The sequence below is a fragment of the Streptomyces sp. NPDC002817 genome (genome assembly GCF_053592055.1).
Window position 1 is genome coordinate 1 of record NZ_JBSFUY010000044.1, and the last position, 54548, is coordinate 54548.

Below are 54548 nucleotides of genomic sequence, written 5' to 3' on the forward strand. Positions count from 1 at the left end.
GCTCGAGGAACTCACCAACCACATGGCCGGCGGCTCCGAACTCGCCGCCCTCAAGCACGAGTTGTCCCAGGTCCGCGGCGTCGACACCGAGGAGCAGGACCTCACCGCACCGGTCGCGGTCACCGGGAAGTCGGTGTCCTGACGGTGGCGAGCGGCATGCCCCGGGGCTCCCGACGCCCCCGGGCGATGCCGTTCGCAACCGCAGAGGCGCTCCGGAAATCCGGGCGCGGATCGGGTCCGTGCTCGGCAGACTCCTGGCATGTCCACCGAGTTGAGCGGAATGATCGAGTGCAGGCCCTCGGCGCGGATCTGGAGTGAGGATGACGAGGACGCCGTATGGCACGCCGCCATCGACCTCCTTCTCCTCAACACCGGCACCGCCTATGACGCTCTCGCCCGCCTCTTCGGTGTCCGCAATTCGTTCGGCTTCCGGCCGCCGAGCTGTCGGCCGCCGACTGGGAGGAGACCGATGCGTCCGGCAGGCGCAGCCGCAGCGCCGTTGCCGGGGCACCCACTGGGCTCCGGTCTGGGAGGTGATGCGGACGCTGGGCGAGTTGCATGGGCCGGAGCATGTGCGCCTCGTGGTGTGGTTCGCCTGAGCCCGCGGGGAGGCACTCAGTGCCGACGTGCCTGGTGCGCGGCGGCGGCCATGACCAGTACGGCGATCAGGGTGATCCCAGCGCCGACGTAGAGGGGGGCGGTGTAGCCGAGGCCCGCGGTGATGGCCAGCCCTCCGAGCCAGGCGCCGAGGGCGTTGCCGATGTTGGACGCGGAGACGTTGGCGCCGGCGGCCAGTGCCGCGCCGTGGGCGACGTCGGTGACACGGGTGATCATGCCGGGCACGGCGGCGAACCCGAACAGGCCCATCAGGAACACCAGGACGACCGACGCGGTGGGGCTGGTGGCGAGGAGGCCGAACACGGCCAGGGTGACGGTGAGTCCGAGCAGGGCGAGAACCAGGGCGCGGTCCCGGTCCCGGTCGGCCGCGCGTCCGCCGATCAGGTTCCCGACGACCAGGCCGACGCCGTACACCATCAGCAGCCAGGCGACATCGGCCGAGGAGAAGCCGCCCACCTCGGTGAAGGTGTAGGCGATGTAGCTGAACGCGCCGAACATGCCGCCGTAACCGAGGCCGGTGGCGGTCAGGGTCAGCCAGACCTGCCAGGAGCGGAACGCGCGGAACTGTGCGCGCAGGCCGTCGGCCGGCGTCCTGGTGGGGCGGCCGGTTTGGGTGGGGACGAGGGCTGCGATTCCCGTCAGTGCCAGTACGCCGATCGCGGTGACCGCCCAGAAGGCCGCCCGCCAGCCCCAGCGTTCGCCGACGAGCGCGCCGAACGGCACACCCAGCACGTTCGCCAGAGTCAGCCCGGCGAACATCACCGCCACTGCGCGGGACTTGCGCTCCGGCGCCACCAGACTACGAGCGACCAGGGAGCCGATTCCGAAGAACGAACCGTGGCACAACGCCGCCACGACCCTGCCGAGCAGCATCACCTGATAGTTCGGGGCGAGCGCTGACAGCAGGTTGCCGATGACGAACAACGCCACCAGACCGACCAGGACCTGTTTGCGGGGCAGCCGTGTCGTGGCCGCGGTCAGCGCGATGGCGCCGATCGCGACGCTCAACGCGTATCCGGAGATCAGCCAGCCTGCTGCCGCTTCCGATACGGCGAGACTCGACGCGATCTGGGGCAGCAGTCCGGCGATCAGGAACTCGGTCAGTCCGATGCCGAAGCCGCCGAGTGCCAGCGCGATGAGCCCACTTGGCATACGTCGGCGGTCGAGGGGGCGGTCGCGCAGAACGGGGTGGGGGTTGGCGGCTCTCATCTGTCCGTCGTCGCCTTGTCGGATTCGCGCATACGTCGACCCTCACGCTTGGCGGCTGATCCGTCCATGGACAAAGATCTACGGCACTTGGAGGAAAGTGCGGCGCGAGTGCGGTGCCTTACTCTCCTCGCATCCAGGCACGGGTTCCGAACGAGGTGCAGGCTCTGGATGCCACCGCGGCCGCGGCACGTAGGGCTGCGGTGAAGTGCTGTGAGGTCAAGTGGCCCTGGAGTGCGAGGTGGTGGGTGAGGGCTCCGTGCAGGAAGTCTCCCGCGCCGAGCGTGTCCGTGACGGGAACCGTCGGAACATCCACCGTGCCGCCGTCGTCGGGACCGATCCAGACGATGGGCTCTGCCCCTTGGGTGACTGCGGACCAGCGGACCCCGTGCTCCTTGAGGAAGCGCAGGGTTTCGGTGGGTGTGGTCGTGCCGAGTGGGTGGAAGTCCGCCGAGCAGACGGCCATGTCGATCGAGGGCAGCAGGTTCTCCATGCCGTCCTTCCAGCTGCCTGCGTCGAGGACGGTCGGGCGACCGATGGCTCGTGCGGTGCGGGCGGCGGATACGGCGAGTTCCATGTGGTGGCCGTCGAACTCGACGATGTCGCAGGCTGCCACGAGCGTGCCGAGGTCATCGGGTGGGGTGACGCGGTGGCCCGTCGCGTTGGTCGAGGCGACGGCGCGTTCCCCGGTGGACGCTGTGACCATGATGGAGGAGACGGCCGGGGGCTCGGTCGCGTCGGGCGTCAGGTCCGACACGGTGACGCCGAGTCGGTGCAGGTCGGCTGTGGCGCCGAGGCCCAGGGGATGGGAGCCGATCGCGGTGAGCAGGCGGGCCGTGCCACCCAGGTGGCTGAAGGCCACGGCCGCGTTCGCCGCCGGGCCGCCTGCGGCGATGGTCTGCCGGCGAGACGTCAGCTTCTCGTCGGAGGCGGGCGCGTGGTCCACGAGTTGGATGACGTCGAGGGTGCACAGGCCGATGAACAGGCCCTCGGGGCGTCGGGGCATTGCCGGTTCCCTCACGCGCGACTCCTGCCGACGGTGCGTGGGGCCAGTGTACGAAGCGACAGGAACCGTCGAGCGTTGCGTGGCCGTAGCCGTAGCCAGTTACAGGACGGCACCCAGCTCGTGCGCCCACAGCGTGCATGGAAGAGTGAGCGCGACTGGTGCTATTCGGTAGGGAGAGCGGAAAGGCTCGCGCGCATGGTCTCGGTAGTGCAGAACGTGGCGATCGACTGTGCGGACGCCTATGAGCTGGCCCGGTTCTGGAGCGGTGTGACAGGCCGTCCGCTGCATCCGGAGGATGGGCCGGGGGCCCGGGAGACCCAGGTGATGCCGGCGGAGGGCCCGGTGTTGTACTTCAACCAGGTACCCGAGCCCAAGACGATCAAGAACCGGGTCCATCTGTGTCTGCGCCCCGAGACCTCCCGCGATGAGGAAGTGGACCGACTCCTGGGCCTCGGTGCCACTTTGGTCGCCGATCACCGGAATCCCGATGGATCGGGCTGGGCGATCCTCGCCGATCCCGAAGGCAACGAATTCTGTGTTCTGCGCAGTGAGTCCGACCGAGCGACCATGAATTCCTGAGGCTGCGCTCGGCGGATCAGTCCTCGGACAGGAGCCAGCCGATGCGCGGTCCCTCGGCACCCGGGTGGAACGCCGCCTGACCTCGTGCGCACGGCCCTGGCGCAGTCGGTCGACGGCACCGCCCCCGACGCGGTGCACCGTCTGCCGCGCGACTGTCCGCCGGACATGCGTCTGTCCGACCATGACGGCCTCGGCGGCCGGCACATCCACTTCAGCCGCAACGGCACCCCGGCCCGGCGCTGGGTCGGCCAGCTGATCGCCGCCAAGCCCGCCCTGGTCGTGGCCGGGGATCCGGCGGTGACGTTGGGGCGGTGCGCCGCGGCCGGGTGCGACAACTACTTCGCGGACCAGTCACACAACCGCACACGCCGGTTCTGCGCCAACGCGTGCGCGAGCCGGACGACCGTCGCGGCTCATCGGACCCGGGCGGCGAAGAACTCCTAGGTACAACTCCCTTTGTGCCAGACGGTGGTGAGGGAAAGTCAGGTCGGTGGATCGAGCAACTGCGCGGCCAGGCCGACCCCTACCAGGCCCGTGGCGATGAGCAGCCCGTTCGCCACGATCACCCCGCCGACCAGGACGGCCGTCGCGACGGCCAGGGCCCACCAGGCCCCCGTGCGTCGGAACTCACGGGGGCGACGCGGGCGGCCGATGCTCATCGCCCTGGCGAACAGGGGATCGTCGCACGCGCAGCGTGCTTCGAGCGCGACCAGACGCTCGTCCTCGGATCGGGGCATGCCTCCTCCTTCGCGCCATGCGCTGTGCGGGCTGGGGAGAGCGGTTGGCTGGACACACGATGAGCGTGGTCGGAGATACGTCCCGGCTCGCGCTGCCCGGCTCTCTATGCATTCTCCCTAACAGTTGGCCCCTGCAAACAAGTATCGGCCAAGGGTTGGTGGCCCGGCCCCCGAGAACCCGTGAACGCCAGGGCGCGGGCCAGCAGTTCGGCACGTCCCGCGACGACCGGGCCCAGGACCGCGAGCACCAGGACGTATCCGGCGATGAACGGAGCGAGGCGGTCGTCGAGGCCCGCGCTGGTCGCCATCGCGGCCAGGATCAGGGCGAACTCCCCACGCGCGACCAGGGTGGTGGCGATCTCCGCGGCGCGCTCGGGGCCGTAGCCGTACAGGCGCGCCACGAGGAGTCCCGCGACGATGTTCATGACCACGGTCAGTGCGGCCGCCGCGGCCACCGGTCCGGCTACGCTCGCGACGACGGAGGGGTCGATGGCCAGTCCGAAGGCGAAGAAGAAGATGGCCGCGAAGGCGTCCCGCAGGGGGTGGACGAGTCGGCGGATCCGGGCGGCGGAAGGGGTGCCGGCGAGGATGAGTCCGACCATGAAGGCGCCGATGGCGTCGGCGACACCCAGGACCTCGGAGATCCCGGCCACGAGGACCGCCGCACCGAGGAAGCTGATCACGAGCAGTTCGTTGTCGCGTACCGCGATCAGACGTCCGACCAGACGGGTTCCGTAGCGGGCCGCGGCGGCCAGGGCCAGCAGGAAGCCGAACGCCTTGCCCGCCTGCCACAGCACGTCCGCGACGCCCTGGGCGCCGCCGATGACCGGTTGAAGTGCCGCGAGATACAGGGCGAGGAAGATGTCCTCCACCACGATGACGCCCAGGATGAGGCGGGTCTCGGGGCGGCCGAGACGGCCCAGGTCGATGAGGATCTTGGTGACGATCGCGGACGAGGAGATGCCCAGCACGCCGGCCAGCACCAGCGCCTCCCGGGCGCCCCATCCCAGGGCGAAACCGAAGCCCAGCCCCGCGCCGACGTTCAGCACCAGGTAGATGCCGCCTGCCGCCAGGAGCCGTTTGCCACCGCTCCTGAGGTCGTCGAGGTGGAATTCCAGGCCCAGGTAGAACAGCAGAAGCACCAGGCCCAGTGCGGAGAGCATCTCGAAGTCGTGGGCGTCCTGGACCAGCACGATGCCGGGTGTGTGCGGGCCGAGCAGGATGCCGGCCAGCATGAACAGAGGGATGGTCGGAAGTCCGATCCTGCCGCCGAGGCGGGCGAGGAGGGCGGCCGCGAGGAAGGCGCCGCCCATGGCCAGGAGGGTGTCAGCGTGTCCCACGGGTCACCTCCTTCGGCTGCGCGAGAGGTCCGGGTCGCTTCATCTGACGAGGATGGATACAAGTACTCCTTGTGGTGCGTGGCTGCCGACGTCTTCAGGGCTGCGCCACGGCCGGGTGTCACCACCGGCTCGATCGGCGTCGTCTCCACGCTGCCATGGCCCCCACACCCGCCACCATCGGTGTCAGCACTCATTTCGGCAGGTGCCGGCGCCCCTCACGCCGGCGGACCGCTGCCCGCCAACCGGTTCTCGTCGGTGGCGGGCAGCGGGTCTGCGCACTTGCGCGCGGCGGCCGAGGCGCGGCCCGGCGACAGTCGTCGGCGTCGGCTGGGAGCACCTGACGGCTGATCAGGCCAGCGGGCCCAGGACTTCCTGGGACTCGATGAGCCCCTGGTCGCTGGGGGCCTTGCCGTCGCCGAACACGCGGGCGGCCTGGCGGGCCCGGAACTCGAGGTGGGCTTCGGCGGGTTTGGCGTAGCCGTAGCGGGCGCGGGCTTCCGCCGGGGTCAGTACTTCCTCGTTGCGGGGCGGGATGCCCAGTCTGATCGGGGCGACCACCGGGACCGTGGAGGGCGACAGCATGCCCAACAGACGCAGTTCGACTTGGGGGTTGAGGTGGGCGAGGGCGAAGGACACCTTCATGACGGGCACGATGAGAAGGTCGAGCAGACGGGACTGCCTGATCCCCGCCATCTCGCGCATCCAGCGTGGCATGGTGGCGATCGTGGCGATCCGCTGCGCCTTCGCGACGGCCAGGCTCACCGGCTTCGCCCACAGCGGCACCGGCGGCAGTACGAGCTCGGTCCGCAGGAGGTGGTTCATGGCCTGGCGCGCGATCGGGCTGGCGGACAGCCGCGGGCGCATCTGCGTGAAGTACGTCCGGACCCCGTCACGGGTGCGGGGGACGTCGTCCGGGGAGCACGTCTGGAGCTCCACGGCGAGCGCACATGCCTCCCAGTACTCCTTCTCCTCCTGCGCGGTGAGCTTGCCGGGACCGTACTTCTCGTACGCGTAGAGGATCGAGTGCCAGCCGGTGAGCTGGATCCACAGCTGGGAGGCCGGGTCGTTGGCGTCGTAGGTCCCTCCGCCGTACGGCAGCTCGCCGATCGCCTTAGAGTGGACCTTGACCAGGATGTCCGCGGCCTTGGACACCTCCCGCGAACCGGCGAAGGCCACCATCGCGAAGTACCGCAGGGTCCGGTCGTAGCGCGTACGGGCGCGCTGGTAGATGCCCTGGGTCCCGTGCACGGCTGCCACCAGCGGCGGGTCGAGCTCCTCCACCACCACGGCCCGCTGGAATCCCACGGTCGGCGCGGTCGGATAGCTCCAGACCTTCCACACCACCGAGCCGGGGCCGAAGAAGCCGTAGTCCTCGTGCGGTTGGACCTCGCTGCGCTCGAACCTCGCCATGGAGCCGCTCCCTGTGCGTCCGCGGCGTGGACCGCGACTCGATTACGACACTGCTGTCGTAAATTAAGACACGGGTGTCGTAAACTGCCAAGGTGTCAGCGTCCACGAATTCACCGGACAGGCCACGCAGGCGACGGCCCTACGCCCCGCGCGTGCCGATCGAGGAACGCCGCGAGCAACTGCTCGACGCGGCCCTGGCCGTCATCGTCGGCGACGGCTACGACCGGGTCTCCGTCGACGCCATCGCCAAGCGGGCCGGGGTCGCCCGGTCGGTGGTCTACGGCGCCTTCGAGAATCTCGACGCCCTGCTGACCGCGCTGCTCGACCGGCAGCAGGCCCGCGCCTTCGAACGGCTGCTCAGGACCGTTCCCGACGCCGACGAGCCGCGCGACCCGGCAGCGTTCGCCTCCGAAGCGGTGCGCCGGATGGCCGACATGCTCCACCAGGACCCGGACACCTGGCGGTTGATCCTGCTGCCGCCGGGCAACATGCCGGTCGTCGTCCGCGACCGTATCGAGGCGGACCGGGAGCGGTTCCGGCTGCTGGTCGAGAAGTGGCTCGCCCTCGCCCTGGCCGACCGAAGTGATCCGGGGCTCGACGCACAGGTCCTCGCCCACGCCCTCGTCGCCTGTGCGGAACACTTCGGCCGCGTCGCGCTCACCGAACCCGAGAAGTTCGACCTGCCGCGGCTGCTGGGCCAAGTGCGGGTGATCCTCGGCGCGTTGTGGCCGACGCGCTGACAGCCGTGGCTCGTCCTCAGTGCGCGGCGAACTGGACCCCGGCCGGCTGCACGGCCTCCGCACGCAGTGCGATCCCGTCGACCGTCAGCTGCTCGCCGTAGATGTCGGTGATCCTGATCGATCCGCCGCACCCGCTGCCCTGCTCGGAGAGGAAGTAGTTGTACTCGGTACGGGCCAGTCGGGTCCAGCCACTGCCCGTGCGGACCTCCAGGCGGGCCAGCGGATTGCGGTGGCCGATGGCCTGGATCCCGCACCAGTAGCGGGTGGAGCCGGTCTTGTAGCGGATCGAGATCTTCTCGGACGATGCGGGGCTGAGCAGGGTCCAGGTGATCGGGATCTCGCCGCGCGAGGGGGCGGCGAGCTTCGCGAAGGCCTGGGGGCTGAGGTCGAGTTGACCGGGTGCGCAGGGCAGCGGGCACTCGTTGGTGATCCGGACCGTCACGGAGGCACCGCCGGCGCGCACGAGCACATACGCTCCGCAGGCCTGGGAGGTCTCGTAGTCGGTGTGGTTCATCGCGGCGGTCATGGTGTCGTCGGTGGGACCGTAGGAGCAGGCGCCGTCACCGTTGCCGGTGTCGTAGAAGGTGGCCACCCCTTCGTAGGTGGTCCCGGGGCGGATCCGTCCGGCCAGTGATCCCACCGTGGCGGCTGTCTGCCGGGGGCTGGTGGTCGAGGGCCGGGCCTTCGGGGTGCTCGCGGTCGGCGACGGCGTGCTGGAGGGCTTGGTCTTCGTGGCCGTCGCCGTTGCCTTCGGGGATGCCGAGGACGGCGTGGGTCCCGGTGTCGTGGGCGTCGCGCTCGCCTCGGCGCCCACCGCGGATGCGGTGGTCTCGTGCCTGTCGTCGGGGACGAAGGCCACGATCAGGGAGGCGACGAGCGCGACGGTCGCCACGACGCTCGCGGAGAGCACCCAGGTGCCCCGCCGAGCTGGACGACGGCGGTGTGAAGAGGACGACGCCACGGATGAGGTCCTTTACGTGGTTCGGGAGCACGTGTGCTGTGTGCAAGGCCCCGTGAAGAGAGCCTCCGACCCCTCAGTGGCCGCCGGAACCGAAAAGGTTGCCGCCCGTGTCGAAGAAATGCGCCGTCAGCCCAGATCGAGTCGCATCAGGATCCGTGGATGGCCGGCGAGCACCGACGTGGTGTCGGCGGCGTGCACGAATCCGGCACGCTCGAAGTTCCCGCGGATACCTGCGTACGCCATCGTCAGATCGACCCGGGCGTCGCCGTTGTCCAGGGGATACGCCTCGATCACCGGTGCGCCGTGCGAGCGGGCGAAGTCGACGGCTCCGGTGATGAGAGCGTGCGAGATCCCCTGCTTGCGATGGCCGGGACGCACGCGGATGCACCACAGCGACCACACCGGCAGGTCGTCGAGGTGGGGGATCTTCCGGTTGCGGGCGAAGGAGGTCTCCGAGCGCGGCGCCACAGCGGCCCAGCCGACGGCTTCGTCACCGTCGTAGGCGAGCACTCCCAGAGGGAGCTGTGCGCGGCACAGCCCGGCGACGTACTCTCCGCGGGCCGGTCCGCGCAGCTCGTTGTTGAGCTTGGAGGCAATCCGGTAGCTCAGGCACCAGCAGACGTTGGCGGTGGGCGACTTCGGTCCGAGCACCGCGCGGACGTCCTCGAAGACCGAAGCCGGGCGTACCTCGATGGGCATGGCCGCCACGATGCCACGGGGTCCGGGAGATCGCCGGCGGCGACGTGCGCGCCGCACACGCATGCGATTTACCCTAGCGTGGTGATCATGGCGAACTGGGAACTGCGGTCGGCGTCGACGGCCGACGTCGAGGCGATCGTCGAGCTGCGTGCCGTGGTGATGCGGCCGGACCTGGAACGGCTCGGGCGCTACGACGGACAGCGGGTACGGCAGCGGCTGCGGGACAGCTTCGTCCCCGAGTACGCCTGGATCATCGAGGTGGGCGGTGCGTTCGCCGGTTGCGTGGCGCTGCGGCCCGCCGAGGACGCCCACTGGCTGGAACACTTCTTCGTGGCGCCGCACCTTCAGGGGAGCGGTGTCGGCTCGGGCGTCCTGCGGGAGCTGCTGGAGGGGTGTGACCGCGAGGGCCTGCTGGTCCGGTTGAACGTGCTCCAGGGCAGCGCGGCCCGACGGCTGTACGAGCGGCACGGGTTCACCACCGAGTCGGAGGACCCGGTCGACGTGTACATGGTGCGCAAGCCGGCACACGGCCTGGGCGGCGGTTGATCACGCCGGGGTTCGGCAAGGCGAACGGAGGGGTGCTGTACTGGCGTGACGTCCTGCACGAAGGGCCGGTGCCCGCGGTCGGGCCGGAGGAGCTGCGCCGGATCAGGGCCGGTTTCCTCGTGGGACAGGGCGTGGACGACCAGGCGGAGGCGGAGCGCATGTTCCTCGACCGGGGCCGGACCCTCGAGGCCCGTCTCTCCGGCCTCGGGGTCTCCGCCGGTCGTGGTACCGGCCGTTGGATCTGCTGTCGGCGGAGGGCGTAGTGCGCGAGGAAGATGGCGGGCCCGGGGCTGTGGCCGCACGGCTGACCGGGCGTGCGGTGGTGGCACGGCGGCGGTTGACCGGTGTGGTCACCGAAGTCGCGCTGGACGGTGGGCCGGTGATCGTCAAGGAGGCCGGCAGCGAAAGGGCCGCGCGCGCCGAGGCCGCCGGGCTGGGGTGGCTGGCCGATGCGGGGGCGGTGCGGGTGCCGGTCGTTCACGGCCTTGATCGGCAGTGGTTGGTGACCGGTTGTGTGGCGGAGGGGCGGCCGAGTGCCGACGCCGCGGTGCGGTTCGGCCGTGAACTCGCCGGGCTGCATGCCGCTGGTGCGGCGGCGTTCGGGGCGCCACCGCCCGGCGGTGATGCCGAGGCGTACATCGGGCTCGCCCCGATGCGGAACGTGCCGGTGGGCGACTGGCCCCGCTGGTACGCCGAGCACCGGGTGCTGCCCTATCTTCGTCAGGCTGTCGACCGTGGCACCGTGCTGCGCGACGAGGCGGTCGTGGTGGAGCGGGTCTGCGAGCGCCTGGCCGACCTCGCCGGGCCGCGTGAGGTGCCTGCGCGGCTGCACGGGGATCTGTGGAGCGGCAATGTGCTGTGGGGTGCCGACGGCCATGTGTGGTTGATCGATCCGGCGGCACACGGCGGGCATCGCGAAACCGACCTCGCCATGCTCCGGCTCTTCGGCTGTCCTCATCTCACGGAGGTGCTGGAGGGCTACCAGGACGCCACGCCCCTCGCCGCCGGTTGGCAGCAGCGCGTCGGCCTGCACCAGCTCTTCCCGCTCCTGGTCCACGCCGTGCTCTTCGGCCGCTCCTACGCCGAACAGGCCCTGGGCACTGCACGGCAGCTCCTGGCCGAAGCCGGTCCCTGAGCTGTTGGGGTGCCTTACGGTGGAGCGCCATGAGAGTGCTGATCACCGGCGGAAGCGGGTTTCTGGGGACGGAGCTCGTGCGTCGGGCGACGACTGCGGGCTGGGAGACGGCGGCGACGTACCGTTCCCGCCCCGGCGGCAGCCCGGAAGCTTCGTGGCACCACGTCGACCTTCGTGTCCCCCAACGGATCGACGAGGTTCTGGCCTCGGTCGCCCCCGACGTCGTCATCGACGCGACGAGTGGCCAGAGCGACTGGGCGGTCACGGCCGACGGCTCGATCCGCCTGGCGATGGCCGCCGCGCGTCGCAACTGCCGTCTGGTGCACGTCTCCAGCGACGCGGTGTTCTCCGGGGCCCGGATTCACTACGGCGAGAGCTGCCTGCCCGATCCGGTCACCCCGTACGGCGCGGCGAAGGCCGCCGCCGAGAGCGCGGTGCGGCTCCTGGCGCCGGCCGCCGCGGTCGCTCGCACTTCGTTGATCATCGGAAACGGCGGATCCGCGCACGAGCGCATGGTGCACGACCTGGCGACGGGCACCGACGACGGCGTCCTGTTCACCGACACCATCCGCTGCCCGGTGCACGTCGAGGATCTCGCCTGCGCCCTCCTGGAACTCGCGGCGTCCGACCGTCCCGGAATCTTCCACCTCGCCGGACCGGACGCCCTCAGCCGCCACGAACTCGGGGTCCTCATCGCCCGCCGCGACGGCCTCGACCCGACCCGGCTGCCCGCCGGACGCCGAGCCGACAGCCGCATACCCGGCGCCCTCGACGTCCGCCTCGACAGCACCGCCACACAGGGGCGCATCGCCACACGCCTGCGCGGCGCCCGCGAGTTCCTTCGCGCGGGGCACGGCCGACACCCCGGCGACCGAGGGTAGGGTCCCCCGGGTGACGACGGTCCCCTCCCCCACCAGGCTGATCGTGCTGCGCGGAAACAGTGCGAGCGGGAAGAGCTCGGTGGCCGCCGGGCTGCGCGAGTGCTACGGCAGGGGCATCGCCCTGGTCAGTCAGGACACACTGCGCCGCGATGTGCTGCGCGAACGTGACGTCCCCGGCGCCGCGAACATCGGTCTGATCGATCTGACCGTGCGGCACGCCCTGGAACACGGCTTTCACACGATGCTGGAAGGCATCCTGTGCGTCGCCCACTACGGCGACATGCTCGCCGGACTCCTCACCGACTACGGTGACCGCGCGCACTGCTTCTACCTGGACGTCTCCTTCGAGGAGACCCTGGCCCGGCACGCCACCAAGCCCATCGCCCACACCGTCGGCAAGGACGAACTCCGTTCGTGGTACCGGCCGTTGGACCTGCTGCCCGGCGGTGTCGAGACGGTGATCCCGGCGAGCAGCACGCTGGACGCGACGGTCGAGCAGCTGAGGGACGTCCTCGGCGTCAGGTGTGCGCCTCCGGCGCCGCCGTGAGGTCCGCGAAGTCGGCCAGCATGGACGAGGTTCGCGGCTCGAGGCCCGTGAACTCCCGGAAGGCGTCCGCCGCTTGGTGCACGAGCATCCCGCCGCCGTGCAGGACGCGGCATCCGCGGCCGCGTGCGGCGCGCAGCAAGGGCGTCTCCAGCGGGCGGTAGACAAGGTCGGCCACCCACAGGCCGTCGTGGAGCGCCGAGACGGGCAGCGGGGTGCCGGGGTGGGCCGCCATGCCGACGGGGGTGGCGTTGATGACGCCGTCGGCGCCCGCCAGTTCCGCTTCGAGGTCTTCGGGGAGGCAGGCTTCGGCTCGTTCGCCTCCGGCGTCCTGGTTGAGTGCCTTGACCAGGGTGTGGGCGCGTTCGGTGAGGGTGTCCACGACGGTGAGGCGGGCGACGCCGAGGTCGAGCAGGGCGAAGGCGACGGCGGCGCCGGCTCCTCCGGCGCCGAGCTGGATCACATGCCGCAGGGGTGCGTCGGGCAGCCCGCGGGTGAAGGCCGCGCCGAAGCCGGTGATGTCGGTGTTGTGGCCGACCGCGCGGCCTTCGGGGGTGAAGACGACCGTGTTGACCGCGCCGAGGCGGGCAGCGGGCGCCGTCAGTTCGTCGAGCTGCGCGGCGATGAGCTGCTTGCAGGGGTGGGTGACGTTCAGTCCGTTGAAGCCGCAGTCCCGGGCGGCGTACGTGATGCGCCAGACGTCCTCGGCGGGCAGGGCGAGCGTTTCGATGTCGAGGAGCCGGTAGAGGTAGCGCACGCCGTGCCGGTCGGCCTCGCGCTGGTGGAGTTCGGGGCTGAGCGAGCGGCCGATGCCCGATCCGACAAGGCCGACGAGATACGAGTCCTGGGTCACGGCCGCTCCCGCAGTAATGTACGAACCAGTCCGTTATCTCTACCAACTCGTATGGCTGCGGGGAAGTCCCTTCACAAGCCCAGGTACACCTCCCTGACCCGGGGGTCGTGACGGAGCTCGTCGGAGGGGCCGTTCATGGCCACCTCCCCGTTCTCCATGACCAGGCAGTGGCTGGTGGCACCGAAGGTGAGCTTCGCGTTCTGCTCGACGAGCAGCAGGCTGAGCCCCTCCTCCCGCAGGGTCAGCAGGACGTCGAGGATGCTGCCGACGAGTTTGGGTGACAGGCCCATCGAGGGTTCGTCCAGGACGAGCAGACGGGGGCGGGTCATCAGGGCCCGGCCGATGGCGAGCATCTGCTGTTCGCCGCCGGACAGGGCGCCGGCGAGCCGGTCGCGCATTCCGGCGAGGGCGGGGAACAGGGTGTAGATCTGCTCGAGTTGGCCGTACGTCTCCTTGTCCCAGGCACGTGAGTACGCGCCGAGCATCAGGTTCTTCTCCACGGGGAGTCCGGGAAAGACATGGCGGCCCTCGGGGACGTATCCGATGCCGAGGCGGACCATGTCCCGGGCGCGCACTTTGGTGAGGTCACGCTCGCCCAGACGGATGCGGCCGCCGCTGCGGGGCACAAGTCCCATGAGGGCTTTGAGAGTCGAGGTCTTGCCGGCCCCGTTGGCGCCGATGATGCCGACCGATTCACCGGGAGCGACGGCGAAGCCGATGGAGCGTACGGCCCGCACGCCGCCGTAGTGCACGCTGAGGTCCTCCACCGCGAGGCGTTCGGCCTCGCCCGCCCTGCTGACGCTCATGAGGTGGTCTCCTCGGCGGGGGTCGGGCGCTGGGCCGGCAGTTCGGTGCTCAGGCCGAGTTCGGACAGGTCGGAGTCGCCGAGGTAGGCCTCGATGACCTCGGGTGCGGCGACGACCTCGCCGGGGGTGCCCTCGGCGATGACCTTGCCGCTGGACAGAACGGTGACCTTCTCGCACAGGGACATGACCAGGCCCATGTTGTGCTCGATGAGGACGACGGTGGTCCCGCTGTCCCTGATCGAGCGGACGATACGGACCAGTTGCCGGACCTCTTCGCCGTTGAGCCCTGCGGCCGGTTCGTCGAGCAGGAGCAGACGCGGGCGGGCGGCCATCGCCCGGGCGATCTCGATACGGCGTTGGATGCCGTACGGCAGGGCGGCGGGGGCCGCTTCGGCGAAGTCGGCGAGGCCGTAGCGGTCCAGGAGCTGCTGGGCCTCTGCGCGCAGCCGGCGTTCGCGGCGCAGGACGCCGGGCTGCCACACGGCGTACTGCCAGATGGTGCGGGTGCGGGTGCGGTCGAGGGCGACCAGGATGTTCTCCCGCACGGTGAGTTGCGCGAAGAGGCGGAGGTTCTGGAAGGTGCGGGCCACTCCGGCCAGCGAGAGGACGTAGGGGCGGGCCGTGGTGGTGTCGGCGTCGGCGAAGCGGACCGTGCCGGACGTGGCGCGGTGGAATCCGCTGATGACGTTGAACAGGGTGGTCTTTCCCGACCCGTTGGGGCCGACGATTCCTCTGATCTCCCCCTCCCTGACCGTCAGGGTCACCTCGTCGAGAGCACGCAGTCCGCGGAACTGTTTGGTGATGTCCTGGACGGCGAGGAGGGTCTGGTCCTTTCCCGGCCGCGGTCCCGGCGGGTACGGGGTGAAGGGCCGCAGTTCGGCCCGGGTGTCGCCGCTGCCGAAGCGTCGGCGGTAGAGGTCCCTCAGGCGGGCGGGGATGCCGGCCAGGCCGGTGGGCGCGAAGACCACCATGAGGACGACGACCACGCCGTAGCCGAGTTGGGCGTAGGCGGAGAAGTCCGAGAGCCATTCGCGGATCAGGGTGAGGCCGACGGCGCCGACCACGCAGCCGACCAGTGAACGCCGGCCGCCGATGATGACCATGGCCAGCAGGATGAACATGTTGCCGATGGAGAAGGTCTCGGGTGCGACGTACCGGATGAGTCCGGCGTAGAGGACGCCGGCCAGGCCGCCGTAGAGGCTGGCGAGGACGAAGGCCGTCATGCGCAGCAGCGGGATCTCCGCGCCCATGGCACCGGCGGCGAGGGCGTCGTCGCGCATGGCGCGCAGTCGGCGGCCCAGTGAGGTGTGGACGACGAACAGGCCGAAGACGAGTCCCGCGCCGAAGACGACGACTTCCAGGTAGTAGTAGAGGTACTCGCTGGACAGGTCCAGGCCGGGCAGGGTGGGTACGGGGACACCGGAGATGCCGTCGGCGCCGCCGGTGACATCGGCGTTGGTGATCCAGTTGATGAAGCCCAGCGCCAGGCCGAGGGTGACGATGCCGAGGTAGTGGGACTGCATGCGCAGGGCGGGGATGCCGACGAGGAGACCGGTGGCGACGGTGGCCAGGACGGCGAGGACGGAGGCGGCCCAGAAGCCGTATCCGTTGTCGGTGGTGAGGATCGCGACGACGTAGGCGCCCACGCCGAAGAAGGCCACCTGGGCGAGGTTGATCTGGCCGGAGATGCCCATGGCCAGGCCCATGCCGATGGCGAGCAGGGCGTAGATGAGGGCGATGTCGACGACGTGGATGGTGTAGCTGCCCAGGCCGTACGGCAGGGCCCAGGCGGCGAGGACCAGTGCGGCCACGGCGGCGAGGCGGGACTTCATGCGCGGCTGACCGTCCTTTCGCCGAAGATCCCCATGGGCCGGATCATGATCGCCACGGTGAAGACGAGGAAGGTGGCGAGGACCGAGTAGCCCTGGAAGTGGCCGGCGGTGTAGGAGTCGAGGACGCCGATGGCGATGCCGCCGACGACGGCTCCGTGGATGGAGCCGAAGCCGCCGAGCATGGCCGCGGCGAAGCCCTTGATGCCCAGGGCCCCGCCGAGGGAGGCGTCCACGTAGAGCATGGGGCCGACCAGGCCGCCGGCGAGGGCGGCCAGGCCTGCTCCGATGGCGAACGCGAGGGCGTTGCTGCGGCCCACGTCGATACCGACCGCGGTGGCGGCCTCGTGGTCCATGGCGACGGCCTGCATGGCCACGCCCCGCTTGGTGCGGGAGAGGAAGAAGCCGAGGCCCACGACGGCGAGCGCGGCGACCGCCATCACGAGCAGGTCGTAGGTGCGCACCCGCACCCCGAAGATGTCCAGCGGCGCGGTCCGCACCGGGGAGGGCATGGCTCGCCCCGTACTCCCCCAGATGAGGATGGCCACCGCCTGGAGGACGATCCCGAAGCCGATCGTGCCGATCAGCATCAGGTCGAAGTCCTTGTTCTCCAGCGGCCTCAGGACGCGTTCGATGACCAGGCCGATCGCGCCGGTGATGACGATGGAGACGACCATGGCGAGCGCGAAGGGCAGGTGCGAGGTGAGGTAGAAGGTGGAGGCCGCGTACGCGCCGATCATGGCGATGTCGGCGTGGGCGAAGTTGACCAGGCCCATCGTCCGGTACACCAGCGAGAAGCCCATGGCGACCAGGGCGTAGACGGCGCCGAGGCTCAGGCCGCCGACCAGTGTCTGCAAGGTCTCCTGCACGTCGGTCTCACTGCTCCTGTACGAGCTTGCCGTCGCGGATGATCCCGATGCTGGTCTCGGTGATCCCGACGCCGTTCTCGCCGTACCGGAACCGGCCCAGCAGTCCGTCGTAGCGCGTGGCCCGGATGGCGTCGGCGAGTTCCTTGCCGGTGGCGACCTTGCTGGACTTCAGGGCGGTGAGCAGGATGTTGGCGCCGTCGTAGGCCTTGGCGCCGTGCAGTTCGGCCTCCTCGCCGTAGGCGGCCTGGTAGGCGGCGGCGAACTTCTGGGCGGCGGGGCTGCTCTCGTTGCTGAGATAGGGCGAGCTGACGATGGTGCCTTCGACGGCGGCCGTGCCGGCGGTGTCGATGAAGACGGGCGTGCCCTGCGGAGCGGCGCCCGCGAAGGGCGCGGTGATGCCCAGGTCGCGGGCCTGCTTGACGATGAGCCCCGCCTCGACCTCTTCGGAGCCGATGAAGACGACCTGTGGCTTCTTGGAGCGGATCGCGGTGAGGGCGGCGCTGAAGTCCTTCTGGTCGGTGGTCACCACCTGGTCGGTCAGGGCCTTGACCCCGAGGTCGCCTGCGGCCTTGGTGAAGGCGTCGTGCTCGCCCTTGCCGAAGGATCCGTTGTTGGTGATCATCGCGATCCGTTTGTAGCCCTTGTCCTGGATCAGGTACTTGGCGAGCGTGGTGTCGTAGGTCGTGCTGGTGGGCCCGTTGAGGAAGAGGAACTCGCTCTTCTGCTCGACCAGCGCGTCCGCCTGGCCCGAGGTGATGTTGGGGATCCCGGACTGCTTCAGCACGGGTGCCATGGCGATGGTGACCGCGCTCTCCGCGGTGCCGATCATGGCGATGTACTTCTCGCTGGCTATCTTGCGGGCGAGGTTGGTGCCGGTGGTGGGGTCGCCCTGGTCGTCGAAGGATTTGATCTGGATCCTGCGTCCGTCGATGCCGCCCTTCTTGTTCCACTCGTCGACGGCGAGCTTGGCGCCCTTCCACTCCCAGTCGCCCAGGGAGGACAGCTGGCCGCTGCGGGCGTCCACGACGGCGATCTTGATGGGGCCGGAGTCGGACTTGGCGTCGTCGCTGTCGTCACCGGGGGCGCTGCAGGCGGCCAGAGCCGCGGCCAGGGCGACGGCGCCGACGAGCGTGGTGCGTGGGGCCGAAGGCCTCGGGGAGCGGGACATTGCGGTCACCTCATGGAAGACGAGTGGTGGGTGAAGAGGTGTGGGGGAGGTCGAACCGGCTTACTGAGCAGGTCAGTCGGCGCTGTCGGGGAATCTGCCGGCGTAGATGTCCTTGATGTTCCAGTGGCCGGGCGTGGGCACCGGCTCGTTGATCATCGGTACGTCGAGTACCGCGGGACGGCGTCGGGCGAGGGCGTCGCGGAGGGCCTTGGCCAGGTCGCCGGGTGCGGCGACGGTGTAGCCGTCGGCGCCGCAGGACTCGCCGTAGCCCGCGAAGTCGGGACTGTACGGCCGTCCCTGCGCGTCGGTGAACTCGCAGCCGTAGGACCGGCCGAAGGCCGAGGCCTGGAGGTCGGCGATGGTGCCGTGGGCGCGGTTGTTCATGACGACGAAGAGCACGGGCGCGCCCCGTTCCACGGCCATGGGTACGGCGGGCAGTTGGGCGCTCATGCCGCCGTCGCCGATCAGGGCGACCACGACCCGGTCGGGCTGGGCGAGTTGGACGCCGACGGCCGCGGCCGGTCCGAATCCCATGGTGGAGGCGCCGCCGGGGGTGATGAAGCGGCCCTCGGCGGGGAGTTCGTAGCACTGGGCGACGCCGTTCTTGTTCCAGCCGACGTCCGTCACCAGTACGGCGTCGGCGGGCAGGGCGTCGCGCAGGTCGGCGAGGATGCGCTGGGGGCGGAGCGGGAAGTCGTCGCTGCGGCCGGCTTCCCGGGCGGCGGCGAAGACCGTGTGGCGGGCTTCGGCGATGGCCTCGCGCAGTCCGGGCCGGGTCACCGTCCGAGGTCGTCGGGTGCGCACCGCCGCGGTGATGGCGTCGAGTGCGAGTCCCGCGTCGGCCACCGCGCCGATCTCGACGGGGTAGTTGCGGCCGATCTCCGCCGGGTCGAGGTCGATCTGGATCAGTCGGCTCGGCGGGAAGTTCCAGGTGTGGGCGCTCTCCCAGGAACTGGCGTCGGTCTCCGCGAACCGGGTCCCGAGGGCCAGGACGACATCAGCGCCCTTGGTGTGCCGGTGGGTGCTGTCCAGTCCCCAGAAGCCGGGCATGCCGAGCAGCAGCGGATGCCGGTCGGGCACGATGCCCTTGCCCATCAGGGAGTGGGCGAGCGGGATGTCGAGATGCTCGGCGAGTTCCGACAGGGCTGCTCGGGCCCGGGGCTCACGGATGCCGCCGCCGAAGTAGATCAGGGGGCGTTCGGCTTCGGTGAGCGCCTCGGCGATGCGGGCCGCGGTCGCCTCGTCCAGTCCGGGACGGCCCACGTGGGCGGGCAACGGGTGCGCACCGTCGTAGGGCTGGATCTGACGGTTGAAGAGGTCCATGGGTACGTTGATCAGGACAGCGCCGGGTCGGCCGCTGGTCGCGGTCCAGAAGGCGCGCTCGGTGATCCGGGCCAGGTCGCGCACGTGCTGGACCTGCCAGGTCCGTTTGCAGAACGGCCGGTAGATCGCGCTCTGGTCGGCGTCCGCGTGGAGGTTGACCTCCTGGTGGGGGTGGCGGCCGGAGTAGTACGAGGGGATGTCGCCGGTGATGACGACCAGGGGGATGGAGTCCAGGGCGGCGGTGGCGACGCCGGTGACCGCGTTCATCATGCCGGGGCCGACGTGGGTGAGCAGGACGCCGGGGCGGCCGGTGGCGCGGGCGTAGCCGTCGGCGGCGTGGGCGGCGGCCTGTTCGTGGCGGGCGATGACGAACTCGACGGGGCTGGGGCCGAGGGCGTCGAGGAGGGCGATGTTGGTGTGCCCGCAGGTGCCGAAGACGTATTCGACGCCGTAGGAGGCGAGTTGGGCCACGAGGGACTCCGCCGCGGTCGTCACTGATCCTCCCCGGGCAGTTCTCGGCGATCGCCCCAGACGGACAGGCCGCGCAGGACGAGTGTCTTGACGACGGTGAAGTCGTCGATGAGCCAGCGGGGAGCCTCCCGGCCGAAGCCGGAGTCCTTCACCCCGCCGAAGGGGACGTGGTCGAGGCGGAAGTTGGAGGATCCGTTGACGATGAGACCGCCGACCTCCAGGTGCCGCCAGGCGGTGAGGATGCGGCCGATGTCGCGGGTGAACAGGCCGGCTTGGAGTCCGTAGCGGCTCGCGTTGCACTGCTGGACGACGGTGTCGAAGTCGTCGTACGGCAGCACGGCCACGAGGGCGCCGAAGACCTCGTGGACGACGACCGAGGCGGTGGGCGGTGGGTCGGCGACGATGGTCGGTGCTGCCGTGGCGCCGTCGCGGGTTCCGCCGCGCACGACAGTGGCGCCCATGCCCTTGGCTTCCTTCGTCCACGCGACCACGCGCTCGGCGGCCGGCTCGTCGACCATGGAGCCGACGTCGGTGGTGTCGTCGAGGGGGTCGCCGACGACGAGTGCGTCCACGGCCGCGGTGAGGGCGTCGAGGAAGGCGGCGTAGCGGCTGCGGTGGACGTAGACGCGCTGGACGGAGATACAGCTCTGGCCGGAGTTGCTGTAGCCGGTGCGGGCGCAGACCGCCGCTGCCTCGGCGGGGTCGGCGTCCTCGCAGACGATCGTGGCCGCGTTGCCGCCGAGTTCGAGGGCGAGGCGTTTGGCGCCCGCGGCGCGGGCCACGGCGTTGCCGGTGGTGGCGCTGCCGGTGAAGCTGATGACGTCGACCTGGTCGGCGGCGCACAGTGCGGCGCCGATGTCGCCGGATCCGTGCAGGAGTTGGACCGCCTGGTGGGGCATGCCGCTGTCCAGGAGCAGCGCGACGACGGCGGCGGAGGTGGCCGGGGCCTGCGGGGGTGCCTTGACGAGGGTCGTGTTGCCGGCGGCGAAGGCGGCGCCGAGTTTGTGGGCGAGGAGGTTGGCCGGGGCGTTGAACGGGGTGATGGCGAGGGCTACGCCGGCCGGTGCGCGGTAGGTGAAGGCGGTGTTGCCGATGCCCGTGGCCCAGCCGGCCACCGGGAGGGTCTCGCCGTCGATGCGGCGGGCCTCGGCGGCGCATACGGCGAAGGTGGAGGCCACGCGGTCGATCTCGGTACGGCTGTCCTTGAGCGGCTTTCCCAGCTCCAGGGCGAGGAGGCGGGCGAGCGGGTCGCGGTGGGCCCGGGCCGCTCGGGAGGCGGTCTCCAGGATGTCGGCGCGGGCGGCGGGGGCGAGGTCGGCGAGCTGTGGTGCGTAGGCGCGGGACTTGGTGAGGGCGCGGTCGATTTCTGTGGGGGTCGCGGTCGGGGTTCGGCTGACCGTGCGGCGCAGGTAGGGGCCGGTGCGTTCCAGGAGCGGGCCCTCGCCGCCCCACGAGCCTGAGACGAACGGGAGCACCTCGACGACGTCGGTTCCGCCGGCCGCCTTCAGGAGGTCTTGCAGCATCACACCTCCAAAAAACCATCTAGTGGTTTTCGTGGACTGCTGTGCGGACTGGCGTGTAACGTACGGGCGCCGGGAGTCCGTGGCAAGAGGCCGCGCGAAAAGGAAGTCGCGACCGGCGGTTTTCTCCGGAACCCGGACTGGTGGAAGCTGTCGCCCCAGGTGCCGGTGCCCGCGAGGCGGGCAGGTCCGGCGCGATTCCCCGAGCCGTGAAGGAGAGACCGTGGACGCGGAGCAAGGCCAGGGCGGTGTACGCAGTGTGCGCCGGGCGCTGGACATCCTGTCGCTGCTGACCGAGGATCAGCCCACCGTTCCGCTGCGGGACATGGTCGAGGCCACCGGACTGCCGAAGACCACCGTGGTGCGGCTGGTACAGACCCTGGAGCAGTACGGGCTGCTGTGGGCCACGCCCGCCGGCTACTCGGCCGGACCCGGACTCTGGCGCTGGGCCCATCTCGCCCACACCAGCTGGGAGTTGCCGCCGGACACGCAGAAGCTGCTGCGGGATCTGGCCGAGCGGCGCGGTGAGACGGCGAACCTGATGATCCGCCGTGACATCCACCGCGTCTGCGTGGCCCAGCAGGAGAGCCCGCAGCCGCTGCGGCACGTGGTGCGAGTCGGTGACGAACTGCCCCTGTGGGCGGGCGCTTCGTCCAAGGTGCTCCTCATCGGGGCGACCGACGGTCTGCTCCAGCGGGTCGCCGCCGCCTCGCCGCACGGGGTGGCACATGTCGAGCAGTTGCGGGAGTGGGCCGAGGAGGCCACGACACGCGGCTACGCGGTCAGTCACGGCGAACGGGACGTCGGCCTGACGGCCGTCGCCGTGCCCATCGCGACCCACTCGGGCGTGGTGGTCGCCTCGCTCTCGCTCAGCGGTCCCTCCGCGCGCATCCCGGACCGCGTGACCAAGGACTTCGCGCACGACCTGACGCAGGTGGCCGCGCGTATCGCCTCCCAGGGTTTCGACCACCCCCTGGGGCCGCGCGGCTGACGAACACGCCGGCAACCGGCGCCGTGCGCGGCGCCCGGAAGGAGACGTCCCATGCACGTCCGCCCGCTCGACGGCATCCGCGTTCTGGACCTCACGAACGTGCTGGCCGGGCCCTACTGCAGCTACCAACTCATGCTCCTGGGCGCCGAAGTGGTCAAGATCGAGCGACCCGGGCAAGGCGATCTCGCGCGCAGTCTCGGCCCCGATCCCGCATTGAACCGCGACGGCATCGGGGCCTCCTTCCTGGCCCAGAATGCGGGCAAGAAATCCCTGGAACTCGACCTCAAGGACCCCGCCGACCAGGCCTTCTTCGAGACCCTCCTGGGTGGCGCCGACGTCCTGCTGGAGAACTTCCGGGCGGGCGTCCTGGCCCGGATGGGCTACGACACGGACCGGCTCGGCCGGATCAACGAACGGCTCGTCTACTGCTCCATCTCCGGCTTCGGTCACACCGGCCCGATGAGCGACGCCCCCGCCTACGACCAGATCGTGCAGGGCCTGACCGGAATGATGAGCATCACCGGCACCCCGGACACCGCACCCCAGCGGGTCGGCTTCCCGGTCTGCGACACCACGGGAGGCCTGATGGCCGCCCTCGCCATCAGCGCGTCCCTTCTGCACCGTGAACGCACCGGACAGGGCAGCCGGTTGGACGTCTCCATGCTGGAGGTGTCCCTGTCCGCGATGGGCTGGGCGGTGTCGAACTACCTCGTCAGCGGGGTCCCGCCCAGGCCCCTGGGCGACCAGAACGCCACCGCGGCCCCCTCCGGAACCTTCCACGCCCTCGACGGGCCCCTGAACATCTCCGCCAATCAGCAGGGCCAGTTCGAGACCCTCTGCCGTCTGGTGGGCTCACCCGAGCTCGTCACCGATCCGCGCTTCAGCGAGCGGGAGCAGCGCAAGGCCCATCGCGCCGAGCTCAACGCCGCCCTCGACGCGGCTCTGTCGACCAAACCGGCGGCCGCGTGGGAGAGCGAGCTCAACGCGGCCGGAGTGCCCGCCGCCCGCGTGCTGACCGTGCCACAGGCCCTGGAGCAACCGCAGTTGGACCACCGCCGCTTCGTCGCCGAACTGGAGTACCCCGGGCGTGCCGGGGAACCGTTGCGGGTGGTGGGCAGCGGCGTGCTCTTCGACGGGGAGGCGTTCACACCCACGGCCGGTCCCCCGCTGCTCGGCGAGCACAACCACGAACGGCAAGCTCTGGCCCGCCGTTGGGCGTCCCGAGCCGCCGAGGAGGCGGCCGCGTCATGAGCGCCGACGAGAGCGCGCTGTGGTGGGCCACCGCGATCAGCCACATCGAACCCGGCAGCATCGAGCTCCGCGACCGCCCCGTCCAGTCCCTGATCGGCTCCGCCGGCCTGGTGGACGTCATCTGGCTGCTGCTGCGTGGTGATCTGCCCGGCGCCCGCGAGTCGGCCCTGCTGGAGGCCGCCCTCGTCGCCGGCGTGGACCACGGCCCGCAGGCTCCTTCCATCGCCGCCGCCCGCATGGCCGCCACCTGTGGAATCGGCCTCAACAACGCGATCGCCACCGGTGTCAACATGCTCGGCGACTCCCACGGCGGTGCCGGGCAGCAGTGCGTGGAGATGCTCGAAGACATTCGCAACCGCCATGAGATCGAGGGCAGTTGGGCAGACGCGGCCCGTACGGTCATGGCCGACTGGCAGCGGCGCTCCCGCTATCTGCCCGGCTTCGGACACCGCTTCCACCCGGTCGACCCGCGCCGCGACCCGCTGATCGGCCTGGTCCGCCAGGCGGTCGAGGACGGGATCGTCCACGGCTGCCATCTCAACGCCGCGCTAGCCGTGGAGGAAGCGCTCCTGCGGCGCCCTCACCCCGTGCCGATGAACATCGACGGCGCCACCGCCGTCATCTATGCCGAGCTGGGCTTTCCCGCGCCGCTCGCCCGCGGCCTGTTCGTCCTCAGCCGCTCCGTGGGCCTGCTCGCCCATGCCTGGGAGGAGATGGGTCAGGGCCGCCGGAACAAGGGCCCGATCCCGCGCGGCGTGCTGCCGGCCCGCCTCGACGGCTGAACAAGTCGCGTCCCGCCCCCTTGCCACACCCGTGGCACATCCCTAACGTAACGCCAACCACAGTGCGGGTTATGCAAACCGCACAGCGGACCACGAGCCGCAGAGCTCCTCCCTCCCCCACCTCATGCGAGTCAGACGCGTGCGCCACGAAAGAGGGATCATGGACAGACGCAGCTTTCTCACGTCGACGACCTTCGGGACGGCGGGCACCGTCGCCCTGTTCGGCACGTCCGTCGCCCAAGCGGCCGAGAACTCCGGCGAGTCGGCCCTCCCCGTGCCGCCCCAGTCGCACCGGGCCGCCGGCAAGGACTACCCCAAGGCCGGCGGCAACCTCGGCAACCACAGCCACTCGTCGCTGAAGCAGATCACCACGGACAACGTCCGCACGTTGCGCGGCGCTTGGCGCATCGACCTGGAGGGCGGTTCCACCTCGGCCCATCAGCAGTGCGCGGTCATCGCGCAGGACGGCGTCCTCTACGCCGTCACCACCCAGCAGAACGTCTTCGCCGTCGACGGCCGCACGGGAGCCGTGCGTTGGAAGACGAACGTCGGCACCGAGACCACCAACATGCGTGGCGTCGCCCTGGGGCAGGGGCTCGCCTTCACCATCTCCGGCGCCAACGTCGTCCACGCCCTGGACCAGAGGACCGGCGCCGTGGTCTGGACCCGCGAGCTGCTCGTCGAGGACCAGGGCGACCCCGGCTGCGACCCCGAGAGCGGTCAGTGCGGGGGCAGTTCGGGCGGACTGGCCGGTGCGGTCGTCTACTGGGACGGCCTGATCTACATCGGCACCGAGGGCAGCACCGCCGGAGCCCGCGGCCGCGGATACGCGCTCAAGGCGGCGACGGGTGAAGTCGCCTGGACGTTCTGGGGCACCCCGGGCCCCGGCGAGTACGGCCACGACACCTGGGAGGGCGACTCCTGGAAGAACGGCGGCGCGGTGTGCTGGATCCACCCCGCCATCGACCCCGAACTCGGCCTGGTCTACTGGACGTTCGGCAACCCCTACCCCCGCACCGACGGCTCCTCCCGCGGCGGCGACAACCTGTTCTCCAACTGCCTGGTCGCCATCGACGCCAAGACGGGCGAACGGCGCTGGCACTTCCAGTCCGTCCACCACGACATCTGGGACTACGACAACGTCATGTCCCCGGTCCTGGCGGACCTGTTGATCGACGGGAGGAAGCGCCGGGTCGTCGTCTACGGCAGCAAGACCGGCATGTACTACATCCTCGACCGCGTCACGGGAAAGCCCGTCCACGGGATGGAGGAGCGCGCCGTGCCGCAGCACGCGCTCCAGAAGACCGCCCCCACCCAGCCCTTCCCCGGCGGCGAGCCCTTCGTCGAGAGCGAGCCCCGCCTGGACAAGGCCACCCGGCCGGTCCCCTTCTACCCCACCGGCGGGATCTACGAGGTCTTCTGGGACCGCGCCACCATCCTCTTCCCCGGCGCGGGCGGCGGCGCCGACTGGGCCTTCCCCTCCTTCAGCCACCGAACCGGCCTCGTCTACGTCGGGTACGGCCTCATCAACTCGGCCTACTCCAACACCCGCGGCGGACGCGTCAACACCGCCCGCCCGCTGGGCGAGTACTTCGCCGGAGGACTCGCCGCGGTCGACCCGCGCACCAACACCGTGGCCTGGCGCCGCGAGGGCGACTGGTCCCTCGCACACGGCAACGGCGTACTGAGCACCGCGGGGGGCGTGTTGTTCCAGGGCCGTCCCGACGGAGGGCTCACCGCCCTCGACGACCGCGACGGCCGGCAGCTGTGGAGCTGGCAGTGCGGCGCCGGCGTGAACACCAGCCCGCTGACGTACGAGATCGACGGAGAGCAGTACGTCGCCGTCCTGGCCGGCGGCAACTGGCTGCCGTATCCCGACATCCCCAAAGGGGACAGCCTGTGGGCGTTCAAGCTCGGCGGCACCGTCGGGCCGGCCGCCGCCCCCACTCCCCCCTCGCGCCGCAACCAGATCCGTGTCGCCGCGGTGACCGGCGACACCGTCACCCTGGGCCGCGTCTGGAACAGCACGACCCAGACGCCGGGGACGACGGAGAACCTCGTGGCCCAGAACGCCATGGCGCCCCAGCATCTGCGTATCGCGACGGGCACGACCGTCACCTTCACCAACCCGGCGGACAACAGGTCCGCGCACGGTGCCGTGTCGTTCTTCGAGGCCGAGTTCGACACCGGGCTCCTCATGCCGGGCCAGTCGTACACGCACACCTTCGAGACACCCGGCGAGTACTTCTACAACGACCCGATCGCACCCCAGAGCACCGGAAAGATCGTCGTGAGCTGAGGAAGGGCAGTCGACCATGACATCGAGAGCCAGATTCGCAGCACTGGGCGTCGCCCTGAGCGCCCTCGTGGCCACCGCCACCGTCAGCTTCGCCCAAGGCCGGGTGGGCCAGGGCGCACAGGAACTGGGCGACCCCGACTACGGCGTGTGCCGGGGCACGAACCCGCGCTGCTACCACGACTGGGACAACTTCGACGCCGCCCAGGGCTACAGGATCCTGCTCTATACACGTACCGCGGGCCCCCGCCACGCCAACCTCGGACCGGCCCTGTTCACCGGACTCAACCCGCCGCTCACCACCGCGAACGTCGTCCAGAACGCGATCCTCGAGATGGGCGCGGAGAACAGCTTCCGGGTCGACTACACCGAGGACGTCACCCAACTGGCGTCCCCGGCAACCCTGTTCCGATACAACGCGGTCGTCTTCTTCTCCACGAGCCGCGACACGCTCGACGACTCCGCACAGACCTCGCTGCGCCAGTACGTCCGGGGCGGCGGGGGATTCGTCGGCATCCACAACGCCTTCGGTACGGAGTACAACTGGCCTTGGTACGAGGGCCTGTTGGGCGGGGCAAACTTCTACGACCACGGGCCGGTGCAACCGGGCACCGTACACGTGGTGGGCCGCAAGGACGCCTCGACCGCCTCGCTGCCGGCGGCCTGGTCCTTCACCGACGAGTGGTACAACCTGATCCCGGCCCCCTCGAAGGTCCGTGTCCTGGCCGAGGTCGACGAGAGCACCCTCGCCGAGGGCGTGGCCGGCAACTACCACCACCCCGGGCACGGCAAGGACCATCCCGTCGCCTGGTGCCAGTACTACGACGGCGGCCGCGCCTGGCTCACCACCCTCGGCCATGACGCGCGGGCGTTCTCCACCGACGGTTCCTACTCCGGTGCCGCCGAGTTCCAGAGGCTGATCCTCGGCGGCATCGAGTCGGCGATGGGAAAACGCGCCTTCTGCAGGGAGTGACGCCGACGGCACGTCTATCAGACCAGCGATCGACCAGGGCGCGCTGTCGGGGGCCCTGTCACTCCACTGAACGGTGCTCCCTGCCACGACACGGTCCGCCACACGGTGCGCGTTACCAGCAGGGTGGCCCATGAGCCCGGCGTGAAATCCGCCTGCACGACCACGGCCGAAGGGGGGTGCCATGCCGCGATTCAGCACACCCCGATTCACGTTCGCTCCGGCCGTTCTCCTGGTGGCCCTCCAGTTCATCGGTGTACTGGCGTCCGGCACGTCCGGTCCCACCGGCAACAGCTCCGCCCCGGTGGCCCAGGAGTGGTCCGCGACGTCCGTCGTAGCCGACCGCGCCGACGGGTTCGCCGCCTGCGGCGATGCCGAGCAGATCGTGGACCCGCCGTCCTGGCTTGTGGGCCGTGACCGCCATCGCTCCGCCGCGCAGCCCTCCGGCGCCAGTGTCCTCAGGGACCAGATCACCGCGCTGCCTCCAGGCGCCCTCAGTGCGTCGCACCGCGCATCGAGGTCCTCAGCCGCCCACTCGCTCACGTCACTTCAGACGTTCCGCTGCTGAGCCGGCCCGCAAGTAGTGCCGTCACGTGCCCACTTGAGCGGAAGAACGTGTGAAGCCGAAATACAAGGTGATCGCCCTGATCACTGTCGCCGTCCTGACCCTGGCGGCACTCGTCCATGTCAACCTGCACCACATACGAGACACACGCCCGGCCGGCTGGAGCTCTGGCGATGCTTCGTAAGCTGCTGTTCTGGAGCCTCGCGGTGGTGTTTCCGTTCCCGCTGGTGCAGACCTACGACTCCGTGGCGGACGACCCCGGACCCTTGAGGTTCTATGTCTTCCTCGGCCTGATCGCCTACACCTGGTGGCTGTTGTCCATCGTGCTCGGCGTGCCGGCGGTCGTCGCTGCCTGTACGCACCGTGAGTATTCCTATGCGCCGACCCGACTGGCCCGGAACCTGGACGACTGGGCGTTCTACGGGGCACTCACCGTGCTGTGCTTCGCGGTCTTCTTCATGAGCGGATGACTGGTCGACAGATCGAGACTGCCGCTGAAGGCCAAAGGCGTTCTGGAGATCGTCTTCCGTCACCAGCTCTCCGTGTGGATTCATCGAATCAACCTGGTGGTCGTGGCGATGACCTGGCTGCACGCCCACCTGCTCGTGAGAGTGAACCAGTACTTCGCGTTCATGGTTCTCTTCGATCTCCGCACCGTGACGGCACTGAGCAGCTACGCCTGGAAGAAGTGGATCGCGCCGGACACCTACTCGACGGGGGGAGTGACCCGAGTGCGTCGTGCCCGCAGATAGGTGGCGAGCCCGCTCGCGGTGTGCGCCGTGGGCTCCTGCGTCTTCTTCGCCGCGTGCGCCATGGGCCCGTTTTGCCTGATTCACGGAATCGACGTCCAAGGGAAGTGCGCAGTTCAGGAGCGTCCACCGCTACGCCATGGAGCCGCCGCGGCGCGTAATTAGACATCCTGTCAAATTACCGAACCGTAACCTGTGCAGTGCTACCACGAGTAACTTACTCGCAGGTAAGGTCCTGGCGAACCACTTCAGTGCGGCATGGACCGGCCCGTGGGACGGCCGCGTTCCCGTGCCGGTTTCACCTGTGCACCTCTCTGCCAGCCGCTTTCACAGGAGGTTCGCCATGCCCGCACGCAGTCGGCTCATGGCCGCAGCAGTCACCGCTGCCGCCTGCCTCGGCGCCCAGTCCCTCACGGGCACCGCCGCCATGGCGGCGGACGAGGTCGTCTCCCGAGGCGTCACCATCCCGGCGTTCTACAACCCGCCCACCACCCTGCCCGCCGCCAACGGCACCCTCATCCGTACCGAGCCACTGCCACTGGCCCTCAGCCTGCCCGGCCTGGACGGACCCCTCCCCGGCACCGCGACCCGCCTGATGTACAAGTCCACCGACTCGAACGGCCGGCCGGTGGCCGTCACCGGCGCCTACATCGAACCCGCCGCCGCATGGCAGGGCGACGGACCGCGCCCCCTGGTCGCGGTGGCACCCGGCACCATGGGACAGGGCGACCAGTGCGCCGCGTCCATGGGCCTGGAGCACCCGCTGAACCTCAACGGCCAGACCGTGTCCGTCGGTTACGAGGACCTGGCGATCTACCGCCTCCTCGCGAAGGGCATAGCCGTGGTCGTCACCGACTACGCCGGCCTCGGCGCGACCGACCGGCTGCACACCTACGTCAACCGCGTCGACGAGGGGCACGCGGTACTGGACGCCGTCCGCGCCGCCCGCTCGGTCCGCGGGGCCTCCGTCACCTCCGCCTCCCGGGTGGGGCTGTTCGGATACAGCCAGGGCGGTGGAGCGACCGCCTCGGCGGCCGAACTCCAGTCCTCCTACGCCCCTGACGTCACGCTCGCCGGGACCTACGCGGGCGCGCCGCCCGCCGATCTGACCTCGGTCACCAAGGCCATCGACGGCAGCGAACTCGCGGGCGCGCTGGGCTGGTCGCTCAACGGCTTCCTCCAGTCCGACCCGTCCCTGAAACCCATCGCCGAGGCGCATCTCAACGCGGCGGGCAAGACGGCCCTCACCGACCTGTCGACCATGTGCGTCGGGGACGCTCTCTTCGGCTATGGCTACGCGAAGAGCACCAAGTGGACGACCGACGGACGGTCCATCAGCGAGATCATCGCCGCGACACCCGCGCTGCAGGCGTTCCTGGACAGCCAACGCATCGGGACGCTCGAACCGTCCGGCCCCGTGCGTCTGGCGACGAGCGTCAGCGACAACCTCGTCCCGCACGGACAGGCGCGCCAACTCGCCGTCGACTGGTGCAAGAAGGGCGCCGACGTCACGTACAAAGGCGTCGTCCTGCCCAATGTCGGCAGCGCGCTGCTCAACCACTTCGCCCCGCTGCTCACCGACCAGGGCGACGCCATCGCCTGGCTGTCCGACCGGCTGTCGGGCAAGAAGGCCGCCTCCAACTGCTGGAGCATGCCCGCACAACTCTGACCGGCCGACAGCGCTCACGCCGATTGCAGATAGCGGGCCAGCAGATCGTCCAGCGTCACCATGCCCGTGAGGTGACCCGACTCGTCCCGGACGACCGCCAGGGAGGCACGGTTGCGGCGCAGGAGCTCGATCGCGTCCGCGACCGTGGTCTCCTGCGTCACCTCCGGTACCGGTCGGGCCAGAGCGCGGGCGTCAACAGCCCTGGATCGGGCCCGGGCCACCAGGGCGTCCCGGGCATGGACGGAACCGACGACGGTGCCCGCGTCCTGTACCAGCAGTCGGGTGCGGTCATGGTCGGTGGCCAGGCGCAGGATGTCGTCGATACCCGCGTCACCGTCGACCGAGGTGATCTCCGCGGCCGGGATCTGGAGTTCTCCCACGGGCGTCTCGGGCTCGACGAGGGAGCGGGTGAGCAGCTCCGAGTCGCTCTCGCTGATCAGGCCGAGGCGTTCGGACTCCTCGACCAGGTGGGTGAGTTGTTCGCGGTTGTGGACCGAGGCGAGTTCGTCGCGCGGGGTGACCCGGCACAGCCGTACGAGCGCGTTGCTCATCCGGTTGAGCACCGCGATCAGCGGGCGTACCGCCTTCACCACGGCGCGGAAGGGCGGGGCGAGGAGCATCGCGGAGCGTTCGGGGTGGGCGATGGCCCAGGACTTGGGAGCCATCTCGCCGAGCACCATGTGCAGGAACACCACGACGGCCATCGCGAAGACGAACGCGATGCCGTAGCTGAGGGCAGTGGGCAGGCCCAGGTCGTGCAGGAGCGGGTCGAGTTCGTGGGAGATGGCCGGCTTGGAGACCGAGCCCAGGCCCAGGGTACAGACGGTGATGCCGAGCTGGGCGCCGGCCAGCATCAGCGACAGCTCGCGCATGCCGGCCAGGGCCGCCTTGGCGCCGCGCTGCCCCTGCGCGACGGCCTTCTCCATGCGGTGCCGTTTGGCGGCGACCAGGGCGAACTCGGCGGCGACGAAGAATCCGCTGCCGATCAGCAGCAGCACGGTGACGAAGAGCGCCATCGGGAAGCTCATGCCTGCTCCTCCTCCACCCTCTGGATCCGGGCTCGGTCCGGCACGTGCCGGTCGAGCGTACGAACGTCGATCAACGCGCTTCCCCCGTCCGGGAGTTCGACGGTGAGCCGGTCACCGATGGCCGGGAAGCGGCCCAGGCGGTCCACGATCAGGCCGGCCACGGTGTCGTAGTCGTCCTCCTCGGGAAGTTCGATGCCGGTGGCGTCGGCGATCTCGTCGAGGCGGCGGCCGGCGTCCACCAGCCAGCCCTCGCCGTCGGGGACGGCGACCTCGATGACGGTGTCGGTCTCGTCGGCGATGTCTCCGACCAGTTCTTCCGCGATGTCCTCGTAGGTGACGATGCCGGCGAGACCGCCGTGCTCGTCCAGGACGACCGCGAACTCGTCGTCCCGCTCGCGCATCTGCTCGACGGCGTCCGGCAGCGGGAGGGTGTCGGGCAGCAGCAGCGGACGGCGGGCCAGCGCCCCCGCGGTGGTGGTGGCGAGGGTCGCGGCGGGCAGGCGCATCAGCTCGCGTACGCCGACGACGCCGGGGACGTCGTCGGGGTGGTCGCCGAGGACGGGGTAAGTGGAGTGGCCGTGCTTGGCGATCAGGTCGACGGCCTCGGCGGCGGTGGCGTCCTTGCGGACGAACACGGCGTCCACGCGCGGGACCATCACCTCGTCGAGGGTGCGCTCGGAGAACTCCAGGGCGTGGTCGATGAGTTCGGCGGTCTCCTTGGGCAGTTCGCCCTGTTCGTGGGACTCGCCGATGAGGTGGCCGAGTTCCTCCAGGGTGGCGCCGTGGTGGAGTTCCTCGACGGGCTCGATGCCGACCTTGCGCAGCAGCCGGTTGGCGGCGCCGTCGAAGATCCGCACGAGTGGGCCGACGACCTTGAGGTACGCCAGGGTGGAGGCGGCCAGCGACTTGGCCAGGCGCTCCGGGACGGCGATGGCGAGGTTCTTGGGGGCGAGTTCGCCCAGCACCATCTGGACGACGGTGGCCAGGACGAAGGCGAGGACGACGGAGATACCGCCGACCGCGCCCTCGGGGATACCGATGCCGGTCAGCGCGGGCTCGAGCAGTGCGGAGACCGACGGCTCGGCGATGAAGCCGACGACCAGGCCGGTGACGGTGATGCCGAGCTGGGCGCCGGACAGCATGAACGACAGCCGCTCCAGCACCGTCAGGGCGCGGGCGGCCTTCCGGTCGCCCGCCTCGGCCTCACGGGTGAGGGCGAGCCGGTCCGCGGAGACGTAGGCGAACTCCTGGGCCACGAAGTAGCCGGTGCCGGCGGTGAGGACGAAGACGGCCAGCAGGCCGAGCAGGGCGTTCACGACACTCATCGGCGTGTCGATCGAGAGTGGCCGCCCCGTCGCGTGCCGTGCTCAGGAAGGACCTGGCGGGGTGTTCGGGGACAGTGCCCCGGGGAGTCCGTCATGGTGGCGGACACGTCTTGCTCCTTCAGTTGGTGTGCGGTGCGTGAACGAACGCGGCGGGAGTGGAGTTCCTTGCGGATCGGCGGAACTTATCAGCTCGGCCGCTAGTTTCTACGTTGCTGTAGATATTAAGGGGTGCCGGATCGCCGTCGGAGCGGATCGGGCCCCGACCGATCTTTTGGAGTAGTCATGGCCCTGTGGGACCGGTTCAAGGAATCCGCGTCGACGATGCAGACCCAGCTCACGGCGAAGAAGAACGACCTCAAGAGCGGCGCCTTCCGCGACGCGAGCATGGCCATGTGCGCGCTGGTCGCCGCCGCGGACGGCACCGTCGATCCCTCCGAGCGGCAACGGGTGGCCCAGCTGATCGCCACCAACGAGGTGCTGCAGAACTTCGACGCCATGGACCTCCAGCGCCGCTTCGACGACAACATCAACAAGCTGACCGCCGACTTCGCCTTCGGCAAGGTGAGCGTGCTCCAGGAGATCGGCAAAGCCAAGAAGAAGCCCGCCGAGGCGCGTGCCGTGGTTCAGATCGGCATCGTCATCGGCGGAGCCGACGGCGACTTCGACAAGAGCGAGCAGGCCGTCGTACGCGAGGCGTGTTTCGCACTCGACCTGCCTCCGCACGAGTTCGACCTCTGAGCGAGGACGGCACACACGGCGGCGCCGTCACAGCGGCGTCGCCGCGCGCAGGATGACGATCATCGTCACCGCGGAGTTGGCGGACGACAGCGCGGAGAGCGCCGTACCCGCGGTGGCCGCCCAGGCCGCCATCCCGACCGCGGTGAACATCGAGGGCCAGCCGCGACCGCCGGGAGCGGGCGCCAGCAGGGCCGCCACCCGCCGGGGCACCGGTCCGGGCAGGGCGAAGCCCGCCAGCGTCGGCACGGAAGTGCCGCGGGAGACCAGCGCCGCCCTGCCGATCGCGCGTGCCACGGTGTGGCGGTCGCCGACGACGCGGGCCGCCTCCTCGTCCGCCCAGCGCTCCGTGGTGTACACGACCGCCGTACGCAGCGGACGCAGAAAGGGGTTGGCCTGCGCCGCCAGCTGGACGACGAGCAGGAACCGGTGGTGCCGGGCGGCCAGATGCACCCGCTCATGGGCGAACAGGGCGCGCCGCTCGGCGGGCCGGAGAGCGGACAGCAGGGCCGTGGTCACCACGATGCGGCCACGGGTCCCACCGGGCAGGGCGTACGCGTAAGGCTCTCCGTCGGGCAGGATCGCGACCTCCGTGCCGGGCAGGCCGGCCAGCGCCCGGTGGGCGCGCCGCCGTACCTGCGCATGGCGCCACAGCGCCCGCCCGCACAGCACGGCGACGGCCAGCAGGGCCGGGATGGCCGCCCTGCCGGCCACCTCGTCGTAGGGGACGGCCGCACGCACCTCGGGGTCCGACCAGCCGTCGGGCAGGGGGTTGCCGGGCAGCTGCGCCGTGCCGACCACCATCAGCAGCCCCAGACAGACCGTGCTGCACAGCGCCATCACTCCGGCCACGCCTGTCAGCAGGCGGGTGGCGATGCGTGGATGCAGACGCTGTTCGGCGAGCCTCGCGATCGGCCAGGCCGTCAAGGGCAGCACCAGTGGAAGGAAGACGAACACCCCCATGAGAAGTCAGTGGCCCCTTTCGCCCTCGGCCTCTTCACCCGCGTCGCTTTCGCCCTCCACCTGCCCCAACAGGTCGCGCAGAAGCTTCTCGTCGTCCGGATCGAGCGAGGTGACGAAGCTGGCGAGGACCGCCTCGCGGTCGCTCTCGCCGTCCAGGAGCTTGCGCATCTTGTGGGCCGCCAGCCCGGCCTGGTCCGACACCGGAGTCCAGACGAAGGACCGGCCCGAGCGCTCCCGGGTCACCGCGGCCTTGGCCAGCAGCCGGGTCAGGATCGTGATCACCGTCGTATAGGCGAGGCCCGCGCCGAGCCGCTCCTGCACCCAGCCCGCCGTCGCCGGACCGTCGGCTTCGCGCAGGGCCGACAGAACCTGCGCCTCCAGCTCGCCCTGCCCCCGTCGCCGGGGCCTTCGGTGATCCGTCACGTCCTGTCTCCCTTCCGCTGCCACGCACTTCACAGGCGGTCCATGGTAAGGACACCGGGCAGCCCCACACGGTCGGGCAGGGGTACGCTGCCCGCCTGGCCGAGATCGCCTCCGACTTCGGCGTCACCGTCTGATCCGGAGGGATCCCCATGTTCGGACTGAGCGAGCTCGTCATCCTTCTCATCGTCGTCATCGCCGTCCTGGCGGCGAAGAAGCTCCCCGAACTGACCCGCTCGGCGGGCAAGTCGGCGCGCATTCTCAAGGCGGAGAAGGATGCCGTGGACGACGATTCGGCCGAGGAACGAGCGAACCCCGAGGTGATTCAGGGCGAGATCGTCACGCCTCGCCCTCAGGACGACGACACGGCTCGGTCATGAGAACAGGGTGTTCAGGTCCGGCTTCTTGTCACCGAACAGGCCGTCCTTCTCGCTGAGTGCGGCCAGCTTCTCCAGGGAGGCCATGTCGACGTCGGCCGGCCAACTGGGCAGGATGAGGTTCTTCAGGACATCGCCGCTGATCTTGGTGTAGGTCGTGAGGGTCTGGCGGGCCTCGTCCGGGTGGGCGGAGGCGTACTCGAGCGACTCCGTCATGGCTTCGGTGAACTTCTTCACCAGGTCCGGGTTCTGCTGCGCGAACTGTGTCGAGGTGAAGTACGTCGCCACGGTGAGCTTGGGGTCCGTCTCGGCGAACGGCGAGGCCACGACGCGGGCGCCCTGCGCCTTGGCGACCGTCTGCGCGGGCTCGCCCATCCAGGCGGCGTCCACTCGGCCGTCGTCCACGGCGGCGGGCATCTGGTCGAACGGGATCTCGACGAACTTGACCTTGGAGGGGTCACCGCCCGCCTGGCGCACCGACTCGCGCACCGTGGTGTCGCCGATGTTCTGCAGGGTGTTCACGGCCACCGTCCGTCCGGCGAGGTCCTTGGCCGTCTTGACGGGGCTGTCCTTCTTCACCATCACGGCGGTGACGTCACCGCCGACCTTGCCGTTGGAGGCCGCCCCGTTGACCACGGACTTGACGGGAACTCCCTTGACCTGGGCGACCATCAACGAGGTCGTGTTGCTGAACCCGAACTTGAACTGCCCGCTCACCACACCGGGGACGATCGCGGCGCCGCCCTGGGCGGGGACCATCTCCAGCTTGATGCCTCGGCTGCTGAAGAAGCCCTTCTCCTGCCCCAGATAGAGCGGGGCGACGTCGACGATCGGAATGATGCCGACCTTGACCGTCGTGGTCTTGCCGCCTCCCGATGATGACGAGTCGCTGCTGCCCGAGTCCGAGGATCCGCATCCGGCCACAGCGACGAGGGTGATCAGCGCTGCGCCGAACCCGGGTATGCGCCTTTGCATGGGCTCCTCCTGGGGGAAGGGGTGGGGGAAGAGACCACGGCTGTCCTGGTGCGGCTCGAACAGCCCGGCTTATTTTGTGCATTTTCGCGACGGCCGCAATCTACACGCCACACTTCACACTGTCAGCACTCCGGACAAGGCTCGCTCCACGATGCGCGGTCACCGCCCGGACAGTACGGTGCTGGCATGGTCGGCGAGAAGGCGGAGAAACTGCCGCGCAAGGTGTACGAGAAGGAACTGCTGCGCCTACAGACGGAGTTGGTGAAGCTGCAGGAGTGGGTGCGGGCCACGGGGACCCGGCTGGTCGTCGTCTTCGAGGGGCGGGACGCGGCCGGCAAGGGCGGCACCATCAAACGGGTCTCCGAGCATCTCAACCCGCGCGTGGCGCGGATCGCGGCACTGCCCAAGCCGACCGAGCGCGAGCGCGGTCAGTGGTACTTCCAGCGCTACGTCGAGCATCTGCCGGCCGCCGGCGAGATCGTGCTGTTCGACCGGTCCTGGTACAACCGGGCCGGAGTCGAGCACGTGATGGGCTTCTGCACCAAGGAGGAGTACCAGCTCTTCCTGCGCCAGTGCCCCGTCTTCGAGCGGATGCTCGTGGAGGACGGCATCCTGCTGCGCAAGTACTGGTTCTCGGTGAGCGACACCGAGCAGCAGGAACGCTTCCGGCGCCGGCTGGAGGATCCGCTGCGGCGCTGGAAGCTGTCTCCGATGGACCTGGAGTCGATCACCCGCTGGGAGGCGTACTCGCGGGCCAAGGACGAGATGATGGTGCACACCGACATCACCGAGTCCCCGTGGTACGTGGTGGAGAGCGACGACAAGCGCCGCGCCCGGCTCAACACGATCGCCCATCTGCTGAGCTCGGTGCCCTACCACCAGGTGCCACCGCCGGTGCTGGAGCTGCCCGACCGCCCGGGATCGACCGGCTATCAGCGCACGCCGCGCGATCTGCAGACCTACGTCCCCGATCACGCGGCACGCCTGTGACGCACGCCGGGTGGGGCTATGACGTCGTCAGGGGGAGCGCGGTGAAGGTGTGCCGCTCCCACAGCCGGCGTGAGGCCTCCTCCGGGTAGGCGGTGACCGTGGGTTCGGTGTCGAGGAGCCGGACGAGGCGGTGCTCGGGATCGTAGGCGGGCCAGCCCGGGTCGCCCGTCGTGGCGAACGCGGTCCAGGAGGAGCGGATGTGGGAGGAGAGGGCCTCGGTCTCGGGCGAGGGGGTGGGTCCGATCAGCATGGTGCCGAGACCGTTGCCGTCGAACACGCCGAAGGTGAGGGGGACGTCCAGCCCGTGACAGGCGCCGAGTGCGCCGCCGTTCGCGGGGGCCGACCAGGTGAGGTCGTAGACGTGCGCCCGGCCGCCACCGGTTACCTGCGCCTCGGCCAGACGCAGTGAGGGCATACGGAACAGCCAGTCGGACTGCACGAGTTCGAACAGGTACTCCGTGGAGGCGTCGGGGAAGGCCGCCCGGTAGGCCTGCTCGGCGTCCGGCGCCGGGCCGAACAGGTTCAGGGCCAGTGCGGCCAGTCCGTCGTCCACCCGGCCGAGCAGCCCGCCGAGCAGGAGGAAGAGGCGGTACTCGTCCCTGTTGTGTCCGGCGATCAGCTCCACGTCACGGGCGGCGCCGTCCGCGAGGGCCTCCCATGGGGCGGTAGGCAGGACCTCGCCGTCGACGACGGGCGAGAAGGGGGTGGGAGTGAGCGCGACGGCGCCCCAGCGAGGCACGTATTCGCGCATACGGCCGGTCAGCGCGGCCCCCGCCTCGGGCAGCTTGCGCGGGTCCACCCCGGCGAGGTCGGCCACGGTGGGCCGCAGACCGATCTCGGCGGCCAGGGTCTCCGCGATGTCGGCGGCGAGCGCGTCCGAGAAGTACGTGCCCGGCACGCTCTGCGCGATGGCCCGCCGGAACAGCCCCCGCGCCCTCGGCATCGCCATCAGCGCGGCGACGGACCCCGCACCCGCCGACTCACCGAAGACGGTGACCTGCTCCGGATCGCCCCCGAAGGCGCCGATGTTCTCGCGCACCCACTCCAGCGCCGCCACCTGGTCGAGCAGACCACGGTTCGCGGGAGCGCCCTCGATCCGCAGGAAGCCCTCGATGCCGACCCGGTAGTTGAGGGTGACCACCACGATCCCACCCTCGCCGGAGAGCCGGCCGCCGTCGTACGCGGGGTCGTCGGAGGAGCCGAACTTGTAGGCGCCGCCGTAGATCCACACCATCACCGGGCGGCGTGCCGCCGGGTCCGCGTCCGGGGTCCAGACGTTCACGGTGAGCCAGTCGTCCCCGGCCGGAAGGTTCCCGGGAGCCTCGGGGCCGAACGGTTCCTGCGGCGGAGGCGGACCGAACGCGAAGGCCTCCCGTACACCGTCCCAGCGCTCCACCGGCAGCGGAGCAGCGAAGCGGGCCTCACCCACGGGAGGCCGCGCGTACGGGATTCCGCGGAACACCGTCAGGGCACCCTCCCGACGGCCGCGTACCGTGCCCGCCGCCGTAGCGGCCTCCGGATACTCGCTTCTGCTCATCGACGACTCCTCAGGGGATCAACACATCGGTGAAAACTAATCCACCTGGAGAACATAGGACACCCCTACCTCGTAAAGGCCTCCACTCGGCGCATCACGTCGCGGCAGAACCCTCCCACTCCTCCCCCCTCGTCGATGAACTGGTTCGGCTTGATGCAGAAGGTCGTGAACCCCGCCTCCGTCTGCTCCGGGATCGACGCGAGAGCTGCGCCCAGGTCCGCCGGAGACCGGTCGTCGGGGAAGACGGCCTGGGTGCCGCCGATCATCTCCAGGTCGGCGACGTCCCGGCCGGCCGCGGTCATGGCCTCCTTCAGAGCCAGCATGTCCTGCGGGGCGGGGCGGCCCAGCGGATGGAAGCCATGCCCGTACTCGACGAGTCTGCGCAGGACGGGGCCGTGCAGACGCTGTCCGCCGAACCACAGGCGGGGCCCGTCGGGACGGTGGGCCTTGGGTTCGAAGTAGACGTCCCGGAAGGGGTAGTGCTCGCTCTCATGGGAGATCGGGGACGGACCCCAGGCCTTCGCCCACACCTCCAGGTGCTCGTCCAGCAGGCGCCCGCGGCGGCCGAACGGGACACCGAGCGCGTCGTACTCGTCCTTGCTCCAGCTGACCGTCGGCTGCACCAGCAGCCGCCCCTCGCTGATCAGGTCGAGGGTGCCCAACTCCCTTGCCATCAGCAGAGGATGGCGCAGCGGTGCGAGGACGGCCGCGGCGGCCAGCCGCAGGCGCTCGGTGACGGAGGCGATGGCGGACAGCAGGAGCAGGGAGTTGGGCCAGGGCGTGTACGGGTCCTGGTTGCCCGGGAGGGCGTAGTCGCGCGGGTTGCCCATGATCCCGTCGGCGGCCGCGTCCGGGCCGAGCACGATGTGTTCGCTGACCATGACCGCGTCGAATCCGGCGTCCTCGGCCTCCCGCGCCCAGCGGACGGCGGCGGGCAGGTCGGCCCGGCCGCCGGTGAGAGTCCAGTTCTCGCTGAGGACGAGCAGCATGCGGGGCGCGACGCTCATCGGGCACCCCGCTCGTGGACCACGCGTCCGTCGAACACGGTCAGGTCCACCTGTACGTCCGTGATGTCGTGCGGGTCCAGATCCAGCAGCGGCCGGTCCAGGACGCACAGGTCGGCGACCTTGCCGACCTCGATCGAACCCTTCCAGTCCTCGGCGAAGTCCTGTCGGGCCGGGTTGATCGTGTACGCGCGCAGGGCGTCGGCGAGCGGCACGCACTGCTCGGGGCCACTGGCCCGGCCGCTGGCCTTGGACTCCCGGAGCATCATCGCGGCGACTCCCTGACGCCAGTCGGGTTCCGTGATCGGTGCGTCGGAGCTGGCGCAGACCGTGACCCCGGCTTCGAGGGCGGAGCGTACCGGCCACTGGTAGGCGGAGCGCTCGCGGCCGACGACCTCGTCCATCAGGTCGGAGATGGTCCACTTGATGCCGGGGTTCATGTTGACGCCGTAGCCGTGCGCGGCGAGCTTGGCGAGGCTCGCGGGGCCGACGAAGTCGCCGTGGATGACGTAGTGCCGCGCCTCCGGTCGGGGCGCCGCCTCGTGCGCGGCGACGAAGGCGTCGACGACCTCGTCGATGGCCCGGTCGCCGGTGACGTGCACGCCGAGCTGGTACCCGGCCTCGTGCGCGACCCGGATCATCTCGCGCAGTTCGCCGGCCTGGAGGGCGGGCGTGTCGCCGTGCACGCACAGGGCGCCGTGGCCGCCGTCCGCGTAGGGCTCGGTCATCCAGGCCGTACGGTTGGGCGGCACTCCGTCGGCGAAGATCTTGACGCCGATGGCGCGCAGGAGCCGCTCGTCCGAGGAGGCGGGGCGTCGCAGTTCGGCCAGTCCCTTGCGTACGTCGTCGGCGGAGCCGCCCATCGGGGCGGGAAGCAGGAGCACGCTGATCCTGGCGTCCAGGGCGTTCTCCTCGGCGAGTTGGGCGTACGCGGTCCAGTTGTCGGTGCTCAGTCCGCCGAACAGCGAGGTCGTGCCGCCGGGGCCGAGGCCGGGCTCGGTGTAGCTGGTGATGCCGCGGGTGTGGAGTTCGCGGATCACCGTCCCGATGGCCTCGCGGCGCTGGGCCACGGTGGGGCTGGGCAGCGCGGCCTGGACGAGCCGCTGGGCCGTCTCGCGCAGGATGCCGGTGGGCTCGCCGTCGGCGTCACGGTCGATGACACCGCCCGCCGGTGCCACGCTGTGCGCGTCGATGCGACAGCCGCGCAGCGCCTCGCTGTTGACCCACACCATGTGCGAGGAGAAGTCCGTCAGACAGACCGGGTTGTCCGGCGCGACCGCGTCCAGGTCCCGGCGGTGCGGGAAGCGGCGCGGATCCGCGAGGCACTCCGCGAGATAGCCCGGGTCCCAGCCCAGTCCGACGATCCACTCACCGGGCCGGGCCTCCCCCACCGCCCGCTCCACCACGGCGACGATGTCGGCGATCGACCCGACCGCCGGATGCCTGACGTCGAGGGCGAACGGCGGCTTCGTCAGCCCGTACGCCGCCCCGTGCAGATGGGAGTCGTTGATGCCGGGCAGGACGGTCCGGCCGCCGAGTTCGACGATCCGGGTGCCGGGGCCGGCCAGGGCGCGCATCTCGGCGTCGCTCCCGACGGCCACGATGTCCCGCCCGCGTACGGCCACACCTTCGGCCACGGCGAAGTCACCGTCGACGGTGATGACTTGACCGTCCGTCAGAATGATGGTGGGGGTGCTGTCGCTCACGCGATTCCTCTCGGGGATTCGGAGATGTGGGGTGTCACCGCGTCGCCCGCGGTCCGAAGCAGGCCAGAGCGGCGCCTGCCACCAGGGCGGTGCCCTGCGCCATCTGCTGCCAGAAGGTCGGCACGTTCAACAGGGTCAGCCCGTTCTGCAGGCTGCCGAGGAAGAGCACGCCGAGGAGTACGCCGAAAACGGAGCCCGATCCGCCGGTGAGCGCGACTCCGCCGAGCAGCACGGCGGTGAGCACCGTCAGTTCGAATCCGGCGCCGGAGGTACCGGCGACCGCGCTGTCCAGGACCGATGCCTTGATGGCCCCGGCAAGGGCAGCGGCGACCCCGGTGACGACGAACAAGGCGAACGGCATCCGGCGGACATTGATCCCGGAGAGGTAGGCGGCCTCCCGGTTGACCCCGATGGCGAAGACATGCCGCCCGCCCGGGGTGACCGCCAGGAACAACGCGCCCGCCACCAGCACGAGCCCGGCGAGGACGACCGGTGCGTCGATCCCGGCGATCCGTGATCCGCCGAGCCAGGCGAACCCGCTCCCGAAGCTGCTCAGCGGCAGCGGGAAGAGCTGCTGGGCCAGTCCGCGGACCGCGGTGAGCATGCCCAGCGTCACGATGAACGCCGACAGGCCCAGGTAGCAGCACAGGATGCCGTTCACCGCACCCACCGCCGCGCCCACGGCCAGCGCGCCGAGCACGGCGACGACCGGTGACTGGTGATGCTGGCCGGCGAGCCAGCCACCGACCAGCCCGCCCAGGGCGAGGGTGGAGCCGACGGAAAGGTCGAGGTAGCCGCTGATGACGAGCAGCGCGAGCGGTACGGCCACGATGGCGAGAGTGGCCGCGTCGGTGGCGATCCCGCGCAGGTTGCCCGCGTCGAGGAAGCTGCCGGTGGTGAGCTGGAAGACCAGCACCATGAGGATCAGGACGACGAGGAGCGGGTGCCGCCGTGCGGTGTTCAGGCCGCTGCCCGCGAGGGTGCGGGGCAGGGGCAGAGCGGTGGTCATGCTGCTCCTTGCGGGGTGAGGTCGTGGACGGCCGAGAGCAGGGCGGCCTCGGTGAGCCGCGGGCCGGAGAGTTCGCCGACGACGCCTCCGGCGGAGATGACGAGGCAGCGGTGGGCGAGGGCGACGACTTCCTCGGGGTCGCTGGAGGCGAAGAGGACGGCTGTGCCCCGCTGTTGCGCGAGGCCGGTCACCACGTCGTAGATCTCCTGTCGTGCGCCCACGTCCACGCCCTGTGTGGGTTCGTCCAGGAGGAGGACGTCGACGTCGCGTGCCTCGTGGATCCAGCGGCCCAGGACGAGTTTCTGCTGGTTGCCGCCGGAGAAGGCGGAGGCGGGCAGGCGTGGTTGGGCGGGACGCAGGCCTACGGCATCGGACAGGGATGCGAACACGCGCTGTTCGGCACGCCGGGAACGCACTCCGTGCCGGGCGAGTGTGCGGATCGAGGGCAGCAACGTGTTGTCCTGGGCGCCGAGCAGGGGGAACAAGCCCTGTCTGCGGCGGTCTGCCGGTACGAGGGCGATGCCTGCGGCCAAGGCGTCGGCGGGTCGGGTGGCCGTGACGGGCCGCTCCCCCACCTTGACCGTTCCGTTCGAGGCCCGGCGTCTGCCGTACAGGGTTTCCAGGATCCGGGTGCGGCCGGAGCCGATGAGGCCGTAGAGACCTACGATCTCGCCCTCGGCGACGGTGAGGTCGATGGGGCCGAATCCGGGGCCCGACAGAGCGTTCAGCTTGAGAGCGGTTCGCCTGAGGGGTGGGGACTGCGTGTCGGTGGGCGGCTTGACGGTCGTGTGTGGCTGGTCGCGCAGTTCCCCGCGCCCCTGGGGTGGGGTGGCGATCGCGGCGATCAGGTCGTGCCGTGACTGTCCCGAACTCGACGACTGGTGGGTCACGCGGCCGTCTCTCAGGACCGTCACCGCGTCTGCCAGGCGTTCCACCTCGCCGAGGAGATGGGTGACATACACGATGGCCAGGCCTTGTGTGCGCAGGTCCTCCACCCGCTCGGCCAGTGCGTCGCTCTCGGCGCCGGAGAGGGCCGCTGTCGGTTCGTCCAGGACCAGTACGGAGGCGCTGCGGCTGAGCGCCTTGGCGATTTCCACCAACTGACGCTGGCCCATGGGGAGTTCGTTCAATCGGTCGCGTGGGGAGCAGGTCGCCGCCACTCGTTCGAGCAGTCCGGCCGCCACCTCGTCCTGGGCGCGGCGGTGGACCGTTCCGCAGCGGGTCCATTCCTGGCCGAGGAAGATGTTCTCGGCCACGGTCAGGGAGTCGACCACACTCAGGGTCTGGTAGATGATCGCGACGCCGGCGGCGATGGACTCGCGTGGGCTCAGTCGGGGGTACGCGGTACCGGCCACCTCGATCGTGCCGGCGTCCGGCGGGAAGGCGCCGCCGAGGCACTTGATGAGGGTGGACTTGCCGGCGCCGTTGTGGCCGAGGAGGGCGTGGACCTGTCCGGCCGGGACGGTGAGGTCCACGTCGTCGAGGGCTCTGACGCCGCCGAAGGACTTGGTGAGGCCGCGGATGCGGAGGGTGGGTTCGGTCATGGCGGGGCCTAGGAGTTCTGGGCGAGCAGCGCGTCGATCCTCGCGGTGTCGGCGTGCTGGACGAGGGTGATCGGTACCTGGGCGCTGGGGTTCGCCTTGCCCGCGGCGACCGCGAGGGGCACGTCGACGATGGCGTTGGCGATGTCCTGCGGGGCGAGGGCGGCCGAGGCCCGGTAGAAGGTGCCCTGCTTGATGGCGAGGAGGGAGGGGGCGGACCCGTCCTGGCCGCCGACGAAGGTCTTGGCGTCGTCGCTCTTGCGGCCCGTCTGCTGGAGCGCCTTGAAGGCGCCGTACGCGGAGGCGTCGGTGACGCCGAGGACGAGGTTGAGGTCGGGGTGTTTGGCGAGGACGGCGCGGGTCTTCGACAGTCCGGTGTCGGGGTCGATGGCCTGCTCCTGGGCGACCACGTCGACGCCGGGCGCGGCCTTGGTGAACGCGTCGATCATGCCCTTGGTGCGTTCGCGGCCCAGTTGGATGGTGCTGTCCGTCAGAAACGCGATCTTGCCCTTGCCGCCGAGGTGCTCGTCGGCCCAGCGGGCGGCTGCCCTGCCCAGGAGCGTGCCGCCTTCGAGGAAGCTGAACTGGATGTCCGCGCTCTGGTGTTCCAGGGTGCCGCCGTACGTCACCCAGATGAGTCCCGCGTCCAGCGCGGACCTGGAGATCGACTCGGTGGCCTCGAAGACCATCGGGAACGACACGATGGCCGGGACCTTCCGGGCGACCCATGCCTTGAGGTTGGTGGCCTGGGTGTCGGCGCTGCCGGCGTCGCTGGTCGTGCGCAGGGAGACGTCGTGCTTCTTGGCCGCGGCGGTGGAGAGCTTCACGAGGGTGGAGTAGAGCGGGAGTTGGGTGAAGGGGTAGTCGAGGCCGATCGTGGTGAGCTGTTCCGCCCCGGCCGAGGCCCCGGCGGCCTGTGCGCCGCTCGCCGAGCCGTCGTCGGGTGCCGAGCAGCCCGCGGCGCCCAGCAGGGCGGCGGCCGTGACGCCGCCGGACAGGGCGAGGAACTGGCGGCGTGACGCCGGGGCGGGTGTCGGGAATCTGGTCATGGCGGGGCTCCGAGGGATGTGGCCCGGGATGAAGGCATCGGGCGTCCGGCTGTGCCGAACAGGAAAGACCGGGGCGCCCCGCCCCGCCATCCGTACAAATACCGACTGCGGGCGGGCCACGGGTCCGAGTGCCACGAAACGGCGAAACCCTTGTCCCGTCACCCGAAGCCGCATATCGTTAGGGATCAAACGACATGCTTGATCATGGGTTCCGGGAGGCCCGCATGGTCACCCACCGGCAGCTCGCGGCCGCCACCCGCATCGGCATGCTCACGCGCGAACGCGACACCGCCTCGGCCTGCGCCCAGGCCCTGCGCGAACTGGCCGAGGCCCTCCCCGTCGACGCGGCGACCCTGCTCGCGATCGATCCGATCACCGGGTCCCATGTCCAGGTCGCGGGCATCGGCTACACCGCCGTGGCCTCCGAGGCGCTGGCCGCCGAGTTCGTCTCCACTCCGTGGTACGCCAATGTCGTACGACAGCCCCTCCCGCCGTCCATCGCCGAGGACGCCGAGGACACGGCCGACGGCGGGCAGCGCTTCCGCAACGGCTGGTTCTACGCCGAGCGGGTCCGGCCGGCCGGATTTCGCGACGCGCTGACCGGGGCATTGCGCCAGCACGGGCGCCTCGTCGGTCTGATCACCCTGTCCGTCGAGGGTCCGGACCGCTACGACTCCGAGGCCCGCCACCTGCTCGCCTCGGTCCTGCCGGCCCTGGGCGCCCTCGCCGACCCGACGGCCCGCACCGGCGATCTGTACGACCTGCCCGCCGACGCGGACGCGAGCCTCGTCACCGCCGAGGGCACCATCGACCTCCCCGGCCGGGGTCGCGCCCTGGTGCTGGACGACGACGCATTCGCCTCCCTGGTCGCGGCGTTCATGGGTTCGGAAGGCCTGCGGCTGCGCTTCCTCTGGCCGGTGGGGCGCAGGTGGTACCGGGTGGTACTGCACCGGTGCGCGACGACGTCGCCCCGCGAACGGCAGTCGGTCCTGGTCTCCGAGACGCCCACGGAACTGCCGTACGGTCTGAGCCCGCGCGAACTGGAGGTGCTCACCCGGGCCGCGAGGGGCCAGACGAACCAGGCCATCGCCCAGGCGCTGTTCCTGTCACCGCGGACCGTGCACAGCCATATCGAGCACCTGCTGCGCAAGACCGGCTGCGCCTCGCGGGCCGAGGCCACGGCCCTGTGTGTACGTGACGGGCTCCTCAGGCCCACGTCGGACGACGTGGAGCACTTCGTCGAGGCCGACGCCTTCACGGGCCGTGGCGCGAGATCGCCGCGCTGACCGTGGCGACGCGGCGCACCAGGTCGGCGGCGGGGATGTCGATGAGCTCGTAGCCGAAGGCGTGGTAGCTCTCCTCGTGGACCTTCTCGAACTCCAGTGACTCCGCGAAGCTGATCCGGCGGGCGCTGGTGGGTTCGCAGAAGCCCAGATTGCGGACGAAGAACACCTGGGGTTCGTAGATCCCCTCGGCCGTGATCCGTTCGATCTCCGCGGTCAGCGACGCCGGCACCGGCCGCCCCAGGTACCGGGCGAGGGCATGCGTGCACACCGGCGAACGGTCGTACACCTGGACGGAGTCGGTCGCGGCGGCTGCCAACTGCCGTCGCCGCTGCAGCTCGACGATCTCCTCGATGAAGGACGCCCGCGTCCACGGCTCGTCCTCGCCGCGGGCCTGGGCCCCCGCGATGACCGCGGTCGCCGCCTCCTCGACGACCGCGTGGCCGAGGTCGGCGAGGCCGCGCAGGATCGACGTCTTGCCCGCGCCCGGCGTGCCGGTGAGAACGTAACGGCGCATGATGCGGAAGCCTCTCGCGTGTGGTGGAAGGGGTGGGGCGGCGACGGAGGCGGTTCCTCGACGGCTCAGATGCCGGAGACGCCCGTCATGCCCAGGGCACGCAGCAGGTCCAGTCTGCCCGCGTCACTCGTGCCGCTGGCCGCAGTGTAGGTGACCACGCGCAGGTCGGCACCGGGAACGAGGAGGACGTCGCAGTCGAGCAGGATGTCGCCGACCTCCGGGTGGCGGACCGTCTTCTGTTCGGAGGCGTGCGGGGACGCCGTGGCGGTGGCCCAGAGATGGGCGAAGACGGCCGACCGCGCCCGCAGTTCCCCGACCAGGGTGGCGAGTTCGGTGTCCGCCGGGTAGCGGGACGCCGCGTCCTTGAGATCGCCGACGATCGAGGCCGCGAAGGCCTCCGGGCCTCCCGCGGCGAGGATCGGGCGCAGCGCGGCGTGGCCCGGGCCGTCGCCGAACAGGGCGCGGGCGAGGTTGCGTTCGGCGGGTGGGACGGCGATGGGGTCGCCGTGCAGGGCGCTCCACATCGCGTTCCACCACACCAGCGTCCAGTCGGCCGCGAACACGCCGATCGGTGCGTCCCCGAGGCGCGCGGCGAGCCGTTGGACGCCCGGCGGCACATGGCCGGAGACCGTCCCGTCCTACGGTGGCAGCAGCCCGGCGCCGCGGTACAGCTGGTCGCGCTCGGCGCGCGAGAGCTGCAATGCGCGTGCGAGGGCGCCGACGATCTGCGGCGAGGGATTCCTGGCGCGTCCCTGCTCGAGGCGCAGGAGGTAGTCGACGGAGAGCCCCGCCAGTTGCGCCAGTTCCTCGCGGCGCAGTCCCGGCGCCCGGCGGCCGGGAGTCGCGGTGAACCCGGCTTCGGCCGGGGCGAGACGGTCACGCCAGGTGTGCAGGAGGGTGGCGAAGTCGGGCCCGGGATCTGGCATGGGTTCATTGTCGCCGTCCGGCGCCGTCCGTCGGCCGGTGAGCCTGGGTACTGCCGGTCCTGGGGTCGAGCCTGGCACTGTCTCGGGCCGACGGGAGCGACGAGCGTGGGCGGCACGCTGCTGAAGGGCTCCCCCATGAAGTCCACCCTCGTCATGACCGGCGCGAGCCGCGGCATCGGACGCGTCGCCGCGGAACACATCCTGCGTCGGTCCCCGGACACCCATCTCCTCGTGGTCGCCCGCGAGTTCACAAACCTGGGCGGCGGAGGCTCCGTCTCGGCGGACCTCGCCTCGCTGGAGAGCGTCCGCACGGCCGCACTCGAGATCCGCGACCGGCTCGACCGGGGCGAACTGCCGCCGCTGCGCGGCTTCGTGGGCAACGCCGGCGTGCAGTACACGAACGCGCTCACCGCGGGGCCGGACGGCTTCGAGGCCACGTTCACGGTCAATGTGCTCGCCCATCACCTCTTCGTCCGCCTGCTCGAGGACCGCTTCGTCGGCCCCGCCCGGATCGTGCTCACCGTCAGCGACACACACTTCGGCGACTTCAGGCACAACCTGGGCATGGTGCCCGGCCCGGTGTGGCGGTCCCCGGAGATCCTCGCCCGCACGGGCGCCTTCGCCCACCCGGAGACCGCGGCGGGCGGCCGCACCGCCTACTCCACGAGCAAACTGGCGGCCGTCCACCTCGTGCACGAGTACGCACGCCGGCTGCCACCCGGAATCGACGCCGTCTCCTTCAACCCGGGATTCGTCCCCGGCACCGGTCTGGCCCGCAACGCGGGCGCCGTCGCCCGGTTCGCGATGCGTCGGATCCTGCCGGCGGCGACCCTCACGCCGTTCGCGACCGGCCTCGGCGAGGCGGGTCGGCATCTGGCCGACGCGGCGCTCGGCGAGACGCCGGCGTCGAGCGGAGAGTACGTCGATCGCGGCCGTGTGGCGCGGTCCTCGCCGGAGTCGTACGACCCCGAGCGCGAAGCCGAGTTGTGGGAGGCGGTGGAGCGGTTCACTCGCCCGGCCGGCTGACCGGCGTGGCCGGGAACGGCATGCCCCAGGCCTCCTCCTCCAGTTGAAGTCCGTTGGCCAGGTGGCTGATCGTGCGGTACCAGCCGGTCAGCACGAGGAACTCGAGGAGTTGGGCGTCCTCGTAGTGGACGCGCAGGGCGTCCCAGGCGGGCTGTGAGAGGCGCGCGGTGTCGTGCAGTTCGTCGACGGCGTCGAGCAGCGCCGCGTGGCGCGTCGGCCAGGAGGTCTTCGCGGTGGGGTCGGTGTCCGTGGTCGCCCGGATCTGCTCCTCGGTCAGTCCTGCCTGCCGGGCCAGGGAGGCAGCGTGCACGCCCCATTCGTAGGCGCAGCCGGCGCGTGCGGTGACGCGGGCGATGACGATCTCGCGGTCCATCGCGGGCAGCAGCCCGTGGCCGAGGAGCCCGGAGCCCAGGACGAACATCCGGGAGGTCAGTTCCGGGTTGCGGTGCAGGACCCGGAACAGGGTGAGCGGCTCGTGCGGTGAGTCCGGGGGCATCCAGCGGCGCAGGGACTCGTCGATGGCGACGGGGTAGGGCGGGTGGAGCGGTTCCATGCGCGGCATACGACACTCCATGCTTCGATTTTCGAATCAGTATGCTGCTTCCAAAACCGAAGCACAAGGAGGTGGGCATGGGATCAGACACGGCGTCCGAGACGCCGCGGCCAGGTGTGCCGGTACGCGGGTCCGCGTCGGGCCGCCCCGTCATGGCGGCACTGGATCTGCTCGGCCGACGCTGGGCACTGCGCATCCTCTGGGAGCTGCACCTGAGCCCCGCGGGCTTCCGCGAGCTTCAGCGGCGGTGCGAGCGCATGTCCTCCAGCGTGCTCAGCACCCGCCTCGGCGAACTGACCGAGGCCCGTCTCCTCGCCCTGCACGACGACGCGTATCGCCTCACCCCGCTCGGCGAGGATCTCGTCGAGGCGCTGAGTCCGCTGACCGCGTGGAGTGCGCGGTGGGCGGGAGAGACGGGAGTCGAGGAGGCGGCGGGGTGAGCGCGGCAGTCGGCCTCTGAGGCCACTGGACCGGTTCGCGGAGCCGACGAGCAGCGGCTTCGCAGAGCGATCGTCACCGGGACACTCCCGGACTCCCCGTCGCGATGAGTTCCGGCCCCGGCGCGGGTCTGTTCCGGTGAGCGTCGAGGGACGTCGTACGACGCCGCCCGGGACGAGACACCACGGAGGACACCATGACGACCACGTCCGGCAACGTGACCAGCAACCTTCCCGGCAAGCCACCAGTCGTCGACCTCAAGACCTGGGAGGCGGCGCGCGAGGAGTTGCTGGTCCGCGAGAAGGCGCACACCCGTGAGGGGGACGCGATCGCCGCGGCCCGACGGCGGCTGCCGATGGTCGAGTTCGACGGGGCGGTCGAGGTCGTGGGCGCCGACGGGCCGGTCCCGTTCCTCGAGCTGTTCCAGGGGCGCGACGAGCTCGTGGTCTACAAGCACATGTGGTACGACGGCGCACCGCACCAGGGTCAGTGCGAGGGCTGCACCACCGCGGCCTGGCATCTGCGGGACGCCGTGTATCTCAACGCCCGCGACGTCTCGTTCGCGATCCTGACCACGGGACCGTGGGACGAGGTGGCCTCCTACGTCGAGTTCATGGGGTACACCCAGCCCTGGTACTCGGTGCGGGACGTGGACGGGCCGGCCGGCGGGGACATGGGGTACCTCACCGGCTTCCTGCGCGACGGCGACCGTGTGTTCCTCACCTACTCCACGACGGGCCGTGGCAACGAGCGGGTCAGCGCGGCCCTGGGTCTGCTCGACATGACGCCCTACGGCCGCGGTGAGACGTGGGAGGACAACCCGGAGGGATGGCCCGAGGGGCGCGGCCCTTGCTGGTCCTGGCGCTCGGACGCCGACGGGAACCCCACCTGGGGCCCGACCGGTCGCCCCGTGCCGCAGTGGACCCGCCCCGGCGCGGTCCCCGTAAAGACCCTCGGCCGACACGGGCACCACCACTGACCCACCCGCCTCACCGCACACGTCGACCGGCGACGGCAGCGCCCCCGCCGGTCGCTCAGGTGTCCGGTCAGGCGGTCGTGCAGGTGCTCCCGCTGAGGGTGAACGCGGTCGGGGCCGTGTTGGTCGCGCCCTTGGTGCCGATGAAGCCGACGGTGACCGAGCCGGCGGCGGGGATGGTGGAGGTGTAGGACGCGGGGGTGACGCTCACCGCGGCGCCGGTCTGGGTGGGTGTGCCTCCCCACATGTTGGAGACGGTCTGACCGTTGGCGAAGGAGAAGCCGAGGGTCCAGCCGTTGACGGCGGCCGTCCCGGTGTTGCGGATGGTGATCTCGCCCTGGAATCCGCCCTGCCACTCCCCGACGACGCGGTAGCCGACGGAGCAGGTGCCGGCGGGTGTGTCGTCCGTCGTCACGTTCACCGTGGCCGAACGGGACGAGCGGTTGCCGGCCGCGTCACGGGCGTAGACGGCGAAGGTGTACGCCGTCTCCGCCGTGAGGCCGGAGACGGTGACGGAGTTGGTGGTGGAGGCGGCGACCTTCGTCTCCGTGCTGCCGCTCACCCGCACGACGTCGTAGCCGGCGACGCCCACGTTGTCGGTCGAGGCGGTCCAGGACAGGGTCGCGGAGGTGGCGGTCACCGCGGAGGCGGTGGGGGCGCCGGGGGTCGTCGGCGCCTGGGTGTCCGGGGTGCCGCCGCCGTAGATCGTGGCTTCCTTCGACGTCTGGGCGATGCCGTTGACGCCGTTGAAGATGCGCTGGCCCCAGGCGCTCAGCTGGCTGGGGTCGAAGCCGATCGACAGGTCGAGGATCGGGTCGGTGTTGCCGCTCCAGGACCAGGCGAGATAGCCGAGGTCGAGCTGCTCGGCGGTGGCCAGCATGGTGTCCTCGTCCGGGTCGCCCCACTGGTCGGCGGGGCCGCCGAACTCACCGATGACGAGGGGGAGTTTGGCGGTGACGAAGGCGTTGAGGTAGTCGGTGATCTCCGCCGCCGTGTCGAAGACGCTGTACATGTGGATCGAGAAGATCAGGTTGCCGGTGGTGTCGGCGGCGTACACGGACTGGGCGTTGGCGCGCATGACGCCCTGCCAGTCCTGGCCCCAGTTGGGCGCGTCCACCATGATCGTGTGCTCGAAGCCGGCGGCACGCAGCTTCTTGATCGCGGCGGTGGTGGGGGCGGTCCAGCCTGCGGGATCGGTGTTGCCCCAGGGCTCGTTGCCGATGTTGATGATGATGTAGTTCTCTTCGCCGGCGAGCACGTTCTTGAGGCCGATCCAGTAGTCGGCCGCCTGGTCGAGGGTGCCGGCCGCGGCCTCCTCACCGTATCCGGTGGTGTCGTGCACCTCCAGGACGCAGATGAGCTTGTTGGCCTTGCACTGACTGACAACGTTGGCAACGTCCGAGGCGCTGTTCGCGGTCCAGCGGTGACCGTCGGCGAGGACGACGCGGACGGTGTTGGCGCCGAGCGCCTTCACATCCGCCAGCGACTGCGTCTCGTTCGGATACCAGGTGTGGGCGTGGTTGACACCGCGCATCACGAAGTCGTTGCCGTTGCCTTCGACCAGCCTGCCGTTGCTGATGTGCAGGCCGGTGGCCTGGGTGCCCGGCGGTTCGGCCTGGGCCAGGGCCGCGGCCGGGCACAGGGCGCCTACGACGACAAGTCCGAGGAGGACGGTCACCAGGCGGGCCAGAAGGCTCTTTCTCGTCGTGCTTCTTGTTCTTCTCACTGCGACTCCAGGGAGTGAGCGCCAAGAAACTCAGGCTTGGGAAGAGGGGGATGGGAGCGCTCCCATGTAGCCACTATGCCAAGTACACGTCAATAGAAAGCGCATACACGGCCGCAATACGCTCCGACTGTCGACACTAACGGAAATGGCGAACGCCCTCACCCTTGGCCGCGCCATAGTGTCGACACTAGGAATGGAGGGCGAGCCGTACCGCGGTCTCGTACGACTGCCTCGACAAGGCTCTCCGGAAAAGTCGCTCTCGTCACCGGCGCGGGCGCCGGCATCGGACAGGGGTGTGCCCTGCTCTTCGCCGAGCAGGACGCGACCGTCGTCGGCTGCGACATCGACGCGGACGCGGCGGAGGGCACCCGCAAGCTCGCGGCCGAACGCGGGCTGAGTGTCGACATGCTCGCCCCGCTCGACATGACCCGGCCCGCGGACGCCCGCCGCTTCGCCGACGAGACGGCCGCACGGCACGGGCGCGTGGACGTCCTGGTCACCGCCGGGGCGATCGCCCCGCACATCGCCGCGGCCTCCGACATGGACTTCGACGAGCAGTGGACGCCCGCTCTGCGGGGCGAGGCCGACGTGGTCTTCCTGCCCGTGCGGGCGGCCTGGCCGCACCTGGCGGCGTCCGGGGGCGTCCGGGGGCGTCCGGGGGCGGCTCGATCGTCAACTTCGCCTCGGTGAACGCCTTCCGCGGCAGCGGGACCTTCGGCATGGTGGCGCACTGTGCGGGCAAGGCGGCCGTGCTCGGGCTGACCCGGCAACTCACCGTGGAGGGCGCGCCGTCGCGCATTCGCGCCAACACCATCTCGCCCGGGATGGTCCGCACCCCCGCCACCGAGTCGGCCGGGGCCCACGAGGGTGCCGCACGGGAGGCGCTGCCGGCCCGGATCCCGCTGGGACGGACCGGTACACCCGAGGACATCGCGTGGTGCGCGGTGTACCTGGCGTCGGACGAGTCGGCGTGGGTGACGGGCGGCAGCTTTCCCGTGGACGGCGGAGTGCTCGCCAAGTGACCACCACCCAGGGGCCGTTCCTCAGGAGGCCGCCGCTCCCCGCTTCCGCGCGGGCTTGCGGCTGCGGGCCGCGTCCTGCTCCAGCTGCTCCTCCACCGCCCGCAGCGCCCGGACGGTCGCCCCCGCGATCAGCGCCGACGCCAGCTCCCCGTCCCGCTCCTCGCAGGCCTGCAACAGGCGTTCCTGGTCGTCGATGCTGTAGGCGAGACGCCCGGCACGGGTCAGGCTGAGGTGGCGCAGCATCAGGGTGCGCAGCGCGAGCGAGTCGAGGATCTGCTTCAGGGTGGCGTTGCCGACGACCTCGGCCATGCGCTCCTGGAGCTGGACGTGGGCCCAGAAGTAGGCGTCCACGTCCCCGGAGTCGGCGACCTTGCGCATACGTTCCACCCGGCCCCGCAGCTCCGCCAGTTCGGCGTCGGTGGCCCGCTCGACCAGCAGGCCCGCGAGCATCGCCAGGAGCTGTCGCCTGACCTGGTAGATGTCCCGGATGTCCTGGACGGACGGCGCGGCGACCCGGGGCCTGCGGCGGGCCTTCATCTCGACCAGGCCCTCCTGTTCGAGGAGCATCAGCGCCTCGCGGACGGGCGTACGGCTGGTGTCGAACCGGCGGGACAGCTCGACGCTGTTGAGGTCCTGCCCCGGTTCGAGGCGTCCCTCGATGATGCCCCCGCCGACCCATTCGGCGATCTGCGCGACCAACGGCTCACGCCGGTCCCGCAACCGCAGCAGGCGTTCCAGCACCTGGTGCGTGTCCTGATCGGTCATGCGGCGACTCTCCCTGCCTGCGACGGCTCACAGCCGATGCAACGGTGTCGACACTATCTCATCCCCCTGTAAGCCCTTTCGGCCATCCCTGTTCACCTGTCGACAGACAAAAGATCACTGGAGGGCCCATGAATGCGGACCGC

At 70.5% G+C, this 54548-nt stretch carries 58 protein-coding genes and 1 pseudogene (1 of these 59 running past the window's edge); 28 read left to right on the forward strand and 31 right to left on the reverse strand.

Annotated elements, in window-relative coordinates; all coding sequences use genetic code 11:
- Nucleotides 1-142: ABC transporter ATP-binding protein (locus tag ACWD3I_RS43810; RefSeq protein WP_451084365.1), on the forward strand; the 142-nt coding region annotated here is incomplete at its 5' end.
- Nucleotides 143-615: 473 nt separating this feature from the next.
- On the opposite strand, the gene ACWD3I_RS43815 is transcribed toward ACWD3I_RS43810, so the two are convergent.
- Nucleotides 616-1770, reverse strand: coding sequence for an MFS transporter (locus ACWD3I_RS43815; protein ID WP_365407153.1), 1155 nt, complete (start codon nt 1768-1770; stop codon nt 616-618).
- A 175-nt stretch (nt 1771-1945) separates the two neighbouring features.
- Nucleotides 1946-2830: a PfkB family carbohydrate kinase gene (locus tag ACWD3I_RS43820; RefSeq protein ID WP_365407147.1), complete on the reverse strand. Its 885-nt coding sequence runs from the start codon at nt 2828-2830 to the stop codon at nt 1946-1948.
- 195 nt (nt 2831-3025) lie between these two features.
- Between ACWD3I_RS43820 and ACWD3I_RS43825 the strand changes: the two genes are divergently transcribed.
- A complete protein-coding gene (locus ACWD3I_RS43825) occupies nt 3026-3409 on the forward strand; it encodes a VOC family protein (RefSeq protein ID WP_365407150.1) in 384 nt (127 codons plus the stop codon).
- A gap of 84 nt (nt 3410-3493) precedes the next feature.
- Nucleotides 3494-3853 carry a CGNR zinc finger domain-containing protein gene (locus ACWD3I_RS43830; RefSeq protein WP_365407144.1) on the forward strand — a complete coding sequence of 120 codons (360 nt, stop codon included), beginning with the start codon at nt 3494-3496 and terminating at the stop codon, nt 3851-3853.
- A 38-nt stretch (nt 3854-3891) separates the two neighbouring features.
- Here ACWD3I_RS43830 and ACWD3I_RS43835 read toward each other — a convergent pair whose 3' ends face one another.
- The 3 genes from ACWD3I_RS43835 to ACWD3I_RS43845 all read right to left on the reverse strand — a co-directional run bounded on the left by ACWD3I_RS43835 (nt 3892) and on the right by ACWD3I_RS43845 (nt 6896).
- A complete protein-coding gene (locus ACWD3I_RS43835) occupies nt 3892-4146 on the reverse strand; it encodes a DUF3040 domain-containing protein (RefSeq protein WP_365407141.1) in 255 nt (84 codons plus the stop codon).
- 104 nt (nt 4147-4250) lie between these two features.
- A complete protein-coding gene (locus ACWD3I_RS43840; RefSeq protein WP_365407138.1) occupies nt 4251-5486 on the reverse strand; it encodes a cation:proton antiporter in 1236 nt (411 codons plus the stop codon).
- A gap of 348 nt (nt 5487-5834) precedes the next feature.
- Complete coding sequence (locus ACWD3I_RS43845; protein WP_365407135.1) at nt 5835-6896, reverse strand: oxygenase MpaB family protein; 1062 nt, start codon at nt 6894-6896, stop codon at nt 5835-5837.
- 152 nt (nt 6897-7048) lie between these two features.
- Here ACWD3I_RS43845 and ACWD3I_RS43850 point away from each other — a divergent pair, with 152 nt between their 5' ends.
- A complete protein-coding gene (locus ACWD3I_RS43850; RefSeq protein ID WP_365407132.1) occupies nt 7049-7636 on the forward strand; it encodes a TetR/AcrR family transcriptional regulator in 588 nt (195 codons plus the stop codon).
- A gap of 16 nt (nt 7637-7652) precedes the next feature.
- Here the strand turns inward: ACWD3I_RS43850 and ACWD3I_RS43855 are convergent, their stop codons facing one another.
- Both ACWD3I_RS43855 and ACWD3I_RS43860 read right to left on the reverse strand, forming a co-directional pair.
- Nucleotides 7653-8546 carry an expansin EXLX1 family cellulose-binding protein gene (locus ACWD3I_RS43855; protein ID WP_365407129.1) on the reverse strand — a complete coding sequence of 298 codons (894 nt, stop codon included), beginning with the start codon at nt 8544-8546 and terminating at the stop codon, nt 7653-7655.
- 177 nt (nt 8547-8723) lie between these two features.
- Nucleotides 8724-9296, reverse strand: coding sequence for a GNAT family N-acetyltransferase (locus ACWD3I_RS43860; RefSeq protein ID WP_365407126.1), 573 nt, complete (start codon nt 9294-9296; stop codon nt 8724-8726).
- An 87-nt stretch (nt 9297-9383) separates the two neighbouring features.
- Between ACWD3I_RS43860 and ACWD3I_RS43865 the strand changes: the two genes are divergently transcribed.
- From ACWD3I_RS43865 to ACWD3I_RS43885, 5 genes are read left to right on the forward strand one after another with little or no spacing between them, the layout of a single operon-like run.
- Nucleotides 9384-9842 carry a GNAT family N-acetyltransferase gene (locus ACWD3I_RS43865; protein ID WP_365407123.1) on the forward strand — a complete coding sequence of 153 codons (459 nt, stop codon included), beginning with the start codon at nt 9384-9386 and terminating at the stop codon, nt 9840-9842.
- Nucleotides 9843-9874: 32 nt separating this feature from the next.
- Nucleotides 9875-10105 carry a hypothetical protein gene (locus ACWD3I_RS43870; RefSeq protein WP_365407120.1) on the forward strand — a complete coding sequence of 77 codons (231 nt, stop codon included), beginning with the start codon at nt 9875-9877 and terminating at the stop codon, nt 10103-10105.
- Nucleotides 10105-10977, forward strand: coding sequence for a fructosamine kinase family protein (locus ACWD3I_RS43875; protein WP_365407118.1), 873 nt, complete (start codon nt 10105-10107; stop codon nt 10975-10977). Before ACWD3I_RS43870 ends, ACWD3I_RS43875 begins: the two co-directional genes overlap by 1 nt.
- 29 nt (nt 10978-11006) lie before the next feature.
- Nucleotides 11007-11858: an SDR family oxidoreductase gene (locus ACWD3I_RS43880; protein ID WP_365407114.1), complete on the forward strand. Its 852-nt coding sequence runs from the start codon at nt 11007-11009 to the stop codon at nt 11856-11858.
- 10 nt (nt 11859-11868) lie between these two features.
- Nucleotides 11869-12405 carry an AAA family ATPase gene (locus tag ACWD3I_RS43885; protein ID WP_365407111.1) on the forward strand — a complete coding sequence of 179 codons (537 nt, stop codon included), beginning with the start codon at nt 11869-11871 and terminating at the stop codon, nt 12403-12405.
- Here the strand turns inward: ACWD3I_RS43885 and ACWD3I_RS43890 are convergent.
- From ACWD3I_RS43890 to ACWD3I_RS43920, 7 genes are all read right to left on the reverse strand, one after another.
- A complete protein-coding gene (locus tag ACWD3I_RS43890; RefSeq protein ID WP_365407108.1) occupies nt 12377-13255 on the reverse strand; it encodes a shikimate dehydrogenase in 879 nt (292 codons plus the stop codon). The genes ACWD3I_RS43885 and ACWD3I_RS43890 overlap by 29 nt on opposite strands.
- Nucleotides 13256-13326: 71 nt before the next feature.
- Nucleotides 13327-14061: an ABC transporter ATP-binding protein gene (locus ACWD3I_RS43895; protein ID WP_365407105.1), complete on the reverse strand. Its 735-nt coding sequence runs from the start codon at nt 14059-14061 to the stop codon at nt 13327-13329.
- Nucleotides 14058-15893 carry a branched-chain amino acid ABC transporter ATP-binding protein/permease gene (locus ACWD3I_RS43900; RefSeq protein WP_365407102.1) on the reverse strand — a complete coding sequence of 612 codons (1836 nt, stop codon included), beginning with the start codon at nt 15891-15893 and terminating at the stop codon, nt 14058-14060. The genes ACWD3I_RS43895 and ACWD3I_RS43900 overlap by 4 nt, the downstream gene beginning before the upstream one ends.
- Nucleotides 15890-16759: a branched-chain amino acid ABC transporter permease gene (locus ACWD3I_RS43905; protein ID WP_365407099.1), complete on the reverse strand. Its 870-nt coding sequence runs from the start codon at nt 16757-16759 to the stop codon at nt 15890-15892. Before ACWD3I_RS43905 ends, ACWD3I_RS43900 begins: the two co-directional genes overlap by 4 nt.
- A gap of 7 nt (nt 16760-16766) precedes the next feature.
- Nucleotides 16767-17927 carry an ABC transporter substrate-binding protein gene (locus tag ACWD3I_RS43910; protein ID WP_365407096.1) on the reverse strand — a complete coding sequence of 387 codons (1161 nt, stop codon included), beginning with the start codon at nt 17925-17927 and terminating at the stop codon, nt 16767-16769.
- A 72-nt stretch (nt 17928-17999) separates the two neighbouring features.
- Nucleotides 18000-19745: a thiamine pyrophosphate-binding protein gene (locus ACWD3I_RS43915; protein ID WP_365407093.1), complete on the reverse strand. Its 1746-nt coding sequence runs from the start codon at nt 19743-19745 to the stop codon at nt 18000-18002.
- Nucleotides 19742-21244, reverse strand: a complete 1503-nt coding sequence (locus tag ACWD3I_RS43920; RefSeq protein WP_365407090.1) for an aldehyde dehydrogenase family protein — start codon at nt 21242-21244, stop codon at nt 19742-19744. Before ACWD3I_RS43920 ends, ACWD3I_RS43915 begins: the two co-directional genes overlap by 4 nt.
- Before the next feature lie 220 nt (nt 21245-21464).
- Between ACWD3I_RS43920 and ACWD3I_RS43925 the strand changes: the two genes are divergently transcribed.
- From ACWD3I_RS43925 to ACWD3I_RS43965, 9 genes are all read left to right on the forward strand, one after another.
- Nucleotides 21465-22232, forward strand: coding sequence for an IclR family transcriptional regulator (locus ACWD3I_RS43925; RefSeq protein ID WP_365407087.1), 768 nt, complete (start codon nt 21465-21467; stop codon nt 22230-22232).
- A gap of 51 nt (nt 22233-22283) precedes the next feature.
- Complete coding sequence (locus ACWD3I_RS43930; protein ID WP_365407085.1) at nt 22284-23483, forward strand: CaiB/BaiF CoA transferase family protein; 1200 nt, start codon at nt 22284-22286, stop codon at nt 23481-23483.
- The gene (locus ACWD3I_RS43935; protein WP_365407082.1) at nt 23480-24265 is read left to right on the forward strand and encodes a citryl-CoA lyase; all 786 of its coding nucleotides are present in this window, start codon (nt 23480-23482) and stop codon (nt 24263-24265) included. The genes ACWD3I_RS43930 and ACWD3I_RS43935 overlap by 4 nt, the downstream gene beginning before the upstream one ends.
- 160 nt (nt 24266-24425) lie before the next feature.
- Nucleotides 24426-26564 carry an outer membrane protein assembly factor BamB family protein gene (locus ACWD3I_RS43940; protein WP_365407079.1) on the forward strand — a complete coding sequence of 713 codons (2139 nt, stop codon included), beginning with the start codon at nt 24426-24428 and terminating at the stop codon, nt 26562-26564.
- A gap of 16 nt (nt 26565-26580) precedes the next feature.
- Nucleotides 26581-27534, forward strand: coding sequence for a ThuA domain-containing protein (locus tag ACWD3I_RS43945; RefSeq protein WP_365407076.1), 954 nt, complete (start codon nt 26581-26583; stop codon nt 27532-27534).
- 181 nt (nt 27535-27715) lie between these two features.
- Nucleotides 27716-28099 (forward strand): hypothetical protein, encoded by a 384-nt coding sequence (locus ACWD3I_RS43950; protein ID WP_365407073.1) that lies wholly within the window; start codon nt 27716-27718, stop codon nt 28097-28099.
- Between the two features lie 170 nt (nt 28100-28269).
- On the forward strand, nt 28270-28566 hold the full coding sequence (locus ACWD3I_RS43955) for a hypothetical protein (protein WP_365407070.1): 297 nt from the start codon (nt 28270-28272) through the stop codon (nt 28564-28566).
- A 72-nt stretch (nt 28567-28638) separates the two neighbouring features.
- Entirely contained in the window at nt 28639-28848 is a 210-nt protein-coding gene (locus ACWD3I_RS43960) for a hypothetical protein (RefSeq protein ID WP_365407067.1), read from the forward strand.
- Between the two features lie 340 nt (nt 28849-29188).
- A complete protein-coding gene (locus tag ACWD3I_RS43965) occupies nt 29189-30514 on the forward strand; it encodes an alpha/beta fold hydrolase (RefSeq protein WP_365407064.1) in 1326 nt (441 codons plus the stop codon).
- 14 nt (nt 30515-30528) lie between these two features.
- Here the strand turns inward: ACWD3I_RS43965 and ACWD3I_RS43970 are convergent, their stop codons facing one another.
- Together ACWD3I_RS43970 and ACWD3I_RS43975 are read right to left on the reverse strand one after the other, a co-directional pair.
- Nucleotides 30529-31542: a hemolysin family protein gene (locus ACWD3I_RS43970; protein ID WP_365407061.1), complete on the reverse strand. Its 1014-nt coding sequence runs from the start codon at nt 31540-31542 to the stop codon at nt 30529-30531.
- Complete coding sequence (locus ACWD3I_RS43975) at nt 31539-32867, reverse strand: hemolysin family protein (RefSeq protein WP_365407058.1); 1329 nt, start codon at nt 32865-32867, stop codon at nt 31539-31541. The genes ACWD3I_RS43970 and ACWD3I_RS43975 overlap by 4 nt, the downstream gene beginning before the upstream one ends.
- A gap of 282 nt (nt 32868-33149) precedes the next feature.
- Between ACWD3I_RS43975 and ACWD3I_RS43980 the strand changes: the two genes are divergently transcribed.
- Nucleotides 33150-33605, forward strand: coding sequence for a tellurite resistance TerB family protein (locus ACWD3I_RS43980; RefSeq protein WP_365407055.1), 456 nt, complete (start codon nt 33150-33152; stop codon nt 33603-33605).
- Nucleotides 33606-33632: 27 nt separating this feature from the next.
- On the opposite strand, the gene ACWD3I_RS43985 is transcribed toward ACWD3I_RS43980, so the two are convergent.
- Both ACWD3I_RS43985 and ACWD3I_RS43990 read right to left on the reverse strand, forming a co-directional pair.
- A complete protein-coding gene (locus tag ACWD3I_RS43985) occupies nt 33633-34565 on the reverse strand; it encodes a M56 family metallopeptidase (RefSeq protein ID WP_365407052.1) in 933 nt (310 codons plus the stop codon).
- A gap of 6 nt (nt 34566-34571) precedes the next feature.
- Entirely contained in the window at nt 34572-34988 is a 417-nt protein-coding gene (locus ACWD3I_RS43990) for a BlaI/MecI/CopY family transcriptional regulator (protein WP_365407049.1), read from the reverse strand.
- Nucleotides 34989-35137: 149 nt separating this feature from the next.
- On the opposite strand from ACWD3I_RS43990, the gene ACWD3I_RS43995 reads away from it, so the two are divergent.
- Nucleotides 35138-35365, forward strand: coding sequence for a twin-arginine translocase TatA/TatE family subunit (locus tag ACWD3I_RS43995; protein WP_365407046.1), 228 nt, complete (start codon nt 35138-35140; stop codon nt 35363-35365).
- Here ACWD3I_RS43995 and ACWD3I_RS44000 read toward each other — a convergent pair.
- Nucleotides 35360-36337, reverse strand: a complete 978-nt coding sequence (locus tag ACWD3I_RS44000) for an ABC transporter substrate-binding protein (RefSeq protein ID WP_365407043.1) — start codon at nt 36335-36337, stop codon at nt 35360-35362. The genes ACWD3I_RS43995 and ACWD3I_RS44000 overlap by 6 nt on opposite strands.
- Before the next feature lie 186 nt (nt 36338-36523).
- Between ACWD3I_RS44000 and ppk2 the strand changes: the two genes are divergently transcribed.
- Complete coding sequence (gene ppk2, locus ACWD3I_RS44005; protein ID WP_365407040.1) at nt 36524-37327, forward strand: polyphosphate kinase 2; 804 nt, start codon at nt 36524-36526, stop codon at nt 37325-37327.
- Nucleotides 37328-37343: 16 nt separating this feature from the next.
- Here the strand turns inward: ppk2 and ACWD3I_RS44010 are convergent, their stop codons facing one another.
- The 6 genes from ACWD3I_RS44010 to ACWD3I_RS44035 form a co-directional block, all read right to left on the reverse strand.
- Nucleotides 37344-38864: a carboxylesterase/lipase family protein gene (locus ACWD3I_RS44010; RefSeq protein WP_365407037.1), complete on the reverse strand. Its 1521-nt coding sequence runs from the start codon at nt 38862-38864 to the stop codon at nt 37344-37346.
- A 65-nt stretch (nt 38865-38929) separates the two neighbouring features.
- The gene (locus ACWD3I_RS44015) at nt 38930-39871 is read right to left on the reverse strand and encodes an LLM class flavin-dependent oxidoreductase (RefSeq protein ID WP_365407034.1); all 942 of its coding nucleotides are present in this window, start codon (nt 39869-39871) and stop codon (nt 38930-38932) included.
- Nucleotides 39868-41574 (reverse strand): amidohydrolase, encoded by a 1707-nt coding sequence (locus ACWD3I_RS44020; RefSeq protein ID WP_365407031.1) that lies wholly within the window; start codon nt 41572-41574, stop codon nt 39868-39870. Before ACWD3I_RS44020 ends, ACWD3I_RS44015 begins: the two co-directional genes overlap by 4 nt.
- Before the next feature lie 34 nt (nt 41575-41608).
- Entirely contained in the window at nt 41609-42583 is a 975-nt protein-coding gene (locus ACWD3I_RS44025; RefSeq protein ID WP_365407028.1) for an ABC transporter permease, read from the reverse strand.
- Nucleotides 42580-44127: a sugar ABC transporter ATP-binding protein gene (locus ACWD3I_RS44030; protein WP_451084363.1), complete on the reverse strand. Its 1548-nt coding sequence runs from the start codon at nt 44125-44127 to the stop codon at nt 42580-42582. The genes ACWD3I_RS44025 and ACWD3I_RS44030 overlap by 4 nt, the downstream gene beginning before the upstream one ends.
- A gap of 8 nt (nt 44128-44135) precedes the next feature.
- Nucleotides 44136-45173 carry a sugar ABC transporter substrate-binding protein gene (locus tag ACWD3I_RS44035; RefSeq protein WP_365412096.1) on the reverse strand — a complete coding sequence of 346 codons (1038 nt, stop codon included), beginning with the start codon at nt 45171-45173 and terminating at the stop codon, nt 44136-44138.
- A 194-nt stretch (nt 45174-45367) separates the two neighbouring features.
- On the opposite strand from ACWD3I_RS44035, the gene ACWD3I_RS44040 reads away from it, so the two are divergent.
- Complete coding sequence (locus ACWD3I_RS44040) at nt 45368-46459, forward strand: helix-turn-helix transcriptional regulator (RefSeq protein ID WP_365412093.1); 1092 nt, start codon at nt 45368-45370, stop codon at nt 46457-46459.
- On the opposite strand, the gene ACWD3I_RS44045 is transcribed toward ACWD3I_RS44040, so the two are convergent.
- The 3 genes from ACWD3I_RS44045 to ACWD3I_RS44055 form a co-directional block, all read right to left on the reverse strand.
- Nucleotides 46428-46973, reverse strand: coding sequence for an ATP/GTP-binding protein (locus ACWD3I_RS44045; protein WP_365412090.1), 546 nt, complete (start codon nt 46971-46973; stop codon nt 46428-46430). The two genes, ACWD3I_RS44040 and ACWD3I_RS44045, sit on opposite strands and share 32 nt — an antisense overlap.
- Before the next feature lie 65 nt (nt 46974-47038).
- Complete coding sequence (locus tag ACWD3I_RS44050) at nt 47039-47590, reverse strand: MmyB family transcriptional regulator (protein ID WP_365412087.1); 552 nt, start codon at nt 47588-47590, stop codon at nt 47039-47041.
- A gap of 21 nt (nt 47591-47611) precedes the next feature.
- Nucleotides 47612-47899, reverse strand: coding sequence for a helix-turn-helix domain-containing protein (locus tag ACWD3I_RS44055; protein ID WP_365412084.1), 288 nt, complete (start codon nt 47897-47899; stop codon nt 47612-47614).
- Between the two features lie 105 nt (nt 47900-48004).
- On the opposite strand from ACWD3I_RS44055, the gene ACWD3I_RS44060 reads away from it, so the two are divergent.
- Nucleotides 48005-48925 carry a Rossmann-fold NAD(P)-binding domain-containing protein gene (locus ACWD3I_RS44060; RefSeq protein ID WP_365412081.1) on the forward strand — a complete coding sequence of 307 codons (921 nt, stop codon included), beginning with the start codon at nt 48005-48007 and terminating at the stop codon, nt 48923-48925.
- Here ACWD3I_RS44060 and ACWD3I_RS44065 read toward each other — a convergent pair.
- Nucleotides 48906-49487: a carboxymuconolactone decarboxylase family protein gene (locus ACWD3I_RS44065; protein ID WP_365412078.1), complete on the reverse strand. Its 582-nt coding sequence runs from the start codon at nt 49485-49487 to the stop codon at nt 48906-48908. The genes ACWD3I_RS44060 and ACWD3I_RS44065 overlap by 20 nt on opposite strands.
- Nucleotides 49488-49555: 68 nt before the next feature.
- Here ACWD3I_RS44065 and ACWD3I_RS44070 point away from each other — a divergent pair, with 68 nt between their 5' ends.
- Nucleotides 49556-49918: a winged helix-turn-helix transcriptional regulator gene (locus ACWD3I_RS44070; RefSeq protein ID WP_451084364.1), complete on the forward strand. Its 363-nt coding sequence runs from the start codon at nt 49556-49558 to the stop codon at nt 49916-49918.
- A 194-nt stretch (nt 49919-50112) separates the two neighbouring features.
- On the forward strand, nt 50113-50895 hold the full coding sequence (locus ACWD3I_RS44075; RefSeq protein ID WP_365412075.1) for a DUF899 family protein: 783 nt from the start codon (nt 50113-50115) through the stop codon (nt 50893-50895).
- Between the two features lie 67 nt (nt 50896-50962).
- On the opposite strand, the gene ACWD3I_RS44080 is transcribed toward ACWD3I_RS44075, so the two are convergent.
- Nucleotides 50963-52618 carry a cellulase family glycosylhydrolase gene (locus ACWD3I_RS44080; protein ID WP_365412072.1) on the reverse strand — a complete coding sequence of 552 codons (1656 nt, stop codon included), beginning with the start codon at nt 52616-52618 and terminating at the stop codon, nt 50963-50965.
- 261 nt (nt 52619-52879) lie between these two features.
- On the opposite strand from ACWD3I_RS44080, the pseudogene ACWD3I_RS44085 reads away from it, so the two are divergent.
- Nucleotides 52880-53308 (forward strand): annotated as a pseudogene (locus ACWD3I_RS44085) (SDR family oxidoreductase); the annotation flags it as partial.
- On the forward strand, nt 53305-53640 hold the full coding sequence (locus ACWD3I_RS44090; protein WP_365412069.1) for an SDR family NAD(P)-dependent oxidoreductase: 336 nt from the start codon (nt 53305-53307) through the stop codon (nt 53638-53640). The pseudogene ACWD3I_RS44085 and the gene ACWD3I_RS44090, both read left to right, overlap by 4 nt.
- A 21-nt stretch (nt 53641-53661) precedes the next feature.
- On the opposite strand, the gene ACWD3I_RS44095 is transcribed toward ACWD3I_RS44090, so the two are convergent.
- On the reverse strand, nt 53662-54405 hold the full coding sequence (locus ACWD3I_RS44095) for a GntR family transcriptional regulator (RefSeq protein WP_365412066.1): 744 nt from the start codon (nt 54403-54405) through the stop codon (nt 53662-53664).
- A 128-nt stretch (nt 54406-54533) separates the two neighbouring features.
- Between ACWD3I_RS44095 and ACWD3I_RS44100 the strand changes: the two genes are divergently transcribed.
- On the forward strand, nt 54534-54548 hold the beginning of the coding sequence (locus tag ACWD3I_RS44100) for a hypothetical protein (protein ID WP_365412063.1). The gene runs 909 nt beyond the window's last position; only the first 15 of its 924 coding nucleotides appear in the window; it begins with the start codon at nt 54534-54536; the stop codon falls past the right edge of the window.

What these genes read in the sequence shown, in the direction of transcription:
- ACWD3I_RS43815 (WP_365407153.1), bottom strand. Translation starts at nt 1,770, where the DNA reads ATGCCAAGTGGGCTCATCGCGCTGGCACTCGGCGGCTTCGGCATCGGA.
- ACWD3I_RS43820 (WP_365407147.1), bottom strand. Translation starts at nt 2,830, where the DNA reads ATGCCCCGACGCCCCGAGGGCCTGTTCATCGGCCTGTGCACCCTCGAC.
- ACWD3I_RS43825 (WP_365407150.1), top strand. Translation starts at nt 3,026, where the DNA reads ATGGTCTCGGTAGTGCAGAACGTGGCGATCGACTGTGCGGACGCCTAT.
- ACWD3I_RS43835 (WP_365407141.1), bottom strand. Translation starts at nt 4,146, where the DNA reads ATGCCCCGATCCGAGGACGAGCGTCTGGTCGCGCTCGAAGCACGCTGC.
- ACWD3I_RS43845 (WP_365407135.1), bottom strand. Translation starts at nt 6,896, where the DNA reads ATGGCGAGGTTCGAGCGCAGCGAGGTCCAACCGCACGAGGACTACGGC.
- ACWD3I_RS43860 (WP_365407126.1), bottom strand. Translation starts at nt 9,296, where the DNA reads ATGCCCATCGAGGTACGCCCGGCTTCGGTCTTCGAGGACGTCCGCGCG.
- ACWD3I_RS43865 (WP_365407123.1), top strand. Translation starts at nt 9,384, where the DNA reads ATGGCGAACTGGGAACTGCGGTCGGCGTCGACGGCCGACGTCGAGGCG.
- ACWD3I_RS43880 (WP_365407114.1), top strand. Translation starts at nt 11,007, where the DNA reads ATGAGAGTGCTGATCACCGGCGGAAGCGGGTTTCTGGGGACGGAGCTC.
- ACWD3I_RS43895 (WP_365407105.1), bottom strand. Translation starts at nt 14,061, where the DNA reads ATGAGCGTCAGCAGGGCGGGCGAGGCCGAACGCCTCGCGGTGGAGGAC.
- ACWD3I_RS43900 (WP_365407102.1), bottom strand. Translation starts at nt 15,893, where the DNA reads ATGAAGTCCCGCCTCGCCGCCGTGGCCGCACTGGTCCTCGCCGCCTGG.
- ACWD3I_RS43910 (WP_365407096.1), bottom strand. Translation starts at nt 17,927, where the DNA reads ATGTCCCGCTCCCCGAGGCCTTCGGCCCCACGCACCACGCTCGTCGGC.
- ACWD3I_RS43920 (WP_365407090.1), bottom strand. Translation starts at nt 21,244, where the DNA reads ATGCTGCAAGACCTCCTGAAGGCGGCCGGCGGAACCGACGTCGTCGAG.
- ACWD3I_RS43930 (WP_365407085.1), top strand. Translation starts at nt 22,284, where the DNA reads ATGCACGTCCGCCCGCTCGACGGCATCCGCGTTCTGGACCTCACGAAC.
- ACWD3I_RS43935 (WP_365407082.1), top strand. Translation starts at nt 23,480, where the DNA reads ATGAGCGCCGACGAGAGCGCGCTGTGGTGGGCCACCGCGATCAGCCAC.
- ACWD3I_RS43940 (WP_365407079.1), top strand. Translation starts at nt 24,426, where the DNA reads ATGGACAGACGCAGCTTTCTCACGTCGACGACCTTCGGGACGGCGGGC.
- ACWD3I_RS43945 (WP_365407076.1), top strand. Translation starts at nt 26,581, where the DNA reads ATGACATCGAGAGCCAGATTCGCAGCACTGGGCGTCGCCCTGAGCGCC.
- ACWD3I_RS43950 (WP_365407073.1), top strand. Translation starts at nt 27,716, where the DNA reads ATGCCGCGATTCAGCACACCCCGATTCACGTTCGCTCCGGCCGTTCTC.
- ACWD3I_RS43955 (WP_365407070.1), top strand. Translation starts at nt 28,270, where the DNA reads ATGCTTCGTAAGCTGCTGTTCTGGAGCCTCGCGGTGGTGTTTCCGTTC.
- ACWD3I_RS43965 (WP_365407064.1), top strand. Translation starts at nt 29,189, where the DNA reads ATGCCCGCACGCAGTCGGCTCATGGCCGCAGCAGTCACCGCTGCCGCC.
- ACWD3I_RS43970 (WP_365407061.1), bottom strand. Translation starts at nt 31,542, where the DNA reads ATGAGCTTCCCGATGGCGCTCTTCGTCACCGTGCTGCTGCTGATCGGC.
- ACWD3I_RS43975 (WP_365407058.1), bottom strand. Translation starts at nt 32,867, where the DNA reads ATGAGTGTCGTGAACGCCCTGCTCGGCCTGCTGGCCGTCTTCGTCCTC.
- ACWD3I_RS43980 (WP_365407055.1), top strand. Translation starts at nt 33,150, where the DNA reads ATGGCCCTGTGGGACCGGTTCAAGGAATCCGCGTCGACGATGCAGACC.
- ACWD3I_RS43985 (WP_365407052.1), bottom strand. Translation starts at nt 34,565, where the DNA reads ATGGGGGTGTTCGTCTTCCTTCCACTGGTGCTGCCCTTGACGGCCTGG.
- ACWD3I_RS43995 (WP_365407046.1), top strand. Translation starts at nt 35,138, where the DNA reads ATGTTCGGACTGAGCGAGCTCGTCATCCTTCTCATCGTCGTCATCGCC.
- ACWD3I_RS44000 (WP_365407043.1), bottom strand. Translation starts at nt 36,337, where the DNA reads ATGCAAAGGCGCATACCCGGGTTCGGCGCAGCGCTGATCACCCTCGTC.
- ppk2 (WP_365407040.1), top strand. Translation starts at nt 36,524, where the DNA reads ATGGTCGGCGAGAAGGCGGAGAAACTGCCGCGCAAGGTGTACGAGAAG.
- ACWD3I_RS44010 (WP_365407037.1), bottom strand. Translation starts at nt 38,864, where the DNA reads ATGAGCAGAAGCGAGTATCCGGAGGCCGCTACGGCGGCGGGCACGGTA.
- ACWD3I_RS44015 (WP_365407034.1), bottom strand. Translation starts at nt 39,871, where the DNA reads ATGAGCGTCGCGCCCCGCATGCTGCTCGTCCTCAGCGAGAACTGGACT.
- ACWD3I_RS44025 (WP_365407028.1), bottom strand. Translation starts at nt 42,583, where the DNA reads ATGACCACCGCTCTGCCCCTGCCCCGCACCCTCGCGGGCAGCGGCCTG.
- ACWD3I_RS44030 (WP_451084363.1), bottom strand. Translation starts at nt 44,127, where the DNA reads ATGACCGAACCCACCCTCCGCATCCGCGGCCTCACCAAGTCCTTCGGC.
- ACWD3I_RS44035 (WP_365412096.1), bottom strand. Translation starts at nt 45,173, where the DNA reads ATGACCAGATTCCCGACACCCGCCCCGGCGTCACGCCGCCAGTTCCTC.
- ACWD3I_RS44040 (WP_365412093.1), top strand. Translation starts at nt 45,368, where the DNA reads ATGCTTGATCATGGGTTCCGGGAGGCCCGCATGGTCACCCACCGGCAG.
- ACWD3I_RS44045 (WP_365412090.1), bottom strand. Translation starts at nt 46,973, where the DNA reads ATGCGCCGTTACGTTCTCACCGGCACGCCGGGCGCGGGCAAGACGTCG.
- ACWD3I_RS44055 (WP_365412084.1), bottom strand. Translation starts at nt 47,899, where the DNA reads ATGCCAGATCCCGGGCCCGACTTCGCCACCCTCCTGCACACCTGGCGT.
- ACWD3I_RS44065 (WP_365412078.1), bottom strand. Translation starts at nt 49,487, where the DNA reads ATGCCGCGCATGGAACCGCTCCACCCGCCCTACCCCGTCGCCATCGAC.
- ACWD3I_RS44070 (WP_451084364.1), top strand. Translation starts at nt 49,556, where the DNA reads ATGGGATCAGACACGGCGTCCGAGACGCCGCGGCCAGGTGTGCCGGTA.
- ACWD3I_RS44075 (WP_365412075.1), top strand. Translation starts at nt 50,113, where the DNA reads ATGACGACCACGTCCGGCAACGTGACCAGCAACCTTCCCGGCAAGCCA.
- ACWD3I_RS44095 (WP_365412066.1), bottom strand. Translation starts at nt 54,405, where the DNA reads ATGACCGATCAGGACACGCACCAGGTGCTGGAACGCCTGCTGCGGTTG.